Below are 57,671 nucleotides of genomic sequence, written 5' to 3' on the forward strand. Positions count from 1 at the left end.
ATGAAATAAGAAAAGCCGCAGACGTTAAAAAAGGATTTACCTTTTTCGAAGAAGGTGATGTCCTCTTTGCAAAAATAACTCCCTGTATGGAAAACGGAAAAGGTGGAATTGCTTGGGGCTTAAAAAATGGTGTTGGCTTTGGAAGTACAGAATTCCATGTTCTGCATCCAGACCCGGAGAAGGTTTCAAGTGAGTGGCTGTATTATTTGACTTCTTGGGATGAATTTCGCAAACAATGTGCCCGAAATATGACCGGAAGTGCTGGTCAAAAAAGAGTACCTAAATCTTATCTTGAGCAGTATAAAGTGTACATCCCTTCGCTGGAGGAACAGCGCCGCATTGCCGCCCTGCTGGACAAGGTCAGCGACCTGATCGCCAAGCGCAGAGCGCAGCTGGACAAGCTGGATCTGCTGGTCAAAGCCCGGTTTGTGGAGCTGTTTGGGGATCCGTTTATCAATTCAATGGCATGGAAAAAGATAAAAATTATAGATGCTGTTACAGTTGAACCGCAAAACGGAATGTATAAACCACAGTCTGATTATGTTACAGATGGTTCAGGAACTCCAATTTTAAGAATCGATGGTTTCTATGATGGTGTAGTAACTGACTTTTCCTCGTTAAAGAGATTGCGTTGCAATGATAAAGAGAAGCAGAAATATCTTCTAAAGGAAAATGATATTGTCATAAATAGGGTAAACAGCATTGAATATCTTGGAAAATGTGCTCATATTACGGGGCTTATAGAAGAAACTGTTTATGAATCAAATATGATGAGAATGCACTTTGATACAGCACGCTTTAATCCCGTATATATAACTCATTTGTTGTGTAGCCGATTTGTCTATGACCAAGTAGTCAATCACGCAAAAAAAGCAGTCAATCAAGCAAGCATCAATCAAAAAGATGTCCTTGATTTTGATATATATCAGCCCTCGATTGATCTTCAAAATGTGTTTGCAGATTTCGTCAATCAGGTAGAGCAATCAAAATTGAAGCTTCGTCAGAGCCTCGATAAGCTGGAAACACTGAAAAAAGCTCTGATGCAGCAATATTTTGGGTGAGGTAATAAAATGGAACTGCCGTTTGAAAACACAGTAAATACTGCTATTGACAAAATTGCAGATGGTGTTATCACTAAAATGAATCATGCCGAAGAGCGGCGCAATAGAGAATTTGCATATCAACTCAAAGAGCTTGAATTTTATAAGAGTAACTACGAAAAAGATTTAAAGGATATTTTTGATTTTTGGTTTGAAGTAGTAAGAGTTGTGCATATCAAGGATAATCCTCATTTAAGTGCACCAGAACAAAAGAAATATAACGACAAATACAAAGAATTAATACAAATTGACAAAATATCAAGATACAAAATGAAAACTATAAAATATGGCGGGACTGAAACTGGCAGGGTTTTAGCAATCGAAAATAAACTTCATCAAAAAAAGTATGATGATAAGCCAAAATATGTTCCATTATTGATGTGGTGTTCGATATTATCAGTTTTAAAGAAAGATATCTTAGGTCAAGAAATTAGCTCCAATGATATCATACAGATCTTGGTAAATAATTTTGATGATAATCTTTCTGAACTTGAAAAAGCCAAAAAATATGTAAAGAAAATATATAAGGATACTTATGGAGAAGACCCCTATTGGGTTAGCTGAGGTGATACCATGACCAACTTCGATTTTCTCCTTTCCGACCCCCAATTTATTACATTCGGAGAGGTGGCTGTCTCAGCGGAAAAAATCTATGCCATCGACCCGGCGGCCTGTGTACTGAACTGCCGCCGGTGTATGGAGTTTGCCGTCAAATGGATGTACTCCGTGGACGGCGGGTTGGTCATGCCCTACGACGATAGGCTTGCCAGCCTGATGGACAGCGAGGACTTCCGGGCCATTGTGGACCGGGACCTGTGGCAGCGCCTGAAGTACATCCGCCAGACGGGCAACGACGCCGCCCACAAGGCAAAGAAGATCACGCCGGCCCAGGCCAGGCTATGCCTGGAAAACCTCTGGTACTTCATGGACTTTGTGGCCTGCTGCTACGGCGCCACCTACACCCCCGGAGCATTTGACCCGGCCCTGCCGGAGGGGCAGACTGCTGCCCCGGCTCCCGCTCCTGCGCCCGAGGTGGATCTGGCCGCCCTCATGGCAGAAAATGAGGCCCTGCGGGCAGAACTCACCGCTCGCCGGGAGGCCCAACAGCCCAGTTACACCCCCAAGCCCCTGGACCTCTCCGAGTATGAGACCCGCAAGCTCTACATCGACGCCATGCTCACCGAGGCGGGCTGGACCGAGGGGAAGGACTGGATCAATGAGGTGGAGCTGCCCGGTATGCCCAACAAGAGCGAGGTGGGCTATGCCGACTATGTGCTCTATGACGATACCCACCGTCCTCTGGCCGTCATCGAGGCCAAGCGCACCTGTGCGGACCCGGCCAAGGGCCGCCAGCAGGCCAAGCTGTATGCCGATCTGCTGGAGCAGCAGTATGGCCGCCGCCCGGTGATCTTCCTCACTAACGGCTTTGATACCCGCCTGAACGACGGGGCCTACCCGGAGCGCCGGGTGGCCGCTTTCTACTCCAAGCGGGACCTGGAGAAGCTCTTTAACCTCCGGGCCATGCGGACAAGCCTCAAGTACATCCAGGTGGATCACAACATTGCAGGCCGCTACTATCAGGAGGGGGCCATCAAGGCCACCTGCCAGGCCTTTCAGGCCAACCGCCGGAAGGCCCTGCTGGTCATGGCCACCGGCTCCGGCAAGACTCGTACGGTCATCGCTCTGGTGAAGGTACTGCTCTTGCACGGCTGGGTGAAAAACATTCTCTTTCTGGCCGACCGAAACTCCCTGGTCACCCAGGCTAAGCGCAGCTTTGTGAACCTGCTGCCCGATCTGTCAGTAACCAATCTGTGCGAGGAGAAGGACAACTATACCGCCCACTGCGTCTTTTCCACCTATCAAACCATGATGAACTGCATCGATTCGGTGGAGGACGGGGAGGGAAAGCTGTTCACTGTGGGCCACTTTGACCTGGTGATCTGTGACGAGGCCCACCGCTCCATTTACAACAAGTATCGGGACATTTTCAACTATTTTGACGCGCCCCTGGTGGGCCTCACCGCCACCCCCAAGGACGAAATCGACAAGAACACCTATGAAGTCTTTGAACTTGAGAGCGGCGTACCCACTTACGGCTACGAGCTGGCCCAGGCGGTAAAGGACGGCTTTTTGGTGGACTTCCTCACCGTGGAGAGCAAGCTGAAATTCCTGGAGGAGGGCATCTCCTACGCCGACCTGTCCGAGGAGGAGAAGGCGGAGTACGAGGCCACCTTCACCGACGAGAACGGGGAGCTGCCCGAACGGATCGAGTCCTCCGCCCTCAATGAGTGGCTGTTCAATGAGGACACTATCCGCAAGGCGCTCTATCTTCTCATGGAAAACGGCCTGAAAATCGACTACGGGGAGAAGCTGGGCAAGACCATCATCTTCGCCAAGAACCACCGCCATGCGGAGAAAATTCTGGAGGTGTTCGGCAAGGAGTACCCCCATCTGTCTGGTTACGCCAAGGTCATCGACAACTACATGACCTACGCCCAGAGTGCCATCGACGAATTCTCCGACCCGAAAAAGCTGCCCCAGATTGCCATCTCCGTGGACATGCTGGACACTGGCATCGATGTGCCCGAGGTGCTGAACCTGGTGTTCTTCAAGAAGGTCATGAGCAAGGCGAAATTCTGGCAGATGATCGGCCGGGGTACCCGTTTGTGTCCGGGGTTGATAGACGGGGAGGACAAGACCAAGTTCTACATCTTCGACCTGTGCGGCAACTTTGAGTTCTTCCGCATGAATAAAGGAAAGGCCACCGCCAACCAGATGGCCCTGCAAAGCGCCATCTTCTACCTGAAAGCCCAGATCGTCTACAAGCTCCAGGATCTGGCCTACCAGACCGAGGAACTGATCCCCTTCCGGGAGAAGCTGGTGGACGAAATGCTCTCCAAGGTACAGCAGCTGGACCGGGAGAACTTCGCCGTGCGGCAGCACCTGCGGTATGTGGAGAAGTTTGCTGACCCGGCCAGCTACCAGACCCTCAGCTATGAAGATACCCTCTACTTACGGGACGAGGTGGCCCCCCTGCTCCAGCCGGACATGGACGAGGCCAGCGCCGTGCGGTTCGATGCGCTGATGTACGGCATTGAGCTGGCCTATCTGGTGGGCAAGACCTACAAGAAAGCCCGGAAGGACTTGGTGAAAAAGGTTAGCGGCGTGGCCAGCGTGGCCAACATCCCGGAAATCCGGGCGCAATCGGAACTCATCGAGAAGATCCTGCACACAGACTACCTGGACAACGCAGGGATCAATGAGTTCGAGCATATCCGGGAGTGCCTGCGGAACCTGATGAAGTATCTGCCCCACGACGGCGCCATTTACAACACCAACTTTACAGATGATATCCTCTCCGTGGAGTGGAAGGAGTCGGAGCTGGAGAACGACGACCTGAAGAACTACAAGGCCAAAGCGGAGTTCTACGTGCGCCAGCATCAGGACAAGCCCGCCATTGCCAAGCTGCGCTCCAATGTGCCGCTGACGGCGGAGGATGTGAAAGAACTGGAGACCATTCTCTGGAGCGAGGTGGGCACCAAACAGGACTACGAGGCGGAGATCGGTCAAAAGCCGCTGGGAGAGTTCGTCCGGGAGATCGTAGGCATGGACATGAACGCCGCCAAGGAGGCCTTTGCACAGTACTTAAACGATGTCAATCTGGACAGCAGACAGATTTACTTTGTCAATCAGATCGTGGAGTACATCGTCCACAACGGCGTGATGAAAGACCTGTCCGTCCTCCAGGATCCACCCTTCACTGATCAGGGCAGCATCGTGGAGATTTTCACAGACCTGGCCCTGTGGGCTGGAATCAAGAGCGTCATCGACCGGATCAACGCCAATGCGGCGGCATAGATAACATCATTTTATCCCCAACAGCTCAGATGTGGACCGGTCAAACTTTTCCTGAAACTCAGCAAAGGTGATGTCCCCTGCTTCCACTTGCTCCATAAGTTCTTTTCCATACAGCTGCACCTCATTGTACCGGCGCATAATATTGGGGTACTGCTCCTTCCTCCGTTGGGCGGCAGTCTGTATCCGGTTGCACACCTTCCGATAGAGCTTTTTGGCCGCATCCTGATTGACGGCTTGCTGGTGTTTGGAGGTGGCCCCAACCTGTTTGCACGTCTTCCCGTTGGTGCCTTCCACCACCCGGTCACAGTAGCAGTTGACCACCGAGTAGGGACGGAAATAGCGGCCACAGTAGGCGCAGCGGCGCAGAGGGATCTCATTGGCACAGAGCATCTCAAACTCCCATACGGTCAATGCGGCCAACTGATCCGTGGCCATATAGGTATGTCCCTCCAGCTTTTCCTTTGCCGGAACAGTATCCGTCCCTCCGTCATACCGGTATATTTTGTGGTTTCTGGAGATATAAAAGCGGGGCGAAAGCGCCTGATAACTGCTTTCCACCAGATTGCGATAGAGCAGATTCTGTCGCTGCAGCGTAAAGTAGGCGCGCAGGATACTCCCCTGGTTGTCCTCTTCCCTGCTCATAACTTCATCCAGCAGGGGTGCAAGCTGACTCTGACACATTTGCAGCTGCGCAAAAATCTTGACCACATCATTCAGCCATTGCCGCAGGAAGACTGGCGAAATACTTACTTCCTCATACTCTGCATCCGTTCCGTCCAGGACCTGGAGGTAAGCAAGTTCCTCCTTCCGCAGCTTCCACGGTTCCTCCGGGTGGAAGGCACAGCACAGCCGGTTACGCAGCTGCTGTTCCACCAGAAGTTTTAACAATGGATGCCGGGGAGACAGGCTGCTCTTCAGCTCGCGATACCATGCGGCCACGCGCTGTCCATAGTCCATACCCTTTATAAAGCCCAAACCAGACTGAGGCAACTCCTCTCCACCGAGGAGTGCCTCAGCTTTTTTTATCTGATCGCCCCAATCCACATCCAAAAAGACCATCATCCACATCCCAAGGTTGCTTTCCACCACAGAAGAGTCGTTCTGATACACGTACTCCCGATCATTTTCCAAGCTCATTTCAAAATACGGCATGGTATCTCCTCCATTCCACAGCGTGGGAAACGATTGTACACACAAATACTTTACCACGCATTGACAGGGGCGGCAACACAAAATATGCTGAATGTGGGAAACGAAATATGATCATTTTAATTTTCCACATTTCTCTTGATGCAAAGGAGGCATTTTTGTGAAGAAATCAGAACTTAGGGACCTCTACCACATGATGTTTCCGGACTATCCGGACATTGTGACCGTGGCTCAGCTCCAGAAAATGCTGGGCATCAGCCGCCACCTGGCCTACGACCTGATCAATGACGGCCATCTGGCTGGCATGAAAATCGGCAACTCCTTCAAGATTCCCAAGGTCAGCGTCATTCGCTATGTGATGGAGCAGGAGGCGCAGGATCATGCTGGTTGAGAAGATTCAGTACATGGATGCGGACACCCTGTTGACCAGTCCATTGCAGCGTCCCTTCTTCGTGGTGGAGGGGCTGATTCCTCAGGGGCTGAATACCCTGTGCGGTTCCCCCAAAATCGGCAAGAGCTGGCTGATGCTGTGGCTGGCATTGCAGGTGGCGCGGGGAGAACCCCTGTGGGAATTTGCCACCCATCGCTGTGACGTGCTCTACCTGTGTCTGGAGGATACTTACGCACGGATTCAAAGCCGTTTGCAGCAGCTGACCGAGGAGGCACCAGAAACCCTACGTTTTTCAGTGCTGTGTCAGCGGCTGGGCAGCGGCTTGCAGGAACAGCTGGAGGATTTTTTGAGGGACTATCCCCAGACCCGTCTGGTCATCATCGACACTCTGCAAAAGGTGCGGGATGGCACGGTCAACAGGGGCAGTATGTATGCCAGCGACTACGGCGACATGGCCGCCCTTAAGGCCATTGCAGACCGCCATAACCTCTGCATGATCCTGGTCCATCATCTGCGCAAGCTCACCGACAGCGCAGACCCCTTTAACGAGGTGTCCGGGTCCACAGCCCTGATGGGGGCGGCAGACACCACATACCTGCTGAAAAAGAGCAACCGGGCCGAAGAAGAAGCGATTCTCCTGGCAACCGGACGGGACATTGAGTATCAGCAGCTCGTCCTCCGTTTCGAGAACTACCGCTGGACGCTGGTAGAGCGAAAGGATTCCGCTGCGGTTCAGCGGGACGATGTGCCGCCGTTTCTTTTCCGGCTGGTGGAGTTTGTCAAAGCACAGGGCGGTTATGAGGGAAGCGCCACGGCGCTTTTGAAGCAGATGGGCGAAACAGAGGTTACGCCCAATGCGGTGACCCGGTATATCGTGCGTCACTGGGAGCGGGTTCTGGTTCCGGCAAACATCTGCTATTCCACCCGGCGAACAGCCTCTGAGCGCATTCTCCGCCTGACCCTCACCTATGACAGCAATGACGCAAATGACAGAAATCCCGCCATAGAGAAAGAGCTGTCACAGCCGTCATAACCGTCATGCTGGTCAACGTAGCCCAGACGGCCCAGGGCACCCCGTGAAGGGGTGTCCTGAAGGGCAGCAGGGCACCCCGTGAAGGGGTGTCCTGAAGGGCAGCGAGCATAGGCTTTGTGTTGCCCACCAAAGCCGGCGGCAGCAGCCGAGAGGGGCTGTGCCCCTATGACCCCCAAAAAAGGAGAACGATATGAGAAAACGAACGTATGGCATTAACGTGCGGGTATCCAAAGAGGAAAAAGAGCGGCTGGAGCGGATGGCGAGGCGGTGCGGCATTTCCCTCTCCGCCTACCTGAGAAGACTGGGTATGGGGGAAGATCTTTCCGCTCCCCACCCCATGGAACGCTTCGGGAACTTGAAACAGGGGGTGGACCGTGGGGATCACCAAAATTAAGGCAGTCAAGGACAGCCTGAGTCGTATCGTAGGCTAAAGTCGCTTCAACCGTTCGGATATAATACTGACGATAGGTGGAGTCCCAGTACCTTGACAACCGCATACTCATTCATCAGTAACATCCCCCCTTTCCAGCTCGAAGAGCTAAAGCCGATTCAGGGGCCGCGCCATGATATACGGACATGATGAGCAGATCCCACCTGATTAAAAGACTACCCGGATGTGATGGACATTGGTCAAATGTGTGAGGCGCTTGGCGTCAGTACAAAAACCGGGTACAAGTTACTTAAAGATGGGAAAATTGAGTACCTGAAAATTGGACGGGCTTACCGCATCCCCAAAGCCCACATTCTTCGTTATTTGAAAATCACCTGCTCCACTTTTGCGGAGTAGCAGGCTATGGTGTCGATCTTCACCGGATAGACGCAGAAAGTTAACAATTCTGACGCGGATTTACCTGGAGTTTTGTTCTGTCCGATGATACAATAAAGGTGTCATTGGTAGGTGAACTCAATACCGCAAAAGGAGGAACAGATCAGTATGCCAGCGGTACACCTGCAAGAAAACAGCAAACTAATCTCCGGCCATGTGGCCGAGAAAAAAGGGTATCTCTATTGGGTTCTAAACCTTACCGATGAGAATGGTAAGAGAAAGCCCAAATGGATTCCCACCCATAAGAAAGTCAAGGGCAATAAGACCTGGGCAAACAATATGCTTCCCACCATCCGAAAGGAATGGACGGAAAAGCTGCTTCAGGAGGCTACGGCCTCACAGCAGTCGGCTTCTCCGTCTGGCCCGTCATCCGCAGCGATTTCCTTTGTGGATTTCCTGTACCAGTGGCTTGAGTACAAGTACAAGTCTGCTACCGGACGGGTGATGGACAGCAAGCCCATTGAACTCTCGACCTATTCGGGATACGAACAACAGCTTAACAACCCCATCGCCCCGTATTTCCGAGAGCATCCTGTCGCCCTTTGTGACCTTACCAAACAAGATATTCTCGCTTTTTATGAGAAAGAATTGGAACGGGTCAAGCCGACCACCGTTAAACATTACCACGCTCTGATTCATGGGGCGTTGAATTATGCGGTTGACAAAAATCTGATTCCAAACAATCCGGCTGACCGGATTATCATTTCCAAGCCTGAACCCTTCAAGGGTGACTACTACCTGGATTCGGAAGTCCTGAATCTGTTTGAAGTCATCAAGGGGCATAAGATCGAACTGGTAGTTCTTCTGACTGCTTTTTACGGCCTGCGCCGCAGTGAAGTTATCGGTCTGAAATGGAGTGCCTTTGACTTCAACCATAACTGCTTCTCCATCCGGCATACGGTAACAACTTGCAATGTAAAGGGAGAACGGGTCACGATTAAGAAGGACAAGGCAAAAAACAAATCCAGTTTGCGGACTTATCCATTGATTCCTTTTTTGAAAGAGCGGTTGCTGGAGGCCAAGAAACAGCAGGAAGAAAATCGCAAGCTGTGCGGGCGTTCCTACAACAAAGAATATCTGGGATATGTCTGTGTCGATGTGATCGGCAATCTTATTAAACCCAACTATGTGTCCTCGACCTTTGGGAAGTTGCTTGCCAAGAACAATTTAAGGCACATTCGTTTCCACGATCTTCGCCATACCTGTGCCTCGCTTTTGCTGGCCAACGGTGTTCCGATGGAACAGGTAAAGGAGTGGCTGGGACACAGTGAGATCTCGACAACGGTGGATATTTACGGGCATCTGCAATATGCCACGAAAAAACAATCCGCCGCAGCCATTGAGCAGGACATTGTGGCGCCCATGCTACAAAACCTATCGGCGGTTTCTCCATAAAAAGGAAAGAGGTCTACCAGCTTTTCGCTGGCAGACCTCATGGCGGAGATGGAGAGATTCGAACTCTCGCGCCGGTTTTGAGCCGACCTACCGCATTTCGAGTGCGGACCCTTCAACCGCTTGGGTACATCTCCAAATTTATGTTATATCCCTGGTCCCGACCCGCCGACCAATTCAGCCGGTGGAAATCGGGAAGAACAACAGGATAGAACAAGCAACATTATTCAATTTGAACTCGGCTGGAACCCGCATGGTTCCAAGGGTTTCAGCCGTTTGGCACTCCGCATAGGAAACCTGATTTCGAATCATTACACCAACTTGGATGATGACGGTAAATCAGGGACGATAGCGGTAACTACGGAACCCCAAAACACACCTCTCAAAGTGGCCGTCAGATGGCTGCTCTCATTATAGCCATTTTCCCGCAAAATTCAAGCCGTGGAAATTGGGAAGAACAACAGGATAGAACAGACCCCAATTCACGATTTGAACTTGCCCGCAAACCCGCATGGTTACTGGCTTTTCGGCAGTTTGGACTTCCAAAGTGGAAACATGATTTCGAGTGCGGACCCTTCAACCACTTGGGTACATCTCCAAATCGCTCACTCCCACAGGCGCTCCATCCTCATTCAGGAGAGAATTGGAGAGAACTGTTGGAGAGAACTGCACAGGGATAAGTGAGTAAAAAGACTGGAAACAGTTGAAAATCAGTAACTTCTCGCGGACAAAACGGCCTAAGCCCCCATCCATTTCGAGTCAGCCCCGTTATGACCACTTCGATACCGCTGCATTTCTAAATTCACTTCGCCAACACTATCTGGTTTGGCGCCGTAATATATAAGATACCTCATTTTTGTTCGCTTGTCAATATTGCAGCCAGGTATGAAATAAGATATAATCAGTGCTGTATGTAAGCAACCTGGCAATATATGCAGGAGGAGATCATGGAAGAACTAAAACGACGCATACTCAGCGAAGCGATCGTGGGAGAAGGCGACATTATCCATGTGGATATGTTCCTCAACCACTGCATGGATATGGAATTGATGGAGCGCATGGGCGCCACCCTTGCCAAGCGATACCGCGGTCAGCACATTACAAAAGTACTGACAGCGGAAAGTTCCGGAATCGCCCTTGCCTGCTTTACCGCCCGGGCGCTGGGTGTGCCGGTGATCTACGCCAAAAAATTTCAAACCGGATACATCGATCCTGACGTTTACTCTGCGGACACCCACTCCTTTTCTCTGGACAAGTCCTACACCCTGCGGGTATCCAAGAAATATCTGACCGAAGAGGATCAGGTTCTGTTGGTCGACGACATCCTCTCTAACGGACAGACCATGCTCAGCCTTCTGGAGCTGATATCCAAAGCGGGTGGAGAAGTCGCCGGTGTGGGCGTTGCTATCGAAAAGTCCATGCGGGAGGGCGGCCGTGTCCTGCGTCGGATGGGAATCCGGGTCGAAGCCCTGGCCACTGTACAGGCCATTGAGCACGGTCAAATCATTCTAGCATAAGGAGACCCCCATGGAAAACACCACCAACGCACTTTTGCCTAACGCATTTGCACTTTTCAACGGCATTCATTCCAGCTCTTCCGGTCCAGACCACGGCGAGTCTGTACTCACGTTGGGACCAGACAGCCTGAATCCTTACGGCCTGCTTCATGGCGGTGCCTATTATACGATGGCTGACAGCGCCTGCGGAACCGCCTGCCGTACCGATGGAAGAAATTACGTCACCCTGCACGGGGGCCTGAATTTCATCCGTTCCGCCCGCAGCGGTACCGTGACCGCCCGGGCCGTGGTCCGGCACCGGGGCCGCAGTACCTGTCAGGCTGATGTTGAAATCACAGATGAAAGCGGAGCTCTGCTGGCTACCGGTGATTTCACCTTCTTCTGCATCGGGCAGCGCTGAGTTCTTTATGACAAGGCGTGCAAGGGACGGCTTCAAGGCCGTCCCTCTTTCTTATCCATCACCACATCCCGGTCCAGCCAGATCTGCCAGGCAATCATAGTCAGTACCGGCATTAGGATCATACCTGCCACACCAAAGGTCTGAAATCCCACATACATACTGACCAGCGACACTAGGGGCGGCAACCCGATGCGCTTCCCCAGCAAGCGTGGTTCCAGCGCCCCCCGAACCAGTGTGACCACTCCATAAAGAAGGAGCAGCCCCAGACCTAAGGGTGTCCTTCCTGCCAACAGAGAAACCAGACTCCAGGGCAGCAACACTACTCCGCTTCCGAAAATGGGCAGTGCATCCACCAGGGCAATCATCCCAGCCAGCAGCAGTGCCGGCTCCACCCGCAGCACCAAAAGGCCTACAGAGAGTTCTCCAAAGGTAAGGAGGATGAGAATTCCCTGGGCCCGCAGCCAACTGCCTGCCGCTCCGGACGCTGCCCGCCGCCAGCGTTTCATCCGTTCCTGCCACGCCGTCGGCAGCTGTTGGGCAGCCGCTTGCAGACCGGGGCGGCCTGCCATGAGGAAATAAGTCGCCAGGAAGGCAGTAAACAGAAACAGCCCTGCGGCCGGCAGCGCAGTCAGCAGTCCGCCCGCCCCTTCTGCCAGGGTCTCCCCTGCCCAGGACGGAAATGCCAGAATGCCCCGGACTGCTTCTTCCACCGCTTGTCTGGCCGGCTCCCTCAGTTCCGCAGGCAGCGCCACAAAAAGGCGATAAAGCCATACCTCCGCCTGTTCTGCCCAGCCATTCAACTCTGTCAACAGCCCCGGCAGCCGTCCCAGCAACCCCATCAGCTCATACCACAGCCTCCAGGCCAGCAATGCCGCAAGGCCTCCTGCCGCTCCCGCCGTAGCCAGCACACATAGGGCAGCCGCCCACCGGCGGGGCAACCGCAGGGACCGGATAAGCCAACCCACAACCGGTTCCAACAGCCATGCCAGCACCACGGCCACCAAAAAGGGCGCCAACCAGGGCAATACCCACCGTGCGCCCGCCCAAACCGCCGCCAAAACCAGTCCGATCCACAACAGGCGGATCACACGCCGCAGGTACCTGTCCTCCCTCATAAAGACGCCCTCCTTCCGAATTATGTATAATATGACGAAAATCTCGCCAAAAATCTGGAAGATATCGGCGCGTCAGAAAAACTTGGCCCTTGCAGCCAAGACTTTATTGTGCTAAAATGGGCTCCAATACAAGAACAAATGCTTTTCTGTCACGGACAAGAGGAGGTCCATAGAATGGGCAAGGCACCAGCCTATTTCATTGTAGAGGCCAGCGCGCTGCCTGAGGTGTTTCTGAAGGTGGCGGAAGCCAAGCGTCTGCTGGAAACCGGCGAGGCCGGAGCAGTCAATCAGGCCGTACGCCGGGTCGGGATCAGCCGTAGCGCCTTTTATAAGTATAAGGATGCGGTCCGGCCGTTCAACGATATGCTCCACGGACGAATCGTCACCTTTCAGATCGTACTGAAGGATGAGCCGGGCGTATTGTCCGCGGTCCTGAATATCTTTGCCATCACCGGCGGAAATATTCTAACCATCAACCAGGCCATCCCGGTCAGCGGCTGTGCGGCAGTAACCATTGGCGCCGAGACCTCCGGTCTTCAGATCTCCATGGAGGAGCTGCTGGAGCGGCTGCTGAAGGTGGAAGGCGTCCTGCGCAGCGAAGTAATATCAGGGTAATACCCTTTGGAGTAAGGAGGCATTGTAATGGTGAACGTAGCGATCCTGGGTTTCGGCGTGGTAGGCTCCGGTGTGGCGGAGGTCCTGGCCACCAACGGCCCTCACATTGATAAAAAGGTGGACGATCTGATTCGCCTGAAGTATATTCTGGACGTACGGGACTTCCCCGACAGTCCCTTTGCCGACAAGGTCATCCACGATTTCAGTATCATCGAGAACGACCCCGAGGTCAACATTGTGGTGGAGACCATCGGAGGCGCCAAGGTAGCCCTGGACTTCACCCGCCGGGCTCTGGCCGCCGGAAAGAGCGTTGTCACCTCCAACAAGGAGCTGGTGGCCGAGCACGGCTGTGAGCTGCTCAAGCTGGCCCAGGAGAAGGGCGTCAGCTATCTGTTTGAGGCCAGCGTAGGTGGCGGTATCCCCATTATCCGCCCCCTGAACCAGTGTCTGGCCGCCAATGAGATCGAGGAGATTGCCGGCATCCTCAACGGCACCACCAACTATATCCTGACCCGGATGATCCGGGCCGGTCTCAGCTTTGATGCCGCTTTGAAAGAAGCCCAGCAAAACGGCTACGCCGAACAGGATCCCACCGCCGACATCGAAGGTCACGACGCCTGTCGCAAGATCTGCATCCTCTCCTCCCTTTCTTTTGGCCGGCACGTCTATCCCAGCCAAGTGCCCACCGAGGGCATTACCGGCGTCACGCTGGCCGATGTGGCCTATGCCGACGCCTGCGGCAAGAAGATCAAACTGCTGGGCCGCGCCATCCGTCGCCCCGATGGAAAGGTGTGCGCCTTTGTGGCTCCCCACCTGGTAGATGTGGAGAATCCTCTGTCCGGCGTGGAGGATGTGTTCAACGCCATCGCCGTCAAGGGCAACGCCATCGGCGATGTCATGTTCTACGGCCGGGGCGCCGGTAAGCTTCCCACTGCCTCCGCCGTGGTGGCCGACGTCATTGATGCCGCCCGCCATAAGGACGCCAAGAAACGGATGGTATGGGCCGAGGGCGGCGACGATGTGGCCGTTCCCCCCACCGACCTGGAAAGCGTTTGGTATGTCCGGGTGGAGGGCACGCTGGAGGCCGTGAAGGCTGCCTTCCCCGACTGTGCTCTGCTGCCCCGTGCCGGAGCACCGGAAAATGAATTTGCTTTCCTGACACCGTCCATGACCCGTTCCGCACTGGACAGCCAGCTGGCGGGGCTCAAGCCCTGCTCTGTGTTCCGTGTGCTGGACTGAGCGCATAGGATATCGTAAGAGATTTCACCTGATTTAGGGGGTACAAACGCCAATGGGACTCATTGTACAAAAATTCGGCGGCAGCTCCGTGGCTGATGCAGACCGCATCCGCAACGTGGCCCGCATCATCACCGAGACCTACCGCCGGGGCCACAGTGTTGTGGCCGTGCTTTCCGCCCAGGGGGACACCACCGACGACCTGATCGCCAAGGCCGCCGAGATCAACCCCAACGGCTCCAAGCGAGAGATGGATATGCTTCTCTCTACCGGCGAACAGATCTCCTGCTCTCTGTGCGCCATGGCCATCGAGGCCATGGGCTATCCTGTCATCTCTCTGACGGGCTGGCAGGCCGGATTCCGCACCAACTCCGTCTACGGAGACGCCCGCATCAAGCGGCTGGACACCGAGCGTGTATTGGCTGAGCTGGATAAGAAGGCCATCGTCATCGTCACCGGCTTCCAGGGTCTGAACAAGTACGACGACATCACCACGCTGGGCCGGGGCGGTTCCGACACCTCCGCCGTGGCCCTGGCTGCTGCCCTCCGCGCTGATCTGTGCCAGATCTACACCGATGTGGACGGCGTGTTCACCGCCGATCCCCGCCATGTGGCCGGCGCCTTCCAGCTGGAAGAGATCACCTATGATGAAATGCTGGAACTGGCTACTCTGGGCGCTCAGGTCCTGCACAATCGCTCGGTGGAAATGGCCAAACGCTACAGCGTCAATCTGGAGGTTCTCTCCAGCTTCTCCGGCAAGCCCGGCACCAAAGTCAAGGAGGTTGCAAAAACCATGGAAAAAATGCACGTCAGCGGGGTGGCCTGCGACAAGAACGTGGCCCGTCTGGCCGTTGTGGGGCTGGCCGACCAGCCCGGTATCGCCTTTAAGATCTTCTCTCTGCTGGCAAAAGAGAAGGTGAACGTGGATATTATCCTTCAGTCCATCGGCCGCAACAACACCAAGGACATCAGCTTTACCGTGGGCAAGCAGGATATGGATCGCTCCAAGGAGATTCTGGAGGCCCACAAGGGTGCGCTGGGCTTTGACCATATCGACGTCAATGATTCCATTGCCAAGGTCTCCATTGTGGGCGCCGGTATGATCCATAACCCCGGCGTGGCCGCCAAGATGTTCGAGGCTCTGTATAACGCCGGGATCAATATCAATATGATCTCCACCAGCGAGATCAAGGTATCCGTCCTGGTGGATCTGCCTGAGGCGGATCGGGCCGTGCAGGTCATCCACGACCGTTTCTTCCATGAGTTTGGCGGTAACTGATCGTTCATACAATAAAAAATGCTGGCCCGCGCATTTGCGCGGGCCAGCATTTTTTATTGCAATACGGATATTTTTTTGTGATAGACCACCCGATAGAGCAGCAGCGCCACTCCGCAGGAAATCACCTCTGCCACCAAAAAGGCCAGCCATATCAGATCCGTGTATAGCCAGCCGAAGGCCAGCGCCGCCGGAAAGAGCAAAATCACCTGCCGCAGCAAAGAAATCAGCAGACTGGCGTTGGCAGATCCCAGGGCCTGCAGCGCAGAACACAGGATAATGGAAATGCCGGCAAACAGGAAGGAGAGCGCAACCATACGAAGGGCCACCGCACCAGCCGCCAGCAGCTCACCGTCGGCGTCAAACAGAGTCATCAGCGGTCCAGCCAGGAAAATCAGGAACAAGGTCCCCACACCCATAATGATTACCGTCAGCACCATAGCAAAGCGCACCGTGCCGGTGATGCGCTCCTTGCTCTTGGCGCCGTAGTTAAAACTGACGATGGGCACCAAGGCATTGTTCATGCCGTACAGCGGCATAAAGATAAAGGACTGGATCTTGTAATAAGCACCCAGGATAAAGACGCCAAAGGGAGTAAACAGGCGCAGGATCAGGTTCATGCCAACGTTCATAACGCTGGACAGCGACTGCATGACAATGGCAGGAAAGCCCACCTTGAACATAATACGAATGATCTCCCCGTTGGGCCGGAAGCCCCGGAAAGAGAGTTTCACCACCTTGCTGCGCCGCACCATCCAGAAGCTGGCCACCAGGCCCACAATTTGACCCAGAACGGTAGCCAAAGCGGCCCCCGCAACCTCCAGCCGCGGGAAGGGGCCGATGCCGAATATGAACAGCGGGTCCAGAATCAGGTTGACCACCGCCCCGATACCCTGAATAATCATGGGCCCCACGGTATCTCCTGTGGCCTGCAGGGTACGTTCGCCGGCAAATTGCATACACACACCGATGGAGAGGCCGGTGACAATGGAGAGGTACTGCACTCCATATTCAATCTGTTGAGGCACATCTGAGAACAGGCACAGGAAAGGCCGGGCAAAACCAACTCCCAGGATCAGAAAGACCAGCCAGCAGACAAAGTAGACAAAATAGCCGTTGGCCGCCACCTGATCGGCCTCCGCCTGCCGCCGCTCCCCCAGTCTGCGTGCCAGCAGCGCGTTGAAGCCCACACCTACGCCTACACATACCGAGATCATCAGTGTCTGCACCGGATATACCAGCGCCAGCGCTTCAAAACCGTCTCGGCTCAGGTTGGCCACAAAAAGGCTGTCCACCAGATTATACAGGGCCTGGATCAGCATGGACAGCATCATGGGCCAGGACATATTGATCAGCAACCGGCGTACCGGCATCACCGCCATCTTGTTCTCTTCCACCCAAATTCCTCCAATGATTCTCTTTCTGTAAAAATCGGGGCGTGCTGACGCACGCCCCGATCTATTCTCCTCCAGCGGCGTGGCAGCCCGCTGGATACTTATAAAGTTTTGATATACCGCAAATCATTGCACACCATATCATGAGGAAAGGGCACCTTTTGAATGGTGCCGTCCCATGCAAAGCCGTGCCGCTCATAGAACCGGCGGGCCCCTTCATTCTCCTTCAGAACAAACAGCGTACAGCCTGGATAGCTCGCCTCTTTCAGGCGACGAGCCGCCTCCTCCAGAAGCAATCCTCCATACCCGCAACCGGTTCTGGCAGGCTCAACGTAAAGGGAAATCACCTCACCCCATCCGCTGTAGTTGGAGGAATCAATTACCAATCCTTCGCTTTGGCGGGGACTGGGGCCGCTGCGGACGGGGCCGTAATTACAACACCCTACAGGAATATCATTTTCGTAAAGCAAAAGCCCTTTGCATCTCTTGGTGGCGTAGTCTTCCCGGAAAAACGGAATCCAATGCTCCTCCGTGATGACCTCGCTCAGGTAGTCCTCCGGCACAAAGCCCGGATAGGCCGCCCTCCAGCCTCTGCAATGGATGGCACTCATGGCGGCAAAATGCACTTCTGAGCAGGCATCTACAAATCGCAGGGGATCAGACATGGACCTCTTCCCCTGCCATCTCGGGCTCCTGCTGAGCCGCCTGCCGGGCCAGAGCCCGGGCGTTGGCCAGCATCAGCTTGATGCGGTTCTCCTGGTTGATCTTGGTGGCACCTGGGTCGTAGTCAATGGCCACAATGTTGGAGTTGGGATAGTCGTCCTTCAGCTTGCGGATCATGCCCTTACCCACGATGTGGTTGGGCAAGCAGCCGAAAGGCTGGGTGCAAACGATGTTGGGGGTGCCGGAGTGGATGAGCTCCAGCATCTCGGCGGTAAGCAGCCACCCCTCCCCCATCTTGTTGCCCTCGCCCAGATAGCCCTTGATGAGCCGGCGCAGATCCTGGAAGGTACCGGGGGCACGGAAGCCGCCTCGCTTCATGGCATCAATCATGGCCCGCTGGCACTTCTCAATGTAGTGGCGCAGGGCGGCGCAGGCGGCCTTTTTGGCCAGCTTCCCGCCGTAGATATCCACGTCCACTTCCCGGTTATAAATCTTGAAGATGATAAAGTCGGTGAGGCCGGGCACCACCGGCTCCGCCCCCTCGGAGAGGAGGAACTGCTCCAGATTGTTGTTGCCCAGGGGGGAGTATTTGATGTAGATCTCCCCCACCACGCCTACCCGGACCTTGGGCTCGCCCTGTACCGGGATGGCCTTGAAGGCGGCCACGATGTGGTCGAAGTTCTCCACCATGCTCTTGAAGGACAGGCCCTTGCCCTTTTCCATCTCCTCCAGCAGGTGGTTCTCCACCTCCTCGATGGTGCGCTCGGTTTGGCCCTCCTCCACCTCGTAGGGGCGGACCTGGTTGGCCGACTGGACGATGATATCGCCATACATCAGGCCGAAGATGGCCTTGCGGATGATGTCCAGATTGAGCTTGAAGCCGGGGTTGTGCTCCAGGCCGGACAGGTTCAGGGAGATGACGGGGATATACTCCAGCCCCGCCTTCACCAGAGCCTTGCGCAGCAGGTGGATGTAGTTGGAGGCCCGGCAGCCGCCGCCGGTCTGGGTGATGAGCAGGGCCACCTTGTGGGGGTCGTACTTGCCGCTCTTCACTGCGTCAATGAGCTGGCCGATGACCAGCAGGGCGGGGTAGCAGGTGTCGTTGTGGACGTACTTGAGCCCCTCGTCCACGATGTTGCGGTGGTTGGTGGTGAGCATCTCCAGCTTATAGCCCTCCCGCTCGATAATCCGGGCGATCAGGCCGAAGTGAACGGGCAGCATGGTGGGAAAGAGGATGGTATACTCCTCCTTCATCTCCTTGGTGAACAGCAGCCGCCCCGTCTTGTCATAAATCAGTTCTGCCATAGTAACGAAGGTTCCTTTCTCAGTCCTGGTGCTTTCGGGCGTCCATAGCCGCCATCAGAGAACGGACCCGGATGGTAACGGCGCCCAGATTGCTGATGTCGTCGATCTTCAGCTGGGTGTACAGCTTACCGCCGCTCTCCAGAATGTCGCGCATCTCATCGGTGGTAATGGCATCAGTACCGCAGCCGAAGCTGACCAGCTGTACCACCTGCATATCAGGCTGGGTGCACACATAGCGGGCGGCATTGTACATCCGGGACTGGAAGGTCCACTGATTGAGCACCTTTCGGGGCGCGTAACCCTCCAGATAGCTGAGGGCGTCCTCGGTAACCAGCACAAACCCGAAAGAGGTAATCAGATCATTGATCCCGTGGTTGATCTCCGGGTCAATGTGGTAGGGCCGGCCGCAGGCCACAATGATGGGCATATCATGGGCCCTTGCATACTCAATGTATCGCTTGCCCGTCTCCCGCACATCGTGGATGTAGGTGTCATAGGCCGTGTAGGCCGCCTTGGCAGCCGCCTCAGTCTCCCGCTTGGGGATGTTGAACTCCTGCTCCATGATCACGGCAATGCGTTTGGTAAAGTCCTTATGGCGCCACAAGCCCACATAGGGATTGAGGAACCTGGTCTGTTTGAGCATGGGCACGTTGGCAGCCAGCAGCTCAGGGTAATAGGCCACCACCGGGCAGTTATAGTGGTTGTCACCGATACCCTCGTCGTTGTTGTAGGACATACAGGGGTACCAGATGGCGTCCACCCCCTCCTCCACCAGGGCCTCCACATGACCGTGGAGCAGCTTGGCGGGATAGCACACCGTATCGGAGGGAATGGTGTGCTGACCCTTCAGATAGAGCTTGCGGGAGGACTCAGGGGACAGCACAACCTCAAAGTTGAGGCGGGTAAAGAACTCAAACCAGAAGGGCAGGTTCTCGTACATATTCAGGCCAAAGGGGATGCCCATACGGCCCCGGACGCCGTTGCCGGCGCCCTTGCCGTGAAGGGCCCGCAGCCGCTTGTACTTATAGTGCATCAGGTCGGGGTTCTCGGTGCGCTCCTTGCCCAGAGGCCGGGAGCACCGGTTGCCCGAGATGAACCGCCGACCGCCGTCAAAGGTGTTGACGGTCAAAGAGCAGTGGTTGGTGCACAGGTTGCAGGTCACCGGCTTGGCTGTGTGGGAGAAGGTCTTCAGATCCTCCGCCGTCAGGATGGAACTCTTGTCCAGATGGAGATCCCGGGCAGCCAGTGCCGCGCCGAAAGCGCCCATGATGCCGGCGATGGTGGGCCGGGTCACATTGCGGCCCAGCTCCAGCTCAAAGGCACGCAGCACCGCGTCGTTATGGAAGGTACCGCCCTGTACCACGATGTGCTTGCCCAGGTCGTCGGCATTGGCGGCGCGGATAACCTTATACACGGCATTTTTCACGATGGAGATGGACAGGCCGGCGGAGATGTCCTCCACGCTGGCACCGTCCTTCTGGGCCTGCTTCACCGAGGAGTTCATGAACACGGTGCAGCGGGAGCCCAGGTTCACCGGGTGCTGGGCCAGCAGCCCCAGCTTGGAAAAGTCGGCGATGTTGTAGCCCAGCGCCTTGGCAAAGGTCTCGATAAAAGAGCCGCAACCGGAGGAGCAGGCCTCGTTGAGCATAATGGAATCGACAGCGCCGTTGCGGATCTTGAAGCACTTCATATCCTGGCCGCCGATATCGATGATGAAATCCACGTCGGGGTTGAAGTGACGGGCGGCATTGTAGTGGGCCACCGTCTCCACCAGACCGGCATCGCAGGAGAAGGCGTTCTTGATCAGATCCTCACCGTAGCCGGTGACAGCCGCACCCTTAATGACAATGCGGTCACCACACAGGTTGTAAAGCTCCTTCAGCTGGTCCAGCACAATGGCCACCGGGTTGCCCAGGTTGGAGTGGTAGTAGGTGTACAGCAGACCGCCATCGGCAGTGATCAGCACCATCTTGGTGGTGGTAGAGCCGGCGTCAATGCCCAGCCAGGCATCGCCGGAATAGGTGTTGATGTCCACCTCCGGGGGATGCATGGCATTGTGGCGGGCCAGGAAGGCATCATACTCAGCCTGGTTCTGGAACAGAGGCGGCATGGTATCCACCAGACCCACATTATCCACGCTCTTCTCCAGCCGGTCCAGCATCTCGTCAAAGGAGCACTCGGCAAAATCGGTGGCGCACAGGGCCGCGCCGATGCCGGCAAAGCAATCGCCGTCCTCCGGGAAAATGGCGTGGGCCTCGTCCAGCTTCAGGGTCTCCACAAAGCGCTGACGCAGGCCCTGCAGGAAGTGGAGGGGGCCGCCCAGAAAGACGATCTTACCCTTGAGCTCACGGCCCTGGGTCAGACCGGCCACCGTCTGGTCCACCACCGCCTGGAAGATAGAGGCCGCTACGTCCTCTTTCCGTCCGCCCTGGTTTAGGATAGGCTGGATGTCACTCTTGGCAAACACGCCGCAGCGGGAGGCAATGGGATAGATCTTCTCATGTTTGAGAGAGAGTTGATCCAACTCGTTTACCGTGACGTTCATCAGAGTGGCCATCTGATCGATAAAAGCACCGGTACCGCCGGCACAGGAGCCGTTCATCCGCTCCTCCAGTGCACCGCCAAAGAAGATGATCTTGGCGTCCTCGCCGCCCAGCTCGATGACGGCATCCGTATCCGGTATGTAGGTGTTGACAGCGGCAGCGGTGGCGTACACCTCCTGCACGAAGTCGATGTCCGCCGCTTTGGCCACGCCCAGACCGGCGGAGCCGGTGATGGCAATACGCACCTGCTGGCCCCGCAGCTTTTCTTCGATGGAACGCAGAGTCTCCGCTGCCCGCTCTCTGGCCTTGGAGTAGTGCCGTTCATAAGAGCGGAAGAGCAGCTTGTTCTCCTCGTCCAACACCACCACTTTTACCGTGGTGGAACCAATGTCAATTCCAATCCGCAGACTCATAGATTCACCTGGTATCCTTATTATAAAGAATTTCGTATCCATCATAATATAACAAAAAAAATTTTTTTACAAGACCAAACCTCGAAAATACAGGATGTTCCGTATCCGGAAAGAATTGTGCCTAAAAATCCGACTTCTATCCTAGGCCGCTGACGCATTTTTACCAACGCCTTCTGACCGCAGCATCTATGTTGACAAGCAATATTATACGTCATATAATATTATTAGAATGAAAGGAGGCCTTGGATATGACCTTTCCTTTGGGCGCTCCTCTGCTGGATGCCTGTGTACTGGCGGTTCTGGATGAGGGGGACACTTATGGCTACCGTCTGACCCAGCGCATGAAAGAACAGGTGGAGCTATCGGAATCCACCCTATACCCCGTCCTCAGGCGGCTGCAGCAGAGCGGCTGCCTCACCGTCTACGACAAGCCCTTTCAGGGCCGCAACCGGCGCTATTACGCCATCACACCGGCCGGTCGGGCGCTGTTGTCCGGTTATCGAGAGGAATGGGTACGCTACCGCAGCCAGATCGAGGCGCTTCTGCTGGGGGAAAAGGAGGAGAACCATGAATAAGGCAGAATTTTTAAAAGAACTGCATGACATTCTGGCGGGCAAGCTGCCGCCGGAGGAACTGGACGATGTGCTCTCCTACTATGAGGCCTATTTTGCCGATTCTGAAGAGGATGAGGAGACCGTTGCTGAGCGTCTGGGCTCCCCCGCCTCGGTGGCGGAGCAAGTGCTGAAGGATCGGAATGAGCCGACCGCAGAGGTGCCTGCGCCCCAACCTGGCAAGCAAAAAAATCGGGCTTTCTTACCAATCATAGTGTTCTGCGGAGCTGTCGTTCTGGCCCTTCTCCTCTATTTTCTCCTGGTCCGGCCCGATCCCTCCGACTCTGTCCTCCTTCCCGGCCAAACGGCGGACGCCGTCCAAACCCCTGACATTCAGGGCGATTGGGAGGGCGAAGTGGACCCCTTCACAAAACTGGACATTTCAATAGGCCTGGGCAACGTTCAGGTGGAGGAAGGCGACCAGTGGCACCTTCGTCTGATCAACCGTGGGTGGGACAGCCGCTACGACACCACGCAGAAATTGAAGTACAGCCAGAACGGCGATACCCTCTCTGTCTGGAGCGTCTCGGACAACATCGCCTCCGGCGAAAGTTCTCCTGATGTGCGGATCCTGATCACTGTCCCAAAGGGCACAGCATTGGAGCAGGCGGATCTAGGCATCGGCGTGGGCGATGTGGACTGGGATGGCTGCACCGTCAGCGGCAAGCTGAGCGTCGAAAGCGGCGTAGGCGATCTGGATGTGTCGGCTCCATTGGGGACGGCCGACCTCTCCACCGGCGTAGGCGATGTAACTTTGAAGGTCACAGGCAGTCAGTCCGACTACGCCTGGCAGCTGAGCACAGGCACCGGCGACATCCGCTTGAATGGGGAGACAGCGGCTCCCTTCACCTTTACCGCCACGGGCGGCAATGGGGACCGGTCTCTCTCCCTGACCAGCGGCACAGGAGATGTCAGTCTGGAATTTCAATGAGTCTTTCTGTTGAGATCATATTTGACTTTTCTAGCAGAGAATCGGGATTTGCAGAGGTAAATAAAATGATTCATCTGGAAAAAATAAACGGTGAAAATATCTGGGACATTTTAAAGTTAAATGTCTCAGATATTCAGAAAAGTTTTGTTGCCAGCAATGATATCAGCATGATCGAAGCGTATATCGCTATTACATCCAATGGATATGCTTTCCCGTTTGGAATTTTTGAAGGTAATAATCCCGTCGGCTTTGTGATGATCGGTTATGATAAAGATGATTACTGGAAAGATGCGCCTGCCATAGCAGATGGGAATTATAACCTGTGGAGATTGATGATTGATAAGAACCATCAAAACAGGGGATACGGGAAACAGGCGCTAGAACTTGCGCTAAGTTTTATCCGAACATTTCCCTGCGGTAAAGCTGATTACTGCTGGCTGTCATATGAGCCAGAAAATGTGGTAGCCAAAGCGCTGTATGCCTCTTTTGGATTTATAGAGACCGGAGAAAAAGACGGAGAGGAACAGATTGCCGTATTAAAACTTTAAGACAATCTCCAGTTTGTCCAATGCTCTGATAGCTTCCCAATAAGCAAAAAACTGCCTGCCGCAGGACTGCGGCAGGCAGTTTTTGACGTTATCTCCGATACGTACGGGTGATCCCGGCCAGCTTTCCAGATACCGTTGGATTAAGGGCATCGGCGCGCACCCGCCAGGACCAGTTCTGATCTCCCAAAGTGCCGGGGGCGTTGACCCGGGCGTCCCCACCCAGGCCCAGCAGGTCCTGGAAAGGAGCGATGGCCAGCCGGCACGGAGACATCCAGGCCCCGCACACAGCACCCCAGCCGAAGCCCTCATCCTCCCGCAGCCGCAGGTAGTCGAAGGCGTACTGCCGCTCGTCCGGGTTAGCCTCGGTAAAGAGCCACTGGACAAAGGTGGGAGTGTCGTGGGTGCCGGTATACATCACCGCGTCCCGGGGGCAGTTGTGGGGCAGATATGCGCTCTCCCCCACCGGGTCGAAGGCATAGACCAGCACCTTCATGCCAGGCAGGCCGCTCTGGGCGATGTAGGCCAGGGCGTCGGCGTCCAGGTCCCCCAGATCCTCAGCGATGAGGGCCAGGCCGGGTACGTTTTTCAGCACGTCCAACAGGTCGTTGCCCGGCCCCTTCTCCCAGTGGCCCTCCCGGGCATCCTTGGCTCCCACGGGGATGGACCAGTAAGTATGGAAGGCCCGGAAATGGTCGATACGTACCACGTCGTACAACCGGGCCATATGGGCGCCCCGGCGTTTCCACCAGGCAAAATCGGTCTTTTTGTGATAATCCCAGTCGTACAGAGGGTTGCCCCAATGCTGGCCCTTGTCAGAGAAGGCATCCGGCGGCACACCGGCCACGCCGGAGGGGCGCATATCCTTTTTCAGCTGGAAAAGTTCCGGATTGCCCCATACCTCGGCGCTGTCGGGAGAGACATAGATGGGCAGATCCCCGATGATGGAAACACCCTTGGAGTTGGCATAGGTCTTAACCGCCTTCCACTGGCGGAAGAACAGATATTGCAGGAAAACCTGGAAGGCGCACGCCTCCGCCAGTTCCACCCGGTACTGCTCCATGGCCTTGGGTTGACGCAGTCGAACTTCGTCAGGCCAGTCAGCCAGTTCCTTGCCGCCGAAGTGCTCCCTCAGCGCCAAAAAGAGGGCGTAATCGGGCAGCCAGTCCCCCTCCTGTTCTTCAAATTCCTTGAGCTGAGCGGCATACTTTGCACGTCCCCGCTCAAACGCCTTCCGCAGCAGAGGCAGCCGCGTCTCGTGAAGCCAGGCATAATCCACCCGGTCCGGATTGTCCCGGCAGGCAGACCGCAGTTCATCCTGGGTCAGCAGTCCCTCCTCCGCCAGCTCATCCAGATCCAGAAACAGGGGGTTTCCGGCAAAGGACGAGGGGGACATATAGGGGGAATTACCCCCGCCCGGCGGTACCAGAGGCAGGATCTGCCAGAATTTCTGACCTCCAGCCGCCAAAAAGTCGATAAACTGCCGGGCCGGCTTGCCCAGCGTGCCGATGCCGTAAGGCCCCGGCAGGGAGAATACGGGAAGCAGGATCCCGCTGGCTCTTGCTTGCATAAACAGGCCTCCACTTCATTGATTACGGACGTTCCTATTATATTACATCCCCGAAAAAGCCGCAACCCTTGAAAGCCGCTGCTTTCAAGGGTTGCCCTCTGATCAGGTACCGGCCTCTATGGCCGTTTTAATGGTGTCCAGCACCTGGTCGGAATCCTCACACATAACCATCAGCACTGTGCCGTCCTCCAGGGTTTCCAGCCTGGCTTTTTCCGCGATGGCATACTGATCGGCCAGGTAGGTCTGGAAATTGCTCTTCTGTCGGTCAATAAAGGCCTGCAATCCGTCCACCACCACGGCCTCCCGGCCCTCGGCGGGCAGAATGGCCGAAATGCCATAGGCCTTGACATTGACGGGAGAGATGGCAATGGCATAGGCCTGCATATCCCCCTCCGTCACACCAATCAGGCCAAAGATGGCGGGAGCCAGATCCGCCTCTTCCGAGGTTATGGCAGGCACCGCCTCGTTCATTTCCGCATCCCTGGCGTTTTCAATGGCGGATTGATAGAGCACAGTCCTTTCCTCCGCCGTCAGGTCTTTTTTCTCCTCCTGTTTGTCTCCGCAGCCCGCCATGACGAGCATCAGAAGCGCCAGAGGGATCATCAGTTGTTTTCGCATGGTTCCTTCTCCTTTTCTGCTTCCTGTCTGTGCAGGGTCAGACTTTTACCGGCCTGATCCACCACCAGGGTATCTCCCCGGCCAACCTTGCCGCCCAGCAGCAGTTCGGCTGCCGGGTCCTCTATTTGGGTACGGATGGCCCGGCGAAGAGGCCGTGCCCCATAGTCAGGGTCGAATCCCAGCCTGGCCAGCACCTCCAGCGCCCCGTCAGTCCAGGTGAGCGTCACCCCAAGGGCTTTGAGCCGCTCCCCCACCTGGGACAGCAGGCGGCAGGCAATGGCTTTGATTTCGCTGCGGCCCAGCTGGGTAAAGACGATGGTCTCGTCCAGACGGTTGAGAAATTCCGGTCGAAATACCTTTTTCAAATCCTCCAGCACTGCACTGCGCAATTCCTCCGGGGTGCGGGTCTCACCGTCCCGGTGCTCGGCAGCGGAAAAGCCCAGTTTGCTGCCCTTTGCGGTAATCTTGGCCGCACCTACGTTGGAGGTAAGCACCACCACCGCGTTGCGGAAGTCGGCTTTGCGGCCCTGGGAGTCGGTGACCACACCGTCCTCCATGATCTGGAGCAGAATGCCCCACACGTCAGGGTGAGCCTTCTCGATCTCATCAAAGAGCACCACACAGTAAGGCCGCCGCCGCACCTTCTCGGTGAGCTGTCCTCCCTCCTCATGGCCTACATAGCCCGGCGGGGAGCCGATGAGCCGGGAGATGGCGTGCTTTTCCATATACTCCGACATATCAAATCGAAACAGGGCTTCCTCGCTGCCGAAGAGGGCCCCCGCCAGGGCACGGCTCAGTTCCGTCTTACCCACGCCGGTGGGACCCAGGAACAGGAAGCAGCCAGTGGGCCGCTCCGGCTCCTTCAAGCCCACCCGGCCCCGGCGCACCGCCCGGGCCACCGCCTTGACGGCCTCCTCCTGTCCCACCACCCGGCGGTGGAGGTCCTCCTCCAGCTTGAGCAGGCGATCGCTCTCGGCCTGGGTCAGGGTGGTGACCGGGATGCCGGTCCACCCCGATACCACCGCCGCTACATCCTCGGCGGTCACGGCGCCGGTATTCTGGCCTGCCCGCCACAGGGCCTTCTGCTGGTCCAGCTCCCGGCGGAAATCCTCCTCCGCATCCCGGAGCATGGCGGCCTTCTCAAAGTCCTGGCTGCGGATGGCCTCCTCCTTTTCCCCTCTGGCCCGGGCCACCTTGCTCTCCAGTTCCCGCAGATCGGGAGGGGCCGCCAGCCGGTCCAGCCGCACCCGGGCCGCCGCCTCATCCATGAGATCGATGGCCTTGTCAGGCAGGCGGCGATCCCCGATATATCGGCTGGACAGGGCCACAGCAGCGGTGATCGCCCCATCGCTGATGGTGATGCGGTGGTGGGCCTCATACCGATCCCGCAGGCCAAAGAGGATGGCCTCCGCCGTCTTCTGATCGGGCTCTCCCACCAGTACCGGCTGAAACCGCCGCTCCAGGGCCGCATCTTTTTCAATATATTTGCGGTACTCCTCGGTGGTTGTGGCGCCGATGACCTGGATCTCTCCCCGGCCCAGAGCTGGTTTTATGATATTGGCCGCGTCGATGGCCCCCTCGGCGGAGCCTGCCCCTACAATATTATGGAGCTCGTCAATGAAGAGGATTACATCCCCCACCCGTCGAACCTCGGACATGACGTTTTTGACCCGTTCCTCAAACTCGCCCCGGTACTTGGTCCCCGCCACCATGGCAGACAGGTCCAGAGAGATGAGCCGCTTGCGCTGCAGCTCCTCCGGTACCTCTCCGGCCACCATCATTCGGGCCAGGCCTTCGGCCACCGCCGTCTTGCCCACGCCAGGTTCTCCGATGAGGGCAGGGTTGTTCTTCTGCCGCCGGGACAGGATCTGGATCACCCGCCGGATCTCCTTGTCCCGCCCCACCACCGGGTCCAGCTGACCGCCAGCCGCCAACCGGGTCAGGTCCCGTGCAAACTGCTCCAGCACCTTGGACTCGCCGGGATAATCCCGCTCGGTACGGGGCTTGCCGCTGCCCCGAAAGGAGGGAGGCGGCGGCGCCTCCCCTCCCATGGCGGCGGACAGGTCGCCCCGCAGACGGCGGGGCTCCACCCCAGCGGCGTCCAGCACCCGGACCGCCACGCCGTCCCCCTCACGGAGGATACCCAGCAGCAAGTGCTCCGTGCCCACATACTGGTGGCCCAGACGCACCGCCTCGGTGAGGGAGAGTTCAATGATCTTCTTGCACCGTGGGGTCAGTCCCTGGGAGGGGGCAGCGCCCGGCGTACCCACCCCCACCAGCTGGGCCACGGTCTTTTTCAGCTTCTCCGGCTCCAGGCCGGCGGCCAAAAGCACCTTGGAGGCCACGCCACGGCCCTCCCCAGCCAGCCCCAGCAGCAGGTGCTCGCTGCCCACATAGCCATGGCCCAGCTCCGCCGCGCTCTCCTGAGCCAGCCGAAGCGCGGCCTGGGCCCGCTGGGTAAACCGGGTCTCATTCATGCCGGCGCTTCGCCATCCCTTCCTCCAGGGGAAGAGCCTGCGTTTTTTCTTGACGGGCTTCATACCTTGTGCCACGCCCCTTTTCCTTTGTTCTATGCGGATGGGCCCCGCTGCACGGAGCCCCGTTCAGCTCAGGGGTCAGATCCCCTGCCGCTTCCATGCGGAACCTCGATGTTCTGTCCATCGGATCTCTCCCTTCCGGCTGCGCATCGCAGTTATCATTTTTCCCGCCAGAAAAAAATATACCCATGGTACACACATTTTAGCATTGCAATTTTGAAAAGTTATGGTACAATATCGTTAGCTTTGAAGTTTGGAGGTGTATCCAATGGCCTATGTCATCAGCGACGCTTGCGTGAGCTGTGGCGCTTGCGAGGGCGCTTGTCCCGTCGGTGCTATCGCTCAGGGCGATGACCACTACGTGATCGACGCCGGTTCCTGCATCGATTGCGGTACTTGTGCCGACACCTGCCCCACGGGTGCTATTTCCCAGGGCTAATTGACGCACTACGTAAGAAAACAGCGGCATACCACTGGTATGCCGCTGTTTTTACTTCCATACCAAATCCACATTGGGGCCGGTAAGGCCCTCTCCCGCAGAAAGAGAGGATATTATGCAGCTTAAGGGCAAAAGCCTGCTTCTGGTGGGCCTCACGCTGTTCTCCATGTTTTTCGGAGCAGGCAATCTGATCTTCCCGCCCGGCATTGCCGCCCAGGCCGGAACCGCCACTTGGCCCGCATTTCTGGGCCTGGCCATCAGCGCTGTTGGCCTGCCGGTGCTGGGCGTAGTGGCAGTGGCCCGCGCCGGTGGTCTGGATACCCTGTGCAGTCGGGTCCATCCTCTCTTTTCCAAGGCCTTTACCATCGCCGCCTATCTGGCTATCGGTCCCTGCCTGGCCATTCCCCGTACCGCCACCACCTCCTTTGAGATGGCGGTGCCCCCATTTGCCGGACCGGATGCTCCTCTGTCCCTCTTCCGGCTGATCTACTCTCTGGTGTTCTTTGCCGCCGCTCTGGTCATTGCCCTGCGGCCGGAAAAGCTCACCGACCGGCTGGGCAAGATCCTCTGCCCCATCCTGGTGCTCCTCATCGTGGTCACCTTTGCCGGCTGCCTGGTCAATCCCCTGTCCGGCTATGGAGCCGCCTCCGGCGACTATGTGACTCACCCGGTGATCAAGGGTTTCCTGGAGGGCTACCAGACCATGGACACCATTGCCGCGCTGGCCTTTGGTATTGTGATCGCGGTGAATATCCAGGCCAGAGGAGTCAGGGAGGACAAAGCTGTGGTCAAGGGCACCATCCGCTCCGGCTTCATTGCCGGGGCCATGCTGCTGGTGGTCTATGCCATGCTGGCGCACATCGGCGCGCTGTCCGGCGGCGCAGTCCCCAACCCCACCGACGGTGCTGCCGCTCTCACCAATGTGGTAGGTCTGCTGTTCGGTCCTCTGGGTAACGCCCTGCTGGCCGCCATCTTCATCATCGCCTGCTTCAATGTGTGCGTCGGTCTGATCAGCTCCTGCGGCGAGTTCTTCCACAAGCTCTTCCCCCGTCTCAGCTACCGGGGCTGGGCAATTCTGTTCGCCGTGGTCAGCATGGTGATCTCCAATGCCGGTCTGGCCCAGATCATTTCCGTTTCTGCCCCTGTGCTGGGGGTGCTCTACCCTATGGCTATCGTGCTCATTGCCCTATCCTCCTTCCAGCGCTGGCTGGAAGGAGAGCGGCTGGTCTATCCGGTGGCCATTCTGTTTACCGGCGTGGCCAGCCTGCTCTATGCCCTCCAGGGCATTGGCCTCCCCCTCTCCTTCCTGACCTATGTGCCTCTGGCTTCCATGGGGCTGGGCTGGGTGCTTCCCGCCGTTGTGGGCATCCTGCTTGGTCTGCTCCTGTCCCCTAAAAAGCAGTAACCTTTCCCAAACGGGATACCGCCAACGCGGTATCCCGTTGGTTTTTGCTTGCCTTTTCCCACGCATACGGGTATCATATTGTCTATTGAATCCCTATTCTGTTTGGTGATGCTTTTTGAGACGAGTTTTCCGCATTCTGCGGCGCACGATATTGATCCTTCTTCTGGTGGGAGCAATCCTCCTGCTGGGCTTTTTCTTCCTGCGCTGGCGCGGGCTGATCCTGTACTCCCACGAATCCAACCCGGACCAGTGGGAGGTATTCGGTGTGGACGTATCCTCCTATCAGGGGACGGTGGACTGGCACGCCCTGGCCAGCCAGGGGGTAGATTTTGCCTTTATCAAGGCTACGGAAGGTTCCCTCCTTCAGGACAAGCAGTTTGCCTCCAACTGGAACGGCTCCCTGGAAGCCGGAGTCCGGCCCGGCGCCTACCACTTCCTCAGCTATGACAGCCCCGGGGAGACCCAGGCTGACAACTTTATTTCCATGGTCCCGGTCACCGATGGGGCATTGCCTCCGGTGGTGGATATTGAATTTTACGGCGAATACCTGGAGAATCCGCCGGAGAAAGCCCAGGTCCAGAGCATTCTGGACCCTCTGCTGGCACGGCTGGAGGCGCATTACGGAGTCAAGCCCATTCTCTATGTAACCTACCGCTCCTACTACAGCTACCTCACCGACGCCAAATATGCGGATTATCCGGTGTGGTGCTCCAGTCCCACGGTGTTCCCTCTGGTTCCCCGGTGGCACTTTTGGCAGTACTCCCACTCCGCAAAACTGGAAGGCTATACCGGCGCTCAGCCCCTTATTGATCTGAACGTATTCCGGGGCAGCCAGGCGGAGTTTGATGCCTTTGGCCTGGGATAAGAACTTCTAATTTCCCCCTCTTTTTGATATAATACCAGTATGCAAAACTGTAAGGAGGCCCCTATGGACCGTTTTGATACTCTGATTCAGGAACTGCGCCGCCGTGTCCCTCAGCTGGAACTGCGGGAGCAGGAGCCTATGTCGTCCTATACCACCTTCCGCATCGGCGGTCCCGCCCGGCTGATCGCCCTGCCCAGAAGCCGGAAGGAGGCCATCGCCGCGGTTCAGGCGGCCAAAGAGCTGGACATCTCCCCTTTCTTTCTGGGCAACGGCAGCGACCTGCTGGTGTCCGATCAGGGGTATAACGGTTTTGTCCTGAAAACCTCCGGGTTGGATGATGTGCGGGAGGTAAACCACCGTCTGTGGGCGGAGAGCGGTATTCCCCTGGCCCGGCTGGCCATGGCGGCCCTGGGCAGGGACCTGACCGGCCTGGAGTTTGCCCACGGCATCCCCGGTACCCTGGGAGGCGGCGTCACCATGAACGCCGGCGCCTACGGCGGCGAGCTGGTTCAGGTTCTGACCTCCGTCACCTTCCTCAACGAGGCTGGCGACGTGGTCACTCTGCCTGTGGAGGAGTGTGCCCTCACCTACCGGCACAGCCTGTTTACCGACCATCCGGAATGGCTCATTCTGGAGGCCGAGTTTGCCCTCACCCCCGGAGACCCCGCTGCAATCAAAGCCAAAATGGATGAGTTGGCCCAAAAGCGCCGTTCCAAGCAGCCTTTGGATCTGCCCAGCGCGGGCAGTACCTTCAAACGCCCCGAGGGCCACTTTGCTGCCGCTCTCATTGAGCAGTGCGGCCTGAAAGGCGTGGGCGTGGGCGGTGCCCAGGTATCGGAAAAGCACGCCGGCTTTGTCGTCAACCGCGGTGGGGCCACCGCCGACGATGTACGCCGGCTGATGGAGCTGATCCAGAACACCGTACTCCGCGAGACCGGCATTACTTTGGAACCAGAAGTGAAGTTTTTGGGTTTTTGAGGTGAGTTCCTATGGATTTTATTATTATTTCCGGCCTGTCCGGCGCAGGCAAGAGTAAAACCGCCTCCTTCCTGGAGGATATCGGCTTTTATGTGGTCGACAATATGCCCGCCCCCCTGATCCCCAAATTTGCCGAGCTGTGTATGGCAAATCCCTCCCGGTATGACCGGGTGGCTCTGGTCACCGACATCCGGGGCGGTCAGACCTTCGACGGGCTGTTCTCCGCCCTGGACGCCCTCCAGGAGATGGGGTGCGAGTACAAGATCCTCTTTGTGGAGGCCAGCGTGGAGGCCATCATCAAGCGGTACAAGGAGACCCGGCGCAGCCACCCCCTGGCCAGCTCCGCCCACTCCCTGGACGAGGCCGTCCGGCTGGAGCGCACCGTCCTCTCCCCTGTCCGCCAGCGGGCGGAATACATCATCGACACCTCCGCTCTCTCCACCGCCAAGCTACGCGGGGAGGTGCTGCGCCTCTTCGGTCACGGTGGCGATACCCCCGAGATGAGTGTCAGCGTCATCTCCTTCGGCTTCAAGTACGGTATTCCCATCGAGGCCGATCTGGTGTTTGACGTACGCTTCCTGCCCAATCCCTATTACATCGCCGAGCTGCGCCATCAGACCGGACTGGACGACGGGGTATACGACTTTGTGTTCGGCTATCGCCAGACCACCGAATTTATGAACTATCTGGAGAATCTCATTGGTTTCCTCCTCCCCCTCTATGTGGCGGAGGGTAAGGCCGCCCTGGTTATCGCCGTGGGCTGTACCGGCGGACAGCACCGCTCGGTAGCCATTACCCACGCGCTGGCCGAGTACATCAAGCAGAAGGGCTATCAGGCCACCGAAAATCACCGGGACATGACCCGGGCATAAAGGAGGAGCCGCCGTGTATCAGTCCTTTTATGAGCGCCGCTGGGCCCAGGGGCCCAAGGTCGTCGCCATCGGCGGCGGCACCGGTCTGTCCACCATGCTCCGCGGTCTGAAAAACCACACCAAGAATCTGACCGCCATCGTCACCGTGGCCGACGATGGCGGCAGCTCCGGTATGCTGCGGCAGGATCTGGGGATGCCCCCTCCGGGAGACATCCGCCACTGCATGGAGGCTCTGGCCAATGCCGAGCCTTTGATGCAGCAGCTGCTCACCTACCGCTTCCCCCAGGGCTCCGGCAACCTGACCGGCCAGTCCTTCGGCAACCTGATCCTGGCCGCCCTCAATGGGATCTCCGGCTCCTTTGACGAGGCGGTATCCAAAATGAGCCAGGTTCTGGCCATCACCGGCCGGGTACTGCCTGTGACCAACGCCGACGTGGTACTGGAGGCTACCTTTGAGAATGGCACCAGAGTCCAGGGCGAATCCAAGATCAGCGACTTTAAAAAGGCCCAGGACTGCCGCATCCAGGGTGTGCGCCTGCTGCCCGAGCACCCCAAAGCCTTGCCCGAGGCCATCCGTGCCATCCAGGAGGCCGACCTGATCCTGCTGGGGCCCGGCTCCCTGTATACCAGTGTCATTCCCAATCTGCTGGTGGACGGCATTTCTGAGGCGGTATGCGCCTCCAAGGCTCTGAAGATCTACATCTGCAATATTATGACTCAGGACGGCGAGACCGAGGGCATGACCGCCTCCGACCATGTGAAAGCGCTGCTGCGCCACTCCGGTCCCTGCCTCATTGATATCTGTCTGTGCAATTCCGCCCCGGTGCGTCCCGGCCTGCTGGAGCGGTACAAGGAGGAGGACGCCACTCCCATCGTCGTGGACAAAGAGGCCATTGAGGCTTTGGGGGTGGAGCTGGTCACCCGTCCTTTGGCCTCTGAAACCCTGGATTATGCCCGCCACTCCTTTGCCCGGCTGTCCGCCGCGGTGATGGATCTCTACCAGGAGCGGGCCTCCACCCGGATTCTGTAAGGAGGGCGTATCATGTCCTTTTCCACTCAGGTCAAGGCGGAATTGTGCCGCGCCCCCCTCAACCGGAAGTGCTGTGCCCAGGCGGAAGCCTACGGGGTACTGCTCTACTGCTCCCTGTCCACCCCCACCGAGGTCCGTATCACCACCGAGTCGCCGGAGTTTGCCGACCGGCTGCCCCAACTGTTTCAAAAGGCTTTTCAGGTGCGCTTTGACCGCCTGCCCGCAGAGGGGGCGGGCAAGCGCATCTTTTCCATCACCGCTCCGGACAAGCTGTCCGCCCTCTGGTCTGTTTTTGGACACGATCCGTCGGAGGCGCTGGTCCACCACATCAATTACGCCGTTCTGGAGGAAGATCACTGCCGTACCGCCTTTCTTCGTGGCGCCTTTCTGGCGGGCGGCTCGGTGACCGACCCGGCCAAGCGCTATCATCTGGAACTGGCCACCTCCCACCTGTCGGTAAGCCGGGAGCTCCACGCCCTGCTGCTGGAGATGGGTTTCTCTCCCAAAGAAAGCCGCCGCAAGGCCAACGCCATTACCTACTTCAAGCAGAGCAACGCCATTGAGGACTTTCTTACCGCCATGGGGTCCCCCTTGGCGGCTATGGATCTGATGAACGCCAAAGCGGAGAAGGACCTGCGGGGCAGCATCAACCGCCGGGTCAACTGCGACGCCGCTAACCTTGACAAGGCGGTGGATGCCGCCCAGGGCCAGATCGAGGCCATCTATAAGCTGGAGGAGCGGGGTATGCTGGAAAATCTGCCGGACAAGCTGAAGGAGGCGGTGGACCTGCGTATGGCCCATCCGGAGCTCACCCTGTCCCAGCTGGCCGAGCTGTGCGATCCGCCGGTCAGCAAATCCGCGTTCAATCACCGACTGCGCAAGTTGATGGAACTTTCCAAACAATAACCCATTATTTTCACGTCCCCAAGGAGGTATCCCCATGTCCTTTGTCCACCTGCACGTCCATACCGAGTTTTCCCTGCTGGACGGCGCCTGCCGCATCCCCCTGCTGGTCAAGCGGGTGAAGGAGCTGGGTCAGCCCGCCGTGGCCATCACCGACCACGGGGTCATGTACGGCGTAGTGGACTTCTACAAGGCCTGCAAAGCGGAGGGAATCAAGCCCATCATCGGCTGCGAGGTCTATGTGGCTCCCCGCGGCCGTACCGACCGGGTCCATGAGCTGGATGCCGCCATGTACCATCTGATCCTCCTCTGCCGTAACGAGGAGGGCTACCGCAACCTGTGCTACCTGGACTCCTGCGCCTTTACCGAAGGCTTCTACATCCGCCCCCGCATTGACAAGGAGCTGCTGCGCCAGCATTGCGGCGGACTCATCGCCCTGTCGGCCTGCCAGTCCGGCGAGGTGCCCCGGCGCATCCTGGCGGGGGACTACGAGGGCGCCAAGGCCATCGCCCTTGAAATGCGGGAGCTCTTTGGGGAGGACGGTTATTACCTGGAGCTCCAGGATCACAATCTGCCCAATGACCCCGCCATCAACCAGGGGCTGATCCGCATCCACCAGGAGACCGGTATCCCCCTGGTGGTGACCAACGACGCCCACTACCTCCGCCGGGAGGACGCCCAGATGCAGGACACCCTCATGTGCATCCAGATGGGCAAGACGGTGGACGACCCCAACCGCCTGAAAATGGAGACCAGTGAGCTCTATGTAAAATCCACTGAGGAGATGGCCGCCCTCTTCCCCGACTACCCGGAGGCGGTGGAGAACACCCTGAAGATCGCCGATCTGTGCAATATGGACTTCCAGTTCGGCACCTATCACCTGCCGGAATTCAAGCTGCCCGAGGGCTACACCGACGGGGACGCCTATTTTGAGAAGCTGTGCCGGGAGGGGTACGCCCGCCGCTACCCTGACAATCCCGAGGGGTACCAGGACCGTCTGGCCTACGAGATGGGCGTCATTCGCCAGATGGGCTTTGTGGACTACTTCCTGATTGTGTCCGACTTTATTGGGTATGCTAAAAGCCAGGGTATCCCGGTGGGCCCCGGCCGCGGCTCGGCGGCAGGCTCCATGGTGGCCTACTGCATGAACATCACCGATGTGGACCCCATGAAATACTCCCTCTACTTCGAGCGATTCCTCAACCCGGAACGTGTCACCATGCCCGATATCGACATCGACTTCTGCATCCGCCGGCGGCAGGAAGTTATTGAGTACGTACAGCGCAAGTACGGCGAGGACCACGTGGCTCAGATCGTCACCTTTGGTACCATGGCCGCCCGAGGGGCCATCCGGGACGTGGGCCGGGCCCTGAACATTCCCTACGCCGACGTGGATGCGGTGGCCAAACAGGTACCCAGTGGCCCCGGTGCCCTCCACATCACCCTGGACCAGGCCCTCCAGCTGTCCAAGCCCCTGAAGGACCTCTACGAGGGAGACGGGCGGGTAAAGGAGCTCATCGACACCGCCAAGGCCATTGAGGGAATGCCCCGCCACGCCTCCACCCACGCCGCTGGCGTGGTTATCACCCGCCGCCCGGTGATGGACTATGTACCTCTGGCCAAAAACGACGAGTCGGTGGTCACCCAGTACGTCATGACCACCCTGGAGGAGCTTGGCCTCCTGAAAATGGACTTTCTGGGCCTGCGGAACCTGACCATCCTGGACGACACGGTGAAATTGGTGGCCCAGAAGCGTACCGGCTTCTCTCTGGCCGACATCCCGGACAACGATCCGGAGGTATTCCAGATGCTGTCCGACGGCAAGACCTCCGGCGTGTTCCAGATGGAGTCGGCGGGCATGACCGGGGTGTGCGTGGGGCTGAAGCCCCACAACATCGAGGATATCACCGCTATTATCGCCCTCTACCGCCCCGGCCCCATGGACTCCATCCCCCGGTTCATCGCCTGCAAACACAACCCGGACAAGGTGAAATACAAGCACCCCGCCCTGGAACCCATCCTGTCGGTGACCTACGGCTGCATCGTGTATCAGGAGCAGGTCATTGAGATTTTCCGCCGGCTGGCGGGGTACACTATGGGACAGGCCGATATGGTGCGCCGGGCCATCTCCAAAAAGAAGAAGGCCCAGATCGAGAAGGAGCGGCACACCTTTGTCCACGGCGACCCCGAGCGGAATATTGCCGGTTGTATGGCAAACGGCATCCCCCAGCAGACCGCCGAGGACATCTATGACGAGATCGAGGCCTTCGCCCAGTACGCCTTCAACAAGGCCCACGCGGTGAGCTACGCCATTGTGGCCTACCACACCGCCTGGTTCAAGTGCCACTACACCAAGGAATACATGGCCGCCCTCCTCACCTCGGTACTGGACTCCAGCGAAAAGGTGGCGGAGTACATCGCCGAATGCAAGGACTGCGGCATTCCTCTCCTCCCCCCGGACATCAACGAGTCGGGGGCCGACTTCACCGTGTCCGGCGACCACATCCGCTTCGGTCTGGTGGCCGTCAAGGGCGTGGGCCGTGGCTTTATCAATGACGTACTGACAGAACGAAAGAAGGGGGCGTTCACCTCCTTCCCCGACTTCTGTCAGCGGATGTTCGACTCTGACCTGAACAAGCGGGTGCTGGAGAGTCTCATCAAGTGCGGCGCTTTTGACAGTATGAGAATCTTCCGCTCCCAGCTGCTGGACGCCTATGAGTCTCTGGTGGACTCCATCGCTCAGAACAAGCGCAAAAATCTGGAGGGACAGTTTGACCTCTTCGGCGGCGGCGGAGACGAGCCCCAGTCCGCCCCCCAGCTCAATCTGAAAAACATCCCTGAGTTCTCCCGCCGGGAGCTAATGACCATGGAGAAGGAAACCACCGGCCTGTACCTATCCGGTCACCCCATGGATGAGTACCGGGACCTGGTGAAAAAGCGAAAGGCAGCCTCTATCGGCGCTATTCTCTCCGACTTCGCCCAGGAGGGTGGGCCCACCACCTTCCGGGACGAGCAGCGGGTGACCATTGCCGGTGTGGTGTCCGCCTCCCGTACCCGCACCACCCGCAACAACACTCTGATGGCCTATGTCACCCTGGAGGACGACACCGGCTCCATGGAGATGCTGGTGTTTGCCCGGGCTTTGGGCGAGTGCGGCCCCTATCTGAAGGAAAATGTGCCGCTGCTGGCAGAGGGCCGCATCTCCGTCCGGGACGAAAAGGCCCCCCAGCTCATGTGTGACCGGGTACAACCTCTGGACCACCTGCGGGACGGTTACGAGGAGCCGGACCAGCCCACTTTGAAGATCAAAAAGCTATACATCCGTATCCCCAGCCTGGAGGACTCCCGCTGGCGCAGGATCAAACTGGTACTCACCATGTTCCCCGGCACGGAGCAGCTGGTGATCCGCTGTGCCGATACCGGCAAGCTGCTGTCCACCCCCTGCGTGATCCATCCAGCCCTCGTCGAAGAACTGAAGGAGCTGCTGGGCGGAGAAAATGTGGTCGTGAAGTAACCATCATGCGGCAAGGAGTAACCCCGTGAACATCAAAAAGCTATCTTCCTTTCTCTTTCAGCGCTCGGTGATCGTGGCTGTGCTCATCATTTTGCAGGCCACCGTGCTTCTGGTGCCCATGATATGGGCCTGGAGTTACTATGTCTACGTATACTGGGCCTGTGTCGTACTCTCTCTGCTGGCTGTACTGGTCATTGTCCGCAGGCAGACCGATCCGGGGTATAAGATCGCCTGGATCATCCCCATCCTGCTCTTCCCCATGTTTGGCTGGCTGGTCTATCTGCTGTGCGGCGGCAACAAGCTGTCTGCCCGGATGCGCCGGAAGATGCAAGGTATGGACCGTACCATGCTGGAGCAGTTGGAGGACGATTACAAAGCAAAAAAACTCTCCGTGCTGGGCCAGGATGCGGTAAATCAGGCCCGCTATCTGGAGCAATATGCCCGCTGCCCGGTGTATACCAATACCTGGACACGGTACTTCCCGCTGGGAGACGACGCCTTCCCCGCCATGCTGGAGGAATTGAAAAAGGCCAAACATTATATCTTTTTGGAGTATTTCATCCTGGCCCCCGGTGTGTTCTGGGACTCCATCGTGGAGATTTTGAAGGAAAAGCACGCTGCCGGCGTGGACGTACGGGTGATCTATGACGATGTGGGCTCCCTTGGCACCCTGCCCGCCAATTACGCCGAAACATTTGAGCAGGAAACCGGCATTCCCTGCTGCTGTTTCAACAGATTCAAACCAGTCATCTCCATCCGCATGAACAACCGGGACCACCGGAAACTGTGTATCATTGATGGCCATACCGCCTTTACCGGCGGCATCAACCTGGCCGACGAGTATATCAACCAGAAACCCCGCTTCGGTCACTGGAAGGACAGCGCCATCCTGGTAAAAGGAGAAGCAGCCTGGAGCATGACGGTGATGTTCCTCACCATGTGGGAATATATCCGGGAGATCAAGGTGGACTATGCTGCCCTGCGGCCCACCGCCCTGCCTCCCGAGGCTGTTCTGGGAAAAGATTGCTTTGTACAGCCCTACGCCGACAATCCCCTGGACAATGAGCCGGTGGGTGAGACAGTATATCTGAACCTGATCTCCAAGGCCAAGCGGTACGTCTATATCATGACTCCCTATCTCATCGTCAGCGACAGCGTCAATACCGCCCTGTGCAACGCCGCCAAATCCGGAGTGGATGTACGCATCATCACCCCCCATATCCCGGACAAAAAGCTGGTATTTGAGCTGACCCGATCCCACTACCAGCCTCTGCTGGAGGCTGGAGTACAGATCTTTGAGTACACCCCCGGTTTTGTCCATGCCAAAAATGTGGTGTCCGACGATGTGTGCGGCGTGGTAGGCACCATCAACATGGACTATCGCAGTATGTTCCTCCACTTTGAGGACGCGGTGCTCCTCTACCAGGACCCCACAGTGCTGGACATCAAGGCCGACTTTCTGGCCACCCAGCTGGCCAGCCAAAAAGTCACCCTGGAGCAGTGCCTGGAGCGTTCCTGGCCCCGGCGGCTGTTCCGATCCATCCTGCGTGTGCTGGCTCCCCTGGTATAAACGAACACAGCCCCCGCGGCATCTTGCCGCGGGGGCTGTGCTTATACCTGCTCCACCACGCCCACAAAAAGGACGGCATCCCCGTCCCGGATCACGAACAGGAAGGGCCGGTCCAGATCCATGACGCAGATGGCGGGGTCCTCTACGATGGCTTCCGAGGTGTCGGCAGCCAGCAGGGTGACGGCGGCGGCCTCCACCCCCTCCTCATCCACCTTCACCCGGGTGATCTGTTTGGCCTCTTCCAGCCACACCGGAGTGAGGTCGACGAGGGGGGTGAAGCCGGCCCTCCCCCTGTACAGCACGTCGGTGATCCCCATACCTGTCAGGGCAGGAATCAAATCCAGATCGGAACTGACATCGAACTTGGGCACCGACCACTGGACCTCGCCGTAGATCTTACTCTCAGAATCGGTGAGTTCCGTCAGAAAATCCGGGTCGGCCAGCAATTCGGCGGGGGTGACCCCCTCGTCAGGGAGGACAAAGGTCATCGTGCCGCCGGTGGTGCCCAGGCTGGCCGCCTGGTAGCCGTTCTGGCGGAGGAAGCCGGCGGTCTGGGTCTTGTGCATGAAATCCACCGTCGTCTCGCTGCCGTCCGCAGCGGTGAACACATCCTCCGCCGTGAGGCTGGGATCAAACTCGTCACTCCACCGGGCCTGGAAGTACAGTGTGGAGGCCAGCACCGCCAGAGTCTCGGCCCTGGTGGTTAGCACCTTGCCGTCGGAGCCAATAAGGCCTTTTGTCTGCTCCGATACCCACTCCGTGATGGCGCTGTCCGCCTCGCCGGTACCCATGGGGACCCGGAAGGAGCCGGCGTAGTAGTACTCCGCCAGCCGCTCCAGGGTGTCCTGGTGGAAGTCTAACTTCTCGTTGAGCCAGATGGAGGTGCCCGGCAGGGTGGCGGCGGTGCCGTCATCCAGGTAGAGGGTGTGCCACAGGATGTCGGCCCACTCCCGCAGCTGATTCACATCGGAAGCCCCTAAAGCATCCAGTATCTGCTGCTGAGTTTCTCCGTCCGTAGTCTCGCTCAGCATGGCCAGAGCAAACCACAGGGATACGGGAGAATAGACCCGATTGCCCTCCCCTGCCAGAGCCAGGGCGGCGCTGGTGCCGGTATAGTCCGCCAGGGCGGCAGTCAGCTCAGGGGTATCACGCAGGCTGGCGGTCTCATCCTGGTAGGTCTCCCAGGCATCCAGATAGACATCCAGGTCTGCATTGAACTGCTCCCACTCCGCGTCGCTGCCCCCCAGGGGTTCAGCTGGGTGCTTGGGCAGATTGGGGTACTCCGGCAAGGCAATGGCATAGGCGCTGCCTGTCAATGGACCGCCGCCGGTCTCGCCGTCCGTGCCGGGGATACCGGTGATAAGCAGGGCTACGGCTGCCACAGCCGCCACTCCCGCCGGCACCAGTGCTTTCAGCGGCCTTCTTTTTCTCTTGGAAACCTTCTCTTTCACCGCCCGCTCCACAGCGGAATGGGTGGGATGGAGGGTATCATTGGCCCGTTTATATTCATCCATCATGGTCACTTGTCTCCTTTCAGCGCTTGAGACAGCCGGTCCCGCCCCCGGGACAGCCAGCTTTTCACTGTGCCCGCCTTGGCCCCGGTGAGGACAGCAATCTCCTCCACCGAATACCCCTCATAGTAATGCAGATGAAGGGCAGTCCGGTACTTTTTTGGCAGGGACAGCACTGCCTCATAGACCGTGCGGTCCGCCGGTTCCATGGCCTTTGTCACCGCCTCCTCCAGGGGCAGGTGGGTCCGCCAGCGAGCGGACAGCAGGGTGTTGGTGCAGTTGAGGGTACAGCGGATCAGCCAGGCCTTCCGGTGCTCATCGCTGTCCAGCTCCTCCTCATGGCGGAAGAAGCGGACAAACACCTCCTGGAACACATCCTCGCTGTCCTGGATATGGCGGGTGCGGGCCAGGGCCAGCCGCCACACCATATCTCCCCAGCGCTCCACCTGAGCTCTGGCTTTCCGCTCGTCTGTCATGGTCTTTCCCCTCCCTTACGGGCATCCGGAGGCCGCCGATTTCTCCTGCGCTCATGCCCGTAAGCGCAGGCCCCGCCGGTCCTCTGGTATCCATAATACCACAGCACCCATCCAATGGTTGCATCTACCAGATATTTTCCTTTCCAACATCTTAAAGATTGATAAATTTTCACACTCCCCCTTTACAGCACAAGCATTTTCGGCTACAATGGAAAACAGATTGAACTAGGAGGTGCGACAGGTATGGAGACCGATTACACTCGCAAATTCAGCATCCGTTATGAAAAAGATCCTGAGATCAAAGAGGTGCTGACCTCCGTATACAACTCCCTTCAGGAGAAGGGATATAACCCCATCAATCAGATCGTGGGGTACATCCTCTCGGAGGACCCGACTTATATCACCAATTATAACAACGCCCGGGCCCTCATCCGTAAGCTGGACCGGGACGAGTTGTTGCAGGAGCTGGTCAAGCAGTATCTCAGGGATTGATGTTTGATTGCGAGAAAAAGATGTCTGCGCTATGCGCAGACATCTTTTTTTCTGTTTGTGTTGCTGCTGCAACATACCGCAGGGCACAGCTCTGGTATGCTTGGCTCACACAAACACAAGGAGGCGTTCCATATGAAACGCAAGATCATAAAAATTGACGAGGCCCTGTGCAACGGCTGCGGCCTGTGTGCCGCCGCCTGCCACGAGGGCGCCATCGAGATGGTAAACAGTAAGGCCAAACTGACCCGGGAGGACTACTGTGACGGGCTGGGCGATTGTCTGCCCGCCTGCCCCACCGGAGCCATCACGTTTGAAGAGCGGGAAGCTCCTGCCTACGACCACGCTGCCGTGCTGGCTGCCAAGGCGGCCAAGGAGAAGGCGGCCGCTCCCCTGCCCTGCGGCTGCCCCGGCAGCATGAGCCGGGCCATCCATCGTGATGAAGCCTTCCCTTCCCCCTGCGCCGGGCAGGTACCTAGCCAGCTGCGTCAGTGGCCGGTACAGATCAAGCTGGCGCCCATCAATGCCCCCTACTTCGACGGCTGCCATCTGCTCATTGCCGCCGACTGCACAGCCTACGCCTACGGCAATTTCCATCAGGATTTCATCAAGGGCAGGGTAACTCTCATCGGCTGTCCCAAGCTGGATGAGGGCGATTATACTGAGAAACTGACTGCCATTCTGGCGGGTAACGACGTAAAGAGTGTCACCGTAGTCCGCATGACGGTACCCTGCTGCGGCGGTATCCAGCGGGCAGTCCAGAACGCCGTGGCCGCCAGCGGAAAGAATATTCCCCTGCGGGTTGCCATCGTAGCCCCCGACGGCTCCATACAGTAACTATCAAAATACCCCCGAACCGCTGAAAACAGCGGTCCGGGGGTATTTGATTTCAGCCAACCAGATAAGGGGCAAGCCACTGGAAGCAGCCCACCAGAATACAGGCCAGTACCAGCATGAGGACTGCCCATTTCAGCACGGCGGACAGCACCTTGCTGTCCTGACCCACCAGGCCAACCGCCGCCACAGCGGTGGCAATACACTGGGGAGAGAGGATTTTTCCGATACCGGCACCCACAGAGTTTGCTGCCGCCAGCCAGTAGGGCGAAGCGCCGATGGCTGTGGCCGCTTCCGACTGAAGCCGGCCCAGCAATACCTCCGTGTTGGTACCGCTGCCGGTAACAAAGGCGCCGATGGCGGCAATGATGGGGGAAACAAAGGGATAGAACACACCAGTAATGGAGACAAACAGCCCTGCCATGTCGGAGATCATGCCGGAATAGGTCATGATCTTAGCCACCGCCAATACCGCCATAATGGTGACGATGGTGCGGCTCATCTGCTTCAGGGTGGCCAGGAAGGTCTCCCACATCAACCGTGCCCCTGCCTTCTGCACCACGCCGCCGATGATGGCCGCCACAAAGATGACCACACCGGGGGTGTTGACCCAACTGAAGGAGGTCAGCCCCGCCGTCTCAGCGGTGCTGATCTTGAAGGACGAGGCAAACTGAGACAGGAAGCTGTTGACCGGCGGCACCAGCTTGGAGGTAAGCAGCAGCAGCACAAAGATCAGCAGGAAGGGCAAAAAGGCCACCACCGGGGACATCGTCCCCCGCTCCCCCGTCTGGGCGGGCTGCCCACTGGACATCTGATATTCCGCGGGCACCGGCTTACCTTTCCGCAGCCGGGCCATGGCCAGCGTGCAGGCCAGGGACACCACGCTGCCCACCACTACCGTGAGCTCCGGCCCCAGGAAGTAGGACACCGCCAGCTCAGGCACCACAAAGGACAGACCGGCCACCAGGGTGATACCCACCACCCCTTTCAGGGCCTTGACGCCACCGCCGCCGGCAATCACCATCAGGAAGGGCATCAGGATCATGAAGGGAGCCATTTCCACCACGGTGGTAAAGGCCAGCGGGATGGCATCCAGCCCGGTCACACTGACCAGCGTGGTGGTGGGAATACCCACCGAGCCAAAGGCCGTGGGGAAGGCGTTGGCCAGCATACACACCAGGCAGGACAGCACCGGGTCCATACCCATACCTGCCAGCATACCGGCGGGAATGGCCACGGCGGTACCAAAGCCCGCCATTCCCTCCAGAAATCCGCCGAAGCACCAGCCGATCAGCAGGATGATGACCCGCCGGTCTCCCGACACATTGGACAGCATCCGCTTGATCACATCCATAGCGCCGGTGCGCAAAGACAGATTGTAAGTAAAAATGGCGGCGATGATGACCAGAATGATGGGCCACAGGGCCGCGGCAAAGCCCTCCAGGGCGGAGGTCAGGCAATCCACCGGCGGCATCTTCCACAGGGTCAGGGCCAGCACCGCCGTGAGCAGCAGCGCGATGAGACAGGCGCGATGGCCCGGCATTTTCAGAACAGCCAGCGCAATTATCAGCCAGACAATAGGCAGCAGCGTAAGGATCGACATCAACAACGGCATTGAAAACGGGACCTCCTTTGTCTCCTGCCGCCGCCGGACACAGGGCGGCGGCCCACTTTTTATTGGTTCTACCAATCAAAATACAAAAACCGAAATTCGCCCTTCTCTCCCTCCTTAATTTTTCCATACTTTTCCGCAGTAAATGATATTTCGATAAACTGACTGGTCTTATTATAAATTCGTACCAGCAAATTGTCCACTCCCTTTCTTTATTTCAGCTCAAAATTGGCACTTTGCATAAATTCAAACCCATTTTTTCGGAATATGTGAGAAATTAAAAACTTGGGATTGCATTTTTCAAAAATTGTGGTAAAGTGATGACGTCAGCAAAGTGGTTGTACCACTTCATTCTTAATTCCGATCTGCAAGGAGGTATTTCGAATGGCCCTTACCATTCCCTTTGGATCTTCCGGCATGACGCTGCACGCGGATCTGTCCGGGGCTGAGGTGCTCACCTCTCACATCGGGGAGCTGACTGCCTCCGACTCAGAGGACGCCCTGGTGCTGGCCGCCATGGCCAACCCCATCGACTCCAAGCCTCTGGAGGAGCTGGCCGCCGGCAAGAAAACCTGCACCATCATCATCAGCGATCATACCCGTCCGGTGCCCAGCAAGCACATTCTGCCCCATATGCTGGCCCAGCTGCGCCGGGGCAATCCGGACATCCAGATCACCCTGCTGGTTGCCACCGGCTTCCACCGCCCCACCACCAAAGAGGAGCTGGTTGGCAAGCTGGGTCAGGACATCGTGGACCATGAAACCATCGTGATTCACGACAGCCGGGACGCCGCCTCCAACGTGAAGATCGGCGTGCTTCCCTCCGGTGCCGACTGCGTCATCGATCGTCTGGCTGTGGAGACCGATCTGCTGGTGGCCGAGGGCTTCATTGAGCCTCACTTCTTCGCCGGCTTCTCCGGCGGCCGCAAGAGCGTGCTGCCCGGCGTGTGCGATCAGGTCACCGTTCTGGGCAACCACTGCTCCAAGTTTATTGCCTCCCCCTGCGCCCGCACCGGCGTGCTGGACGGCAATCCGCTTCACACCGATATGCTGGCGGCGGCCAGGATGGCCAAGCTGGCTTACATCGTAAACGTCATCATTGACGAGGACAAGAAGGTAGTGGCCGCCTTTGCCGGCGACCCGGAGACCGCCCACCGCAAGGGCTGTGACTTCCTGCTGGGTTACTGCCAGGTCAAGCCGGAGCGCCGGGGCGATATCGTCATCTCCAGCAACGGCGGCTACCCCCTGGATCAGAACATCTACCAGAGCGTCAAGGGCCTCACCGCGGCGGAAGCTGCCGCGGCCGAGGGCGGCGTGCTCATTATGGTCAGCTCCTGCATAGACGGGGCCGGCGGGGACAGTTTCTATCATGCCCTGCGGGACGCCTCCTCCCCCCAGGCCCTGACCGATGAGATCCTGGCCACGCCGCAGGATCAGACCAAGCCGGATCAGTGGGAATTTCAGATCCTGGCCCGGGTCCTGTGCAAGCACCGCGTGATCTACGTCACCGTTCCCGAACAGCGCCAGACCATCGAGGACATGAAGATGGAGTGGGCCCCCGACGTGGACACCGCCCTGGAGCGGGCCCGTCAGGCCAAGGGCGCCGACGCCCATCTGGTGGTCATTCCCAATGGTATTTCCGTCATGGTACGGGAGTAAGTTCCGTTTTCCATCCGTTTATTTCTATTTCTTTCACTATGTATGGAGGAGGTTCTACTTATGGCAACGTACAATCCCGTCACGCCTGAAATCATCGCTCAGCTGGAGCAGGTGGTACCCGGCCGCGTCGTGGTGGGGGCCGACGTCAATCCTGACTACGCCCGGGACGAAATGCCCATCTACGGCGTGAAGATGCCTGAGGTGTCCATTGACGTGCTCACCACCGAAGAGGTGGCCGGCATCGTCAAGATCTGCTACGACAACAACATCCCCGTCACCACCCGCGGCGCCGGCACCGGCCTGGTGGGTGGCTGCACCCCCGTGTGCGGCGGCGTGGTGCTGTGCACCATGCGGATGAACAAGATCCTGAGCTATGACCTTGAAAACTTCGCCGTTACCGTTCAGCCCGGCGTGCTGCTGCAGCAGCTGGCCGACGACGCCCTCACTCACGGCTGCCTGTATCCCCCCGATCCCGGCGAGAAGATGGCTACCCTGGGCGGCAACGTGGCCACCAATGCCGGCGGTATGCGGGCTGTCAAGTACGGCGCCACCCGTGACTATGTGCGGGCCATGACCGTAGTTCTCCCCACCGGTGAGATCACCCACTTCGGCAGCACCGTGTCCAAGACCAGCTCCGGTTACAGCCTGACCAACCTGATGGTGGGCTCCGAGGGCACCCTGGGCATTATCACTGAGCTGACCCTGAAGCTCATCCCCGCCCCCAAGGCCACCGTCAGCCTCATCGTCCCCTACGAGGATCTGGACGCCTGCATCTCCACTGTGCCCAAGATCTTTATGAATCACTTCAAGCCCCAGGCCGTAGAGTTCTTTGAGAAGGAGATCCTGGTCTCTTCCGAGGAGTATCTGGGCAAGCAGGCCTTCCCCCACACCTTTGACGGCGTGGATGTGGGTGCCTATCTGCTGCTCACCTTCGACGGCGACTCCATGGACGAGCTGGATCCCATTGTGGAGAGCGCTGCCGAGATGCTGGTGGAGGAGGGCGCGCTGGACGTGCTCATTGCCGACACCCCGGGCAAGCTGAAGGACGCCTGGGCCGCCCGTTCCTCCTTCCTGGAGGGCATCGAGGAGCAGACCAAGCTGCTGGACGAATGCGACGTGGTGGTTCCCGTCAATCAGATCGCCAACTACGTGGCCTTTGTCAACGAGACCAAGAGCAATTACGACTTCGAGGTCAAGTACTTCGGTCATGCCGGCGACGGCAACCTGCACATCTATGAGTGCTCCAACACCATGGACGAGGCCGAGTTCCGCAAGCAGGTGGATCAGTTCCTCAGCGCCATCTATCAGAAGGCTGTGGAGCTGGGCGGACAGATCTCCGGCGAGCACGGCATCGGTTATGGCAAGGTCAAATACCTGGCCGAGGCTGTTGGCCCGGTGAATATGGCGCTGATGCAGGGCATCAAGAAGGTCTTTGATCCCAAGATGATCCTCAATCCCGGCAAGGTGTGCTGCACTCTGTGATCGTTCGGAAAGGAGTTTCGTTATGAATATTCTGGTATGCATCAAGCAGGTCCCGGACACGACGGAGATCAAGATCGATCCCGTCACCAATACCCTGGTCCGGGACGGCGTTCCCAGCATCATCAATCCCTTTGACGGCTACGCTCTGGAGGCCGCCGCCCGCATCAAGGACAAGGACCCCGACACCCACATCGTGGTGCTGTCCATGGGTCCCAAGCAGGCCGAGGCCGCTCTGCGTGAGGCTCTGGCCATCGCCGCCGACAAGGCTTATCTGGTCACCGACCGTATGTTCGGCGGTTCCGACACCCTGGCCACCAGCTACATCCTCTATAATGCCATTTCCAAGGTGGAGGAGCTGGAGGGCGTCAAGTTCGACGCTATCTTCTGCGGCAAGCAGGCCATCGACGGCGACACCGCTCAGGTGGGTCCCGAGCTGGCCGAGCTGCTGGACTATCCCCAGGTCACCTACGCCCTGGAGGCCACCAACGCCGACGGCACCCTGCACATCCTGAAGGAGGGTGAGGACGGCAACTATCTGATCGGCGTCAAGACCCCCTGCCTCATTACCTTTACCAAGCCCGCCTTTGACCCCCGCTTCCCCACCATCAAGCGGAAGATGGCCGCCCGCAAGGCAGTCATCGAGAGCCTGACCTCCGCCGAGCTGACCGCCATCGATCCCGCCCGGGCCGGTCTGAAGGGTTCTCCCACCAAGGTGAAAAAGACCTTCGTGCCCCCCCGCAAGGAGGCCGGCGTGGTGATTAAGGAAGAGACCGGCGAAGAATCCGCTCAGAAGCTGTTCGCGCTGCTGAGCGAGGCCCATGTGATTTAAGGGAGGCGTACAACATGGAAGCGAAAACCAAGGACCTTTGGGTATTTGTAGAAACCAAGGAGGACGGCTCCGCCAAGAACGTGGGCATCGAGCTGCTGAACCCCGGCCGTGAACTGGCCGACAAGCAGGGCGGCAAGCTGGTGGCTGTGGTCATCGGCTGCGGCGTGAAAGCCGCGGTGGACGAGGCCGCCTGCCACGGCGCCGATCAGGTGCTCTACATCGACGGCGAGGAGTTCCGTCAGTATTCCACCGACGCCTATGTGGCGGCGCTGAATCATCTGGTGGAGACCTATGGTCCCACTACCATGCTCATCGGCGCCACTCCCAATGGCCGTGACATGGGCCCCCGCCTGTCCAGCCGACTGCAGACCGGCCTGACCGCCGACTGCACCGGCCTGGCTATCGACGAAGAGACCGGCTGTGTGGCCTGGACTCGTCCGGCCTTCGGCGGCAACCTGATGGCCACCATCCTGTGCACCGACCACCGTCCCCAGCTGGGCACCGTCCGTCCCGGCGTGTTCAAGAAGCCCGAGGCTGGTGAGGCCAAGGCTGAGATCGTGAAGGTGGACTTCTCCTTCCCCGCCGAGTCCATCCGCACCGAGATCCTGGAGGTCATCAAGGAGACCGCCGGTGAGCTGGTGGATCTGGAGGGTGCCGATATTATCGTGGCCGGCGGCCGCGGCGTAGGCAGCGCTGAGGGCTTTGAGCCCATCCGTGAGCTGGCCGACGCTCTGGGCGCCACCGTGGGCGCCTCCCGCGCCGCTGTGGATGCCGGCTGGATCTCTCACTCCCATCAGGTTGGGCAGACCGGCAAGACCGTGGGACCCAAGCTGTACATCGCCTGCGGCATCTCGGGCGCTATCCAGCATCTGGCTGGTATGAGCTCCTCCGATGTGATCGTGGCCATCAATAAGGACCCCGACGCCCCCATTTTCGGTGTTGCCGACTACGGCATCGTGGGCAACCTCTTCGAGGTGCTGCCCGCTCTGACCGCCGAGATCAAGAAGATGAAAGGTTAAATATTGTCAGACCCGTTGGGCCGCGGCCGGAACGGCCGGCAAGACCGGCAGGGGCGTCCCCCCGCCCCTGCTCCCCTCTCCCCTCTCCCTTCCGCCGGTCACACCGTTCGCCGCCCATGATAGAAGGAGTGCTGTTTTATGAATTTCAAATTCAACGAAGAAGAACAGGAAATCATTGATATGCTCCACGACTTTGCCGTCAAGGAGGTGGCCCCTCTGGCCGCCGAGATCGACGAGCAGGAGCGCTTCCCCGAGGAGACCTGGCACAAGCTGGCCGACATGGGCATGATGGGCATTGCCTATCCTGAGGAATACGGCGGCGCCGGTCTGAGCTATCTGACCTACATCGCCTGCTGTGAGGAGCTGGCTAAGCACTGCGCCACCACCTCCGTCATGGTGTCCGCTCACTCCTCCCTGTGCTGCTGGCCCATCGAGCATTTCGGCACCGAGGAGCAGAAGCAGAAGTATCTGCCCGCTCTGTGCTCCGGCGAGAAGCTGGGCGCCTTTGGTCTGACCGAGCCCGGCGCTGGCACCGACGCCGCCATGCAGAAAACCACCGCCGAGGATAAGGGCGATCACTGGCTCATCAACGGCTCCAAGATCTTCATCACCAACGCCGGCTATGCCTCCGTGTTCGTGATTTTCGCTATGACTGACAAGTCCCTGGGCACCAAGGGCATTTCCGCCTTTATCGTGGACCGGGACACCCCGGGCTTCAGCGTGGGCGCCCACGAGAAGAAAATGGGTATCCGCGGCTCCTCCACCTGCGAGCTGATCTTCGACAACTGCAAGGTGCCCAAGGAGAACCTGCTGGGCGAGGTTGGCAAGGGCTTCAAGATTGCCATGATGACCCTGGACGGTGGCCGTATCGGCATCGGCGCCCAGGCGCTGGGCATCGCTCAGGGCTGCATCGATCAGACCGTGAAGTACACCCAGGAGCGCATCCAGTTCGGTAAGCGCATCAGCCAGTTCCAGAACACCCAGTTCCAGCTGGCCGATATGCAGACCAAGGTGGATGCCGCCCGTCTGCTCATCTACCGGGCCGCTCAGGCCAAGCAGAACGGCGAGCCCTACAGCCATCTGGCCGCTATGGGTAAGCTCTTCGCCTCTGAAACCGCCAGCGACGTAACCCGCCGCTGCGTGCAGCTGGTGGGCGGCTACGGCTATACCCGCGAGTATCCCTTCGAGCGCATGATGCGCGACGCCAAGATCACCGAGATCTACGAGGGCACCTCCGAGGTCCAGCGTATGGTCATCTCCGGTTGGATGGGCGTCAAATAATTTCCTTTTGTGAATAAACCGCTTGCCCGGTTTATTCTCGCGGACCTGCTCCGCGTATCGTCTTCCTCCATATGAACGCAGAGACACCGACAAGGCCGATCCATCCTTGCCGGTGTCTCTGTCTTTTCTCCTGATACGAGGAGCAACGGGTTCCGGTTGTGTCCTCACTTTTTTTGTGATACAATAGCGCGGTGACAGAATATGACCGAATTGGGAGGCTCCATGAACGAACGATCGGAACGCACCTATGAAAAGGTGGTAAACTATATCCAGAGCGAGATCTGGAAGGGCAATCTCCAGCGGGGAGAGCGGCTGCCGCCGGAGCGGGATCTGGCTGAACTGCTGGGTGTCAGCCGCAATTCCGTCCGGGAAGCCCTGCGCACCATGAGTCTGATGGGCTTTATCTCCAGTGTCCACGGTGCTGGCAACTTCCTCACCTGCGACCTGGAACAAAACCTGAGCGCCAGTTTCCGCATGATGCTGCTGCTGGGTGAGACCAACTACCTGCAGGTCAGCCAGCTACGCCGCGGTCTGGAAAGTGAGACCGCACGTCTGGCCGCCAACCGTATTCTGCCCGGCCAGGCCGCCCGCCTGATGGAACTGGCTGTAAAAATGCGGGATGAAACGGATGCAGAAAAGGCCTCCCACTACGACCAGGAATTTCACAACCTGCTGTGCGACGCCTCGGGCAACAAGTTGATCCGCTCCCTGTTCGGCGCTATCCGGGCCACCGTAAATGATTTTATCGGCACCGTCTACGTCCGCATCATGGAGGACAAGGAACAGGCCTCCCTCCTGCACAACGCCCATATCCAGCTGGCCCAGGCCCTGGCCGACCATGACGAGCTGGCCGCCATCCGGGCCACCTTCACCCACTTCGAGATAGTCAACACCTCCATCCAGAAGGATGAACTGGCCGGACGCAAGATTTTTTAATCCTTTTTTCAAAAAAACAGCGCTTCATCTGCATCATCAGATGAAGCGCTGTTTTTTCTTTATATCTCCGCTTTCAGATAGGCCTCCACACCGTCGGCGATGCCCTGGGCGATCTTTTGCTGGTAATCAGGGTCGCACAACCGGGCCAGCTCTCCCGGATGGGTCATGAATCCGGTTTCCACCAGCACGGCGGGCATGGTGGTCTCCCGCAGCACCTGGAAATTGGCGGAGGGGGTACCACGCCCGATGCCGCCGGTGGAAGCTACTACTCCGGCCTGTACCTGCTTGGCCAAGGCCTCTCCCCGGGTGCTGTTTGGATAATAATAGGTAAAGATCCCCTCATAATCCGTCCGGTCCAGGGCATTGCAGTGGATGCTGACAAAGACCTCCGCCTGGGCGGCGTTGGCCATTTTGGCCCGGTCGGCCAGGCTCACCGAGTCATCCCCTGTCCGGGTAAGTACCACGTTGTACCCCCGCTCCTCCAGGATATCTGCCAGCATCAGGGACATGGGCAGGGTCAGATCTTTTTCCTTTACATCATTTCCATTTTCATCGGGATAGACCGCACCCGGCTGATTGCCGCCGTGGCCGGGATCAATGGCAATGGTAATCTTGCTCGGATCCAGAGGGGGCACCTCCGGCTGCTCCGGCACATCGGTGACGCTGACCCGCACCTGATTCCCACCGGAAGATACGGACAGATGCTGTGCATAGCTGACACCGGAGGCCAGGTCCAGCACCACCCGCAAGGTGTGGGGATACCCGTAGCCCAGATCATCCCCATGCTGAGAACAGCGGATCTTCTCAATGGCGTCGCTCTCCACCTGAAGAGTCAGATCTTTCCCTACCGCCGGGGCGTACACTGCCCCCAGCAAGTCTATGGCCAGCCGGTCCCCCAGGTCCACAATGCGGTACTTGGGCGTATGGTCGGCGGTGATGGTAAAGGTCTGCTCCTCCTCATCAAAAGACAATTCGGTAATCCACCCCAGATCTCCCTCCTGGGGCTGGGTGGGGTCTGGCTGCTGAGGCTCCTCCGGGGAGGTAATGGCCACTGTGGCCGTCTCCCCCACCCATTCCACGCCGGCCCCCAACTGCTCGGACACAAAGCGGAGGGGTACCATGGTGCTCTCCTTACCATCCCACATGACGCCGCCGGCGGGCACTCCGTCGGGCAGCTCCACCGCCTGACCGTCCACCAGGGCCGTGGCGCTGCCTGCCGTCAGTACAATGGTGCTCTCCTCCCGCAGGATGATGATCTGCCGGGTCTCAGGCACCCAGGTCACTGTAGCGTCCAGTGCCTCGGAGATAAGCCGGACAGGCACCAGGGTACGGCCGTTGGTGCTTCCCTCCGGATAGTAGGCCAGCGCCGGCACGTCCTCCGGTATCAACGCCTCCCCGTCCAGAGTCAGATTGACACGATCGGTCACAGTGGGTTCACTGTAACGCTGGCTCACCTCATTATAAAACCGGACGGTGATTTGCTCCGTCCCCGCCGCCATAGCGGCCGGAAACAGTCCAACTACCACCGCCAGCAGCAAAAACAGCGTAAATATGCGTTTCTTCATGGTATGCTCCTTGCCAGAACTGGGATATCTTCGACATATTTTATCCTATTTCCCATAGAGCCGTCAAGAAAACACCGGCAGAAAAAGTTGACATAAATTTCATCACCCAGAAAATGACGGACAAAGCTCTTGCACTTGCAAGAAAAAGTTGGTATGATGAAAGATAATTCAAGAGCATCGGAGGGAATCATATGCTGAACATCACCCGTCAGGGCGTCTACTATAAAAACAACGCCTTTGTGCCTGTCCAGGACGGCCCCGCCGCCGGCCTGCCCGCTCCCGAGGAGGCAAAGAAAGGCACCATGGCCTATTCCATTCTGAAGGCCCATAACACCAGCGATTCTATGGACAGTCTGGCCATCAAGTTCGACGCCATGGCCTCCCATGACATCACCTACGTCGGCATCATCCAGACCGCCCGGGCTTCCGGCATGAAGGAGTTCCCGCTCCCCTATGTGCTCACCAACTGCCACAACTCCCTGTGCGCCGTGGGCGGCACCATCAATGAGGACGACCATGTGTTCGGCCTGTCCGCTGCCAAGAAGTACGGCGGCGAGTTCGTCCCCGCCCACCAGAGCGTGATCCACTCCTATATGAGAGAGCGGTACGCCGCCCCCGGCAAGATGATCCTGGGCTCCGACTCCCACACCCGCTACGGCGCCTACGGCACCATGGCTATCGGTGAGGGCGGCCCCGAGCTGGCCCGGCAGCTGCTGGAAAAGACCTACAACATCAGCTATCCCAAGGTTATCGCCATCTATCTCACCGGCGCCCCCATCCCCGGCGTGGGTCCCCAGGACGTGGCCCTGGAGCTGATCCGCTCCACCTTCAAGGACGGCACCGTCAAGAATGCCGTCATGGAGTTCTTCGGCCCCGGCGTGGCCAACCTGTCCATGGACTACCGCTCCGGCATCGACGTCATGACCACTGAGACCACCTGCCTGTCCTCCGTGTGGGTGGCCGACGACACCCTGAAGGACCACCTGGCGGTGCTGGGCCGCGGCGGCGAGTTCAAGCCCCAGACCCCCGCTGACGGCGCCTACTATGACGGCGTTATCCATGTGGAGCTGGACAAGATCCGGCCCATGATCGCCCTGCCCTTCCATCCCTCCAACGCTTACACCATCCAGGAGTTTAAGGAGAACATGGCCGACCTCCTCCACCAGGTGGACGAGGACACTATGCGCCAGCTGAAGCTGAAGAGCAAGCCTGCCTCCCTGCTGGACAAGATCGTGGACGGCAAGTTCATGGTGGATCAGGGTGTCATCGCCGGCTGCTCCGGCGGCACCTATCAGAACATTGTCCGGGCGGCCCAGGTGCTGGATGGTCACGCCATCGGCTCCGACGCCTTCTGGCTGTCCGTCTACCCCACCAGCCAGCCCGTCAACCTGGAGCTGACCCGCCGGGGCTACATCGCCTCCCTGATGGCGGCTGGCGCTTCCATCCGCTCCTGCTTCTGCGGTCCTTGCTTCGGCGCCGGCGACGTGCCCGCCAACGGGGCCTTCTCCATCCGCCACTCCACCCGCAACTTCCCCAACCGGGAGGGCTCCAAGCCTTCCGACGGCCAGGTGTCCTATGTGGCCCTGATGGACGCCCGTTCCATCGCCGCCACCGCCCTCAACGGGGGTGCCCTTACCGGAGCCGACGAACTGCCCAACGCCCCTGCTGATCCCGCCGTGGAGCCCTTCGCCTATGACGACACTCCCTACAAGGCCCGGGTGTACTTCGGCGTGGGCAAGGCTGATCCCAGCCAGGAGCTGGTCTTTGGTCCCAACATCGCCGACTGGCCGGAGCAGGTGGCTCTGCCCGACAACCTGCTGCTCACCGTTTGCTCCGCCATCTATGATCCCGTCACCACCACCGACGAGCTGATTCCCTCCGGCGAGACCTCCTCCTACCGCTCCAACCCCATCAAGCTGTCCGAGTTCGCTCTGAGCCGGAAGGATCCCCAGTATGTGCCCCGGGCCAAGGAAGTGCTGGCTGTGGAGAAGCTGCGCCGTACCAACCCCGAGGCCCCCGAGGTGAAGGAGGCCCTGATGGGCCATGATCCCGCCAACACCGGCCTGGGCTCCCTGGTCATGGCCCTCAAGCCCGGCGACGGCTCCGCCCGTGAGCAGGCTGCCTCCTGCCAGCGTGTGCTGGGCGGCGTGGCCAACCTGGCCGCTGAGTACGCCACCAAGCGTTACCGCTCCAACGTGGTGAACTGGGGTATGCTGCCCTTCATCAACGAGGACGTAAAGAACTGGAACATCCAGCCCGGCGACAAGCTGTACATCCCCGGCGTCCGCACTGCCCTGGACAGCGGCGCCGACGTGATCCCCGCCGTCCTTATCCAGAACGGTACGGAGCACACCGTCACCCTGAAGCTGCCCGGTATGACCCGCGAAGAACGTGATATTGTTTTGGCGGGCTGCCTCATCAACTACTACGCCAAATAAAAGCCGGGGCGCTGCACACCGATGCAGCGCCCCTCTTTTTTAAAGGAGACTTTCCCATGGTCCCAAAGCCTATCCCCCTGCTGCCCGCCAAACCCCTGGCCGCCACCAACAACATCTCCGGCTTTCGGGTACGGCCCGGCCTGTTTCTCCTCAACGGCGCCAACGTGGTGCCCGGCGGAGTCAGCTTCACCATCCACTCCATCAACGCCACCTACTGCGAGCTGTGCCTCTTCCGCCGCACCCAGCAGGAGCCCTTCGCCATCCTGCCCTTCCCGGAGAACTTTCGTATCGGCAACACCTTCTCCATGATCGTCTTTGACCTGGACATCTACGAGATCGAATATGCCTACCGGATGGACGGTCCCAATGACCCGGACCGGGGCCTGCTCTTTGACAAAACCAAATACCTGCTGGACCCCTATGCACGGGCGGTCACCGGCCAGAGCATCTGGGGCGTGAACCAGACCCCCGGCTGCTCCTACCACGCCCGGGTGGTGGAGGATATCTTTGACTGGGGGGACTTCCACGACCCCCATCTCCCCTTCCGGGATATGATCATCTATGAGACCCACGTCCGGGGCTTTACCCAGCATCCCTCCTCCGGCGTCAGGCACCCGGGCACCTTTGAAGGCCTGCTGGAGAAGCTGCCCTACCTGCTGGAGTTGGGCGTCAACACGGTAGAACTGATGCCCATCTTCGAGTTTGACGAGATGGCGGACGAGCGCATTGTGGACGGCCGTCAACTGCTCAACTATTGGGGCTACAACACCGTCTGCTTCTTCGCCCCCAATACCAGCTACACCGCCACCCCGGAGTTCAACCACGAGGGCACCCAGCTCAAGCACCTGATCCGCACTTTAAATGAGCACGGCATCGAGGTCATTCTGGATGTGGTGGTCAACCACACCGCCGAGGGCAACGAGCAG

General features: G+C 58.2%; 48 protein-coding genes and 1 tRNA gene (2 of these 49 running past the window's edge). 35 read left to right on the forward strand and 14 right to left on the reverse strand.

What is annotated here, in order from left to right; translation table 11 throughout:
• The 3 genes in view from B5F94_RS00740 to B5F94_RS00750 are tightly spaced (at most 9 nt apart) and all read left to right on the forward strand, a layout consistent with a single transcriptional unit that may run on beyond the window.
• Window positions 1-1,061, forward strand: the 3' portion of a protein-coding gene (locus tag B5F94_RS00740) for a restriction endonuclease subunit S (RefSeq protein WP_087326640.1). Its footprint begins 181 nt before the window's first position; the window shows 1,061 of its 1,242 coding nt (coding positions 182-1,242); the start codon falls outside the window, past its left edge; it ends in the stop codon at window positions 1,059-1,061.
• Window positions 1,062-1,070: 9 nt separating this feature from the next.
• Window positions 1,071-1,664: a hypothetical protein gene (locus B5F94_RS00745; protein WP_087326643.1), complete on the forward strand. Its 594-nt coding sequence runs from the start codon at window positions 1,071-1,073 to the stop codon at window positions 1,662-1,664.
• A gap of 9 nt (window positions 1,665-1,673) precedes the next feature.
• Complete coding sequence (locus B5F94_RS00750) at window positions 1,674-4,958, forward strand: DEAD/DEAH box helicase family protein (protein WP_087326646.1); 3,285 nt, start codon at window positions 1,674-1,676, stop codon at window positions 4,956-4,958.
• Window positions 4,959-4,964: 6 nt separating this feature from the next.
• Here B5F94_RS00750 and B5F94_RS00755 read toward each other — a convergent pair whose 3' ends face one another.
• Window positions 4,965-6,110 carry a DUF6076 domain-containing protein gene (locus tag B5F94_RS00755; protein ID WP_087326649.1) on the reverse strand — a complete coding sequence of 382 codons (1,146 nt, stop codon included), beginning with the start codon at window positions 6,108-6,110 and terminating at the stop codon, window positions 4,965-4,967.
• 157 nt (window positions 6,111-6,267) lie between these two features.
• Here B5F94_RS00755 and B5F94_RS00760 point away from each other — a divergent pair, with 157 nt between their 5' ends.
• The 5 genes from B5F94_RS00760 (at window position 6,268) to B5F94_RS00780 (ending at window position 9,752) form a co-directional block, all read left to right on the forward strand.
• Window positions 6,268-6,498, forward strand: a complete 231-nt coding sequence (locus B5F94_RS00760; RefSeq protein ID WP_196057913.1) for a helix-turn-helix domain-containing protein — start codon at window positions 6,268-6,270, stop codon at window positions 6,496-6,498.
• The gene (locus B5F94_RS00765; RefSeq protein ID WP_087326655.1) at window positions 6,488-7,531 is read left to right on the forward strand and encodes an AAA family ATPase; all 1,044 of its coding nucleotides are present in this window, start codon (window positions 6,488-6,490) and stop codon (window positions 7,529-7,531) included. Before B5F94_RS00760 ends, B5F94_RS00765 begins: the two co-directional genes overlap by 11 nt.
• A 190-nt stretch (window positions 7,532-7,721) precedes the next feature.
• On the forward strand, window positions 7,722-7,925 hold the full coding sequence (locus tag B5F94_RS00770; RefSeq protein WP_087326658.1) for a plasmid mobilization protein: 204 nt from the start codon (window positions 7,722-7,724) through the stop codon (window positions 7,923-7,925).
• Window positions 7,926-8,150: 225 nt separating this feature from the next.
• Window positions 8,151-8,318, forward strand: a complete 168-nt coding sequence (locus B5F94_RS00775) for a helix-turn-helix domain-containing protein (RefSeq protein ID WP_087326660.1) — start codon at window positions 8,151-8,153, stop codon at window positions 8,316-8,318.
• 147 nt (window positions 8,319-8,465) lie between these two features.
• Window positions 8,466-9,752 carry a tyrosine-type recombinase/integrase gene (locus tag B5F94_RS00780; protein ID WP_164474956.1) on the forward strand — a complete coding sequence of 429 codons (1,287 nt, stop codon included), beginning with the start codon at window positions 8,466-8,468 and terminating at the stop codon, window positions 9,750-9,752.
• A 40-nt stretch (window positions 9,753-9,792) separates the two neighbouring features.
• Here the strand turns inward: B5F94_RS00780 and B5F94_RS00785 are convergent.
• A tRNA-Ser gene (locus tag B5F94_RS00785) sits at window positions 9,793-9,886 on the reverse strand.
• 810 nt (window positions 9,887-10,696) lie between these two features.
• Between B5F94_RS00785 and B5F94_RS00790 the strand changes: the two genes are divergently transcribed.
• The gene (locus B5F94_RS00790; protein ID WP_087326663.1) at window positions 10,697-11,266 is read left to right on the forward strand and encodes a xanthine phosphoribosyltransferase; all 570 of its coding nucleotides are present in this window, start codon (window positions 10,697-10,699) and stop codon (window positions 11,264-11,266) included.
• Between the two features lie 10 nt (window positions 11,267-11,276).
• Window positions 11,277-11,666 carry a PaaI family thioesterase gene (locus B5F94_RS00795; RefSeq protein WP_087189409.1) on the forward strand — a complete coding sequence of 130 codons (390 nt, stop codon included), beginning with the start codon at window positions 11,277-11,279 and terminating at the stop codon, window positions 11,664-11,666.
• A gap of 32 nt (window positions 11,667-11,698) precedes the next feature.
• Here B5F94_RS00795 and ytvI read toward each other — a convergent pair whose 3' ends face one another.
• The gene (gene ytvI, locus B5F94_RS00800) at window positions 11,699-12,781 is read right to left on the reverse strand and encodes a sporulation integral membrane protein YtvI (protein WP_087326666.1); all 1,083 of its coding nucleotides are present in this window, start codon (window positions 12,779-12,781) and stop codon (window positions 11,699-11,701) included.
• Between the two features lie 174 nt (window positions 12,782-12,955).
• On the opposite strand from ytvI, the gene B5F94_RS00805 reads away from it, so the two are divergent.
• Genes B5F94_RS00805 through B5F94_RS00815 form a run of 3 tightly spaced genes read left to right on the forward strand, consistent with a single transcriptional unit; the run spans window position 12,956 to window position 15,911 of the window.
• Window positions 12,956-13,396, forward strand: a complete 441-nt coding sequence (locus B5F94_RS00805; protein ID WP_087189411.1) for an ACT domain-containing protein — start codon at window positions 12,956-12,958, stop codon at window positions 13,394-13,396.
• A 27-nt stretch (window positions 13,397-13,423) separates the two neighbouring features.
• Window positions 13,424-14,635 carry a homoserine dehydrogenase gene (locus B5F94_RS00810; RefSeq protein WP_087265528.1) on the forward strand — a complete coding sequence of 404 codons (1,212 nt, stop codon included), beginning with the start codon at window positions 13,424-13,426 and terminating at the stop codon, window positions 14,633-14,635.
• A 52-nt stretch (window positions 14,636-14,687) separates the two neighbouring features.
• On the forward strand, window positions 14,688-15,911 hold the full coding sequence (locus tag B5F94_RS00815) for an aspartate kinase (RefSeq protein ID WP_087189413.1): 1,224 nt from the start codon (window positions 14,688-14,690) through the stop codon (window positions 15,909-15,911).
• Window positions 15,912-15,964: 53 nt separating this feature from the next.
• Here B5F94_RS00815 and B5F94_RS00820 read toward each other — a convergent pair whose 3' ends face one another.
• From B5F94_RS00820 to B5F94_RS00835, 4 genes are all read right to left on the reverse strand, one after another.
• Window positions 15,965-17,305, reverse strand: a complete 1,341-nt coding sequence (locus B5F94_RS00820) for an MATE family efflux transporter (RefSeq protein ID WP_087265530.1) — start codon at window positions 17,303-17,305, stop codon at window positions 15,965-15,967.
• A gap of 98 nt (window positions 17,306-17,403) precedes the next feature.
• Complete coding sequence (locus B5F94_RS00825) at window positions 17,404-17,967, reverse strand: GNAT family N-acetyltransferase (RefSeq protein ID WP_087265533.1); 564 nt, start codon at window positions 17,965-17,967, stop codon at window positions 17,404-17,406.
• Complete coding sequence (locus B5F94_RS00830; RefSeq protein WP_087326667.1) at window positions 17,960-19,270, reverse strand: 2-hydroxyacyl-CoA dehydratase; 1,311 nt, start codon at window positions 19,268-19,270, stop codon at window positions 17,960-17,962. Before B5F94_RS00830 ends, B5F94_RS00825 begins: the two co-directional genes overlap by 8 nt.
• A 19-nt stretch (window positions 19,271-19,289) precedes the next feature.
• Window positions 19,290-22,226, reverse strand: a complete 2,937-nt coding sequence (locus tag B5F94_RS00835; RefSeq protein WP_087326670.1) for an acyl-CoA dehydratase activase — start codon at window positions 22,224-22,226, stop codon at window positions 19,290-19,292.
• Window positions 22,227-22,474: 248 nt separating this feature from the next.
• Here B5F94_RS00835 and B5F94_RS00840 point away from each other — a divergent pair, with 248 nt between their 5' ends.
• The 3 genes from B5F94_RS00840 to B5F94_RS00850 all read left to right on the forward strand — a co-directional run bounded on the left by B5F94_RS00840 (window position 22,475) and on the right by B5F94_RS00850 (window position 24,316).
• Entirely contained in the window at window positions 22,475-22,801 is a 327-nt protein-coding gene (locus B5F94_RS00840) for a PadR family transcriptional regulator (RefSeq protein ID WP_087265538.1), read from the forward strand.
• Window positions 22,794-23,768, forward strand: coding sequence for an HAAS signaling domain-containing protein (locus B5F94_RS00845; RefSeq protein ID WP_087326673.1), 975 nt, complete (start codon window positions 22,794-22,796; stop codon window positions 23,766-23,768). The genes B5F94_RS00840 and B5F94_RS00845 overlap by 8 nt, the downstream gene beginning before the upstream one ends.
• Before the next feature lie 65 nt (window positions 23,769-23,833).
• Window positions 23,834-24,316, forward strand: coding sequence for a GNAT family N-acetyltransferase (locus tag B5F94_RS00850; RefSeq protein WP_087266053.1), 483 nt, complete (start codon window positions 23,834-23,836; stop codon window positions 24,314-24,316).
• An 88-nt stretch (window positions 24,317-24,404) separates the two neighbouring features.
• Here the strand turns inward: B5F94_RS00850 and malQ are convergent, their stop codons facing one another.
• The 3 genes from malQ to B5F94_RS00865 form a co-directional block, all read right to left on the reverse strand.
• A complete protein-coding gene (gene malQ, locus B5F94_RS00855; RefSeq protein ID WP_087326675.1) occupies window positions 24,405-25,883 on the reverse strand; it encodes a 4-alpha-glucanotransferase in 1,479 nt (492 codons plus the stop codon).
• A 102-nt stretch (window positions 25,884-25,985) separates the two neighbouring features.
• Window positions 25,986-26,501 (reverse strand): DUF4358 domain-containing protein, encoded by a 516-nt coding sequence (locus B5F94_RS00860; RefSeq protein ID WP_087265544.1) that lies wholly within the window; start codon window positions 26,499-26,501, stop codon window positions 25,986-25,988.
• Entirely contained in the window at window positions 26,486-28,978 is a 2,493-nt protein-coding gene (locus B5F94_RS00865; protein ID WP_087326678.1) for an ATP-dependent Clp protease ATP-binding subunit, read from the reverse strand. The genes B5F94_RS00860 and B5F94_RS00865 overlap by 16 nt, the downstream gene beginning before the upstream one ends.
• A 328-nt stretch (window positions 28,979-29,306) precedes the next feature.
• On the opposite strand from B5F94_RS00865, the gene B5F94_RS00875 reads away from it, so the two are divergent.
• The 9 genes from B5F94_RS00875 to cls all read left to right on the forward strand — a co-directional run bounded on the left by B5F94_RS00875 (window position 29,307) and on the right by cls (window position 40,614).
• A complete protein-coding gene (locus tag B5F94_RS00875) occupies window positions 29,307-29,477 on the forward strand; it encodes a DUF362 domain-containing protein (protein WP_087189254.1) in 171 nt (56 codons plus the stop codon).
• Window positions 29,478-29,592: 115 nt separating this feature from the next.
• Entirely contained in the window at window positions 29,593-30,882 is a 1,290-nt protein-coding gene (gene brnQ, locus B5F94_RS00880) for a branched-chain amino acid transport system II carrier protein (protein ID WP_087326681.1), read from the forward strand.
• Window positions 30,883-30,997: 115 nt separating this feature from the next.
• Window positions 30,998-31,747 (forward strand): glycoside hydrolase family 25 protein, encoded by a 750-nt coding sequence (locus tag B5F94_RS00885; RefSeq protein ID WP_087326684.1) that lies wholly within the window; start codon window positions 30,998-31,000, stop codon window positions 31,745-31,747.
• A gap of 63 nt (window positions 31,748-31,810) precedes the next feature.
• A complete protein-coding gene (gene murB / locus B5F94_RS00890) occupies window positions 31,811-32,725 on the forward strand; it encodes a UDP-N-acetylmuramate dehydrogenase (protein WP_087326688.1) in 915 nt (304 codons plus the stop codon).
• Window positions 32,726-32,736: 11 nt separating this feature from the next.
• Complete coding sequence (gene rapZ, locus B5F94_RS00895; RefSeq protein WP_087189250.1) at window positions 32,737-33,597, forward strand: RNase adapter RapZ; 861 nt, start codon at window positions 32,737-32,739, stop codon at window positions 33,595-33,597.
• A 13-nt stretch (window positions 33,598-33,610) separates the two neighbouring features.
• A complete protein-coding gene (locus B5F94_RS00900; protein WP_087189249.1) occupies window positions 33,611-34,627 on the forward strand; it encodes a gluconeogenesis factor YvcK family protein in 1,017 nt (338 codons plus the stop codon).
• Between the two features lie 12 nt (window positions 34,628-34,639).
• On the forward strand, window positions 34,640-35,533 hold the full coding sequence (gene whiA / locus B5F94_RS00905) for a DNA-binding protein WhiA (RefSeq protein WP_087326691.1): 894 nt from the start codon (window positions 34,640-34,642) through the stop codon (window positions 35,531-35,533).
• A 34-nt stretch (window positions 35,534-35,567) separates the two neighbouring features.
• Complete coding sequence (locus tag B5F94_RS00910) at window positions 35,568-39,044, forward strand: DNA polymerase III subunit alpha (RefSeq protein WP_087326693.1); 3,477 nt, start codon at window positions 35,568-35,570, stop codon at window positions 39,042-39,044.
• A 25-nt stretch (window positions 39,045-39,069) separates the two neighbouring features.
• Window positions 39,070-40,614 (forward strand): cardiolipin synthase, encoded by a 1,545-nt coding sequence (cls, locus tag B5F94_RS00915; RefSeq protein ID WP_242965522.1) that lies wholly within the window; start codon window positions 39,070-39,072, stop codon window positions 40,612-40,614.
• Between the two features lie 41 nt (window positions 40,615-40,655).
• On the opposite strand, the gene B5F94_RS00920 is transcribed toward cls, so the two are convergent.
• Window positions 40,656-42,131, reverse strand: a complete 1,476-nt coding sequence (locus tag B5F94_RS00920) for a serpin family protein (protein WP_087326697.1) — start codon at window positions 42,129-42,131, stop codon at window positions 40,656-40,658.
• Window positions 42,132-42,133: 2 nt separating this feature from the next.
• Complete coding sequence (locus B5F94_RS00925; protein WP_087326700.1) at window positions 42,134-42,601, reverse strand: RNA polymerase sigma factor; 468 nt, start codon at window positions 42,599-42,601, stop codon at window positions 42,134-42,136.
• A 243-nt stretch (window positions 42,602-42,844) separates the two neighbouring features.
• Here B5F94_RS00925 and B5F94_RS00930 point away from each other — a divergent pair, with 243 nt between their 5' ends.
• Entirely contained in the window at window positions 42,845-43,093 is a 249-nt protein-coding gene (locus B5F94_RS00930) for an IreB family regulatory phosphoprotein (protein WP_087189243.1), read from the forward strand.
• 132 nt (window positions 43,094-43,225) lie between these two features.
• On the forward strand, window positions 43,226-43,927 hold the full coding sequence (locus B5F94_RS00935) for an ATP-binding protein (protein WP_087326704.1): 702 nt from the start codon (window positions 43,226-43,228) through the stop codon (window positions 43,925-43,927).
• Window positions 43,928-43,979: 52 nt separating this feature from the next.
• On the opposite strand, the gene B5F94_RS00940 is transcribed toward B5F94_RS00935, so the two are convergent.
• Entirely contained in the window at window positions 43,980-45,539 is a 1,560-nt protein-coding gene (locus B5F94_RS00940) for an L-lactate permease (protein WP_087326707.1), read from the reverse strand.
• Between the two features lie 381 nt (window positions 45,540-45,920).
• Between B5F94_RS00940 and larA the strand changes: the two genes are divergently transcribed.
• From larA to B5F94_RS00970, 6 genes are all read left to right on the forward strand, one after another.
• Window positions 45,921-47,195, forward strand: coding sequence for a nickel-dependent lactate racemase (gene larA / locus B5F94_RS00945; protein ID WP_087326710.1), 1,275 nt, complete (start codon window positions 45,921-45,923; stop codon window positions 47,193-47,195).
• 60 nt (window positions 47,196-47,255) lie between these two features.
• Window positions 47,256-48,677, forward strand: coding sequence for an FAD-binding oxidoreductase (locus B5F94_RS00950; protein WP_087326713.1), 1,422 nt, complete (start codon window positions 47,256-47,258; stop codon window positions 48,675-48,677).
• A gap of 22 nt (window positions 48,678-48,699) precedes the next feature.
• Window positions 48,700-49,506 carry an electron transfer flavoprotein subunit beta/FixA family protein gene (locus B5F94_RS00955; protein WP_087326717.1) on the forward strand — a complete coding sequence of 269 codons (807 nt, stop codon included), beginning with the start codon at window positions 48,700-48,702 and terminating at the stop codon, window positions 49,504-49,506.
• Between the two features lie 14 nt (window positions 49,507-49,520).
• Window positions 49,521-50,525 carry an electron transfer flavoprotein subunit alpha/FixB family protein gene (locus B5F94_RS00960; protein ID WP_087326720.1) on the forward strand — a complete coding sequence of 335 codons (1,005 nt, stop codon included), beginning with the start codon at window positions 49,521-49,523 and terminating at the stop codon, window positions 50,523-50,525.
• A gap of 138 nt (window positions 50,526-50,663) precedes the next feature.
• The gene (locus tag B5F94_RS00965) at window positions 50,664-51,806 is read left to right on the forward strand and encodes an acyl-CoA dehydrogenase (protein ID WP_087326724.1); all 1,143 of its coding nucleotides are present in this window, start codon (window positions 50,664-50,666) and stop codon (window positions 51,804-51,806) included.
• A gap of 222 nt (window positions 51,807-52,028) precedes the next feature.
• Window positions 52,029-52,742 (forward strand): FadR/GntR family transcriptional regulator, encoded by a 714-nt coding sequence (locus B5F94_RS00970; protein ID WP_158100230.1) that lies wholly within the window; start codon window positions 52,029-52,031, stop codon window positions 52,740-52,742.
• A gap of 59 nt (window positions 52,743-52,801) precedes the next feature.
• On the opposite strand, the gene B5F94_RS00975 is transcribed toward B5F94_RS00970, so the two are convergent.
• Complete coding sequence (locus B5F94_RS00975; RefSeq protein WP_087326730.1) at window positions 52,802-54,307, reverse strand: N-acetylmuramoyl-L-alanine amidase family protein; 1,506 nt, start codon at window positions 54,305-54,307, stop codon at window positions 52,802-52,804.
• A 191-nt stretch (window positions 54,308-54,498) separates the two neighbouring features.
• Between B5F94_RS00975 and B5F94_RS00980 the strand changes: the two genes are divergently transcribed.
• Entirely contained in the window at window positions 54,499-56,745 is a 2,247-nt protein-coding gene (locus tag B5F94_RS00980; protein WP_087326733.1) for a hydratase, read from the forward strand.
• Between the two features lie 56 nt (window positions 56,746-56,801).
• Window positions 56,802-57,671, forward strand: the beginning of a protein-coding gene (locus tag B5F94_RS00985; protein ID WP_087326736.1) for a glycogen debranching protein. 1,230 nt of this gene lie beyond the right edge of the window; 870 of the gene's 2,100 nt are visible here — the first part of the coding sequence; its start codon is at window positions 56,802-56,804; its stop codon lies beyond the right edge, outside the window.

Origin of the sequence: Flavonifractor sp. An4 (genome assembly GCF_002161755.1) — a bacterium.
GTDB lineage: Bacteria > Bacillota > Clostridia > Oscillospirales > Oscillospiraceae > Flavonifractor > Flavonifractor avicola.

Excerpts from the sequence above, each read along its gene's own strand:
- B5F94_RS00920 (WP_087326697.1), bottom strand. The coding sequence starts at position 42,131 with ATGATGGATGAATATAAACGGGCCAATGATACCCTCCATCCCACCCAT.
- murB (WP_087326688.1), top strand. The coding sequence starts at position 31,811 with ATGGACCGTTTTGATACTCTGATTCAGGAACTGCGCCGCCGTGTCCCT.
- B5F94_RS00755 (WP_087326649.1), bottom strand. The coding sequence starts at position 6,110 with ATGCCGTATTTTGAAATGAGCTTGGAAAATGATCGGGAGTACGTGTAT.
- B5F94_RS00770 (WP_087326658.1), top strand. The coding sequence starts at position 7,722 with ATGAGAAAACGAACGTATGGCATTAACGTGCGGGTATCCAAAGAGGAA.
- B5F94_RS00775 (WP_087326660.1), top strand. The coding sequence starts at position 8,151 with ATGGACATTGGTCAAATGTGTGAGGCGCTTGGCGTCAGTACAAAAACC.
- B5F94_RS00875 (WP_087189254.1), top strand. The coding sequence starts at position 29,307 with ATGGCCTATGTCATCAGCGACGCTTGCGTGAGCTGTGGCGCTTGCGAG.
- B5F94_RS00805 (WP_087189411.1), top strand. The coding sequence starts at position 12,956 with ATGGGCAAGGCACCAGCCTATTTCATTGTAGAGGCCAGCGCGCTGCCT.
- B5F94_RS00970 (WP_158100230.1), top strand. The coding sequence starts at position 52,029 with ATGAACGAACGATCGGAACGCACCTATGAAAAGGTGGTAAACTATATC.
- B5F94_RS00935 (WP_087326704.1), top strand. The coding sequence starts at position 43,226 with ATGAAACGCAAGATCATAAAAATTGACGAGGCCCTGTGCAACGGCTGC.
- B5F94_RS00980 (WP_087326733.1), top strand. The coding sequence starts at position 54,499 with ATGCTGAACATCACCCGTCAGGGCGTCTACTATAAAAACAACGCCTTT.
- B5F94_RS00955 (WP_087326717.1), top strand. The coding sequence starts at position 48,700 with ATGAATATTCTGGTATGCATCAAGCAGGTCCCGGACACGACGGAGATC.
- ytvI (WP_087326666.1), bottom strand. The coding sequence starts at position 12,781 with ATGAGGGAGGACAGGTACCTGCGGCGTGTGATCCGCCTGTTGTGGATC.
- larA (WP_087326710.1), top strand. The coding sequence starts at position 45,921 with ATGGCCCTTACCATTCCCTTTGGATCTTCCGGCATGACGCTGCACGCG.
- B5F94_RS00745 (WP_087326643.1), top strand. The coding sequence starts at position 1,071 with ATGGAACTGCCGTTTGAAAACACAGTAAATACTGCTATTGACAAAATT.
- B5F94_RS00845 (WP_087326673.1), top strand. The coding sequence starts at position 22,794 with ATGAATAAGGCAGAATTTTTAAAAGAACTGCATGACATTCTGGCGGGC.
- B5F94_RS00865 (WP_087326678.1), bottom strand. The coding sequence starts at position 28,978 with ATGAATGAGACCCGGTTTACCCAGCGGGCCCAGGCCGCGCTTCGGCTG.
- B5F94_RS00860 (WP_087265544.1), bottom strand. The coding sequence starts at position 26,501 with ATGCGAAAACAACTGATGATCCCTCTGGCGCTTCTGATGCTCGTCATG.
- B5F94_RS00930 (WP_087189243.1), top strand. The coding sequence starts at position 42,845 with ATGGAGACCGATTACACTCGCAAATTCAGCATCCGTTATGAAAAAGAT.
- rapZ (WP_087189250.1), top strand. The coding sequence starts at position 32,737 with ATGGATTTTATTATTATTTCCGGCCTGTCCGGCGCAGGCAAGAGTAAA.
- brnQ (WP_087326681.1), top strand. The coding sequence starts at position 29,593 with ATGCAGCTTAAGGGCAAAAGCCTGCTTCTGGTGGGCCTCACGCTGTTC.
- B5F94_RS00830 (WP_087326667.1), bottom strand. The coding sequence starts at position 19,270 with ATGGCAGAACTGATTTATGACAAGACGGGGCGGCTGCTGTTCACCAAG.
- B5F94_RS00925 (WP_087326700.1), bottom strand. The coding sequence starts at position 42,601 with ATGACAGACGAGCGGAAAGCCAGAGCTCAGGTGGAGCGCTGGGGAGAT.
- B5F94_RS00840 (WP_087265538.1), top strand. The coding sequence starts at position 22,475 with ATGACCTTTCCTTTGGGCGCTCCTCTGCTGGATGCCTGTGTACTGGCG.
- malQ (WP_087326675.1), bottom strand. The coding sequence starts at position 25,883 with ATGCAAGCAAGAGCCAGCGGGATCCTGCTTCCCGTATTCTCCCTGCCG.
- B5F94_RS00910 (WP_087326693.1), top strand. The coding sequence starts at position 35,568 with ATGTCCTTTGTCCACCTGCACGTCCATACCGAGTTTTCCCTGCTGGAC.
- whiA (WP_087326691.1), top strand. The coding sequence starts at position 34,640 with ATGTCCTTTTCCACTCAGGTCAAGGCGGAATTGTGCCGCGCCCCCCTC.
- B5F94_RS00810 (WP_087265528.1), top strand. The coding sequence starts at position 13,424 with ATGGTGAACGTAGCGATCCTGGGTTTCGGCGTGGTAGGCTCCGGTGTG.
- B5F94_RS00960 (WP_087326720.1), top strand. The coding sequence starts at position 49,521 with ATGGAAGCGAAAACCAAGGACCTTTGGGTATTTGTAGAAACCAAGGAG.
- B5F94_RS00940 (WP_087326707.1), bottom strand. The coding sequence starts at position 45,539 with ATGCCGTTGTTGATGTCGATCCTTACGCTGCTGCCTATTGTCTGGCTG.
- B5F94_RS00765 (WP_087326655.1), top strand. The coding sequence starts at position 6,488 with ATGCTGGTTGAGAAGATTCAGTACATGGATGCGGACACCCTGTTGACC.
- B5F94_RS00965 (WP_087326724.1), top strand. The coding sequence starts at position 50,664 with ATGAATTTCAAATTCAACGAAGAAGAACAGGAAATCATTGATATGCTC.
- B5F94_RS00950 (WP_087326713.1), top strand. The coding sequence starts at position 47,256 with ATGGCAACGTACAATCCCGTCACGCCTGAAATCATCGCTCAGCTGGAG.
- B5F94_RS00825 (WP_087265533.1), bottom strand. The coding sequence starts at position 17,967 with ATGTCTGATCCCCTGCGATTTGTAGATGCCTGCTCAGAAGTGCATTTT.
- B5F94_RS00975 (WP_087326730.1), bottom strand. The coding sequence starts at position 54,307 with ATGAAGAAACGCATATTTACGCTGTTTTTGCTGCTGGCGGTGGTAGTT.
- B5F94_RS00780 (WP_164474956.1), top strand. The coding sequence starts at position 8,466 with ATGCCAGCGGTACACCTGCAAGAAAACAGCAAACTAATCTCCGGCCAT.
- B5F94_RS00750 (WP_087326646.1), top strand. The coding sequence starts at position 1,674 with ATGACCAACTTCGATTTTCTCCTTTCCGACCCCCAATTTATTACATTC.
- B5F94_RS00795 (WP_087189409.1), top strand. The coding sequence starts at position 11,277 with ATGGAAAACACCACCAACGCACTTTTGCCTAACGCATTTGCACTTTTC.
- B5F94_RS00790 (WP_087326663.1), top strand. The coding sequence starts at position 10,697 with ATGGAAGAACTAAAACGACGCATACTCAGCGAAGCGATCGTGGGAGAA.
- B5F94_RS00850 (WP_087266053.1), top strand. The coding sequence starts at position 23,834 with ATGATTCATCTGGAAAAAATAAACGGTGAAAATATCTGGGACATTTTA.
- B5F94_RS00835 (WP_087326670.1), bottom strand. The coding sequence starts at position 22,226 with ATGAGTCTGCGGATTGGAATTGACATTGGTTCCACCACGGTAAAAGTG.
- B5F94_RS00815 (WP_087189413.1), top strand. The coding sequence starts at position 14,688 with ATGGGACTCATTGTACAAAAATTCGGCGGCAGCTCCGTGGCTGATGCA.